The 46,238-nt window shown below is 63.2% G+C and carries 39 protein-coding genes, 1 tRNA gene and 6 pseudogenes; 17 read left to right on the top strand and 29 right to left on the bottom strand.

From position 1 onward, the window contains the following. Nucleotides 1–267 precede the first annotated feature (267 nt). On the bottom strand, nt 268–750 hold the full coding sequence (locus ABIB56_RS15900) for a hypothetical protein (protein WP_354570200.1): 483 nt from the start codon (nt 748–750) through the stop codon (nt 268–270). Between the two features lie 207 nt (nt 751–957). On the opposite strand from ABIB56_RS15900, the pseudogene ABIB56_RS15895 reads away from it, so the two are divergent. Then, a pseudogene (locus ABIB56_RS15895) lies at nt 958–1,606 on the top strand (transposase); the annotation flags it as partial. Between the two features lie 282 nt (nt 1,607–1,888). Here ABIB56_RS15895 and ABIB56_RS15890 read toward each other — a convergent pair. Further along, nucleotides 1,889–2,356 carry an Lrp/AsnC family transcriptional regulator gene (locus ABIB56_RS15890; RefSeq protein WP_354570199.1) on the bottom strand — a complete coding sequence of 156 codons (468 nt, stop codon included), beginning with the start codon at nt 2,354–2,356 and terminating at the stop codon, nt 1,889–1,891. A 95-nt stretch (nt 2,357–2,451) separates the two neighbouring features. Here ABIB56_RS15890 and ABIB56_RS15885 point away from each other — a divergent pair, with 95 nt between their 5' ends. Beyond that, nucleotides 2,452–3,090, top strand: a complete 639-nt coding sequence (locus ABIB56_RS15885; protein WP_354570198.1) for a LysE family translocator — start codon at nt 2,452–2,454, stop codon at nt 3,088–3,090. A gap of 362 nt (nt 3,091–3,452) precedes the next feature. Here the strand turns inward: ABIB56_RS15885 and ABIB56_RS15880 are convergent, their stop codons facing one another. The 3 genes from ABIB56_RS15880 to ABIB56_RS15870 form a co-directional block, all read right to left on the bottom strand. After that, complete coding sequence (locus ABIB56_RS15880) at nt 3,453–3,989, bottom strand: dihydrofolate reductase family protein (RefSeq protein ID WP_354570197.1); 537 nt, start codon at nt 3,987–3,989, stop codon at nt 3,453–3,455. Between the two features lie 265 nt (nt 3,990–4,254). Further along, a complete protein-coding gene (locus tag ABIB56_RS15875) occupies nt 4,255–6,018 on the bottom strand; it encodes an IS30 family transposase (protein ID WP_354570196.1) in 1,764 nt (587 codons plus the stop codon). 60 nt (nt 6,019–6,078) lie between these two features. Continuing rightward, a complete protein-coding gene (locus tag ABIB56_RS15870) occupies nt 6,079–7,455 on the bottom strand; it encodes an IS30 family transposase (RefSeq protein WP_354570195.1) in 1,377 nt (458 codons plus the stop codon). Nucleotides 7,456–7,519: 64 nt separating this feature from the next. Here ABIB56_RS15870 and ABIB56_RS15865 point away from each other — a divergent pair. Further along, nucleotides 7,520–7,810, top strand: a pseudogene (locus ABIB56_RS15865) (integrase core domain-containing protein); the annotation flags it as partial. Between the two features lie 593 nt (nt 7,811–8,403). Here ABIB56_RS15865 and ABIB56_RS15860 read toward each other — a convergent pair. From ABIB56_RS15860 to ABIB56_RS15845, 4 genes and pseudogenes are all read right to left on the bottom strand, one after another. Then, complete coding sequence (locus ABIB56_RS15860; RefSeq protein ID WP_354570194.1) at nt 8,404–9,261, bottom strand: alpha/beta fold hydrolase; 858 nt, start codon at nt 9,259–9,261, stop codon at nt 8,404–8,406. Beyond that, nucleotides 9,248–9,703 (bottom strand): MarR family winged helix-turn-helix transcriptional regulator, encoded by a 456-nt coding sequence (locus ABIB56_RS15855; protein WP_354570193.1) that lies wholly within the window; start codon nt 9,701–9,703, stop codon nt 9,248–9,250. Before ABIB56_RS15855 ends, ABIB56_RS15860 begins: the two co-directional genes overlap by 14 nt. 344 nt (nt 9,704–10,047) lie before the next feature. After that, nucleotides 10,048–10,497: a TetR-like C-terminal domain-containing protein gene (locus tag ABIB56_RS15850; RefSeq protein WP_354570192.1), complete on the bottom strand. Its 450-nt coding sequence runs from the start codon at nt 10,495–10,497 to the stop codon at nt 10,048–10,050. A 12-nt stretch (nt 10,498–10,509) separates the two neighbouring features. Next, nucleotides 10,510–11,639 (bottom strand): annotated as a pseudogene (locus tag ABIB56_RS15845) (IS30 family transposase). 461 nt (nt 11,640–12,100) lie between these two features. On the opposite strand from ABIB56_RS15845, the gene ABIB56_RS15840 reads away from it, so the two are divergent. Beyond that, nucleotides 12,101–12,541, top strand: a complete 441-nt coding sequence (locus ABIB56_RS15840) for a MarR family winged helix-turn-helix transcriptional regulator (protein WP_354570191.1) — start codon at nt 12,101–12,103, stop codon at nt 12,539–12,541. Between the two features lie 33 nt (nt 12,542–12,574). After that, nucleotides 12,575–13,966, top strand: coding sequence for a cryptochrome/photolyase family protein (locus ABIB56_RS15835; RefSeq protein WP_354570190.1), 1,392 nt, complete (start codon nt 12,575–12,577; stop codon nt 13,964–13,966). Here ABIB56_RS15835 and ABIB56_RS15830 read toward each other — a convergent pair. Further along, nucleotides 13,944–14,837: a carbohydrate kinase family protein gene (locus ABIB56_RS15830; RefSeq protein ID WP_354570189.1), complete on the bottom strand. Its 894-nt coding sequence runs from the start codon at nt 14,835–14,837 to the stop codon at nt 13,944–13,946. The two genes, ABIB56_RS15835 and ABIB56_RS15830, sit on opposite strands and share 23 nt — an antisense overlap. Beyond that, complete coding sequence (locus ABIB56_RS15825) at nt 14,824–15,744, bottom strand: pseudouridine-5'-phosphate glycosidase (RefSeq protein ID WP_354570188.1); 921 nt, start codon at nt 15,742–15,744, stop codon at nt 14,824–14,826. Before ABIB56_RS15825 ends, ABIB56_RS15830 begins: the two co-directional genes overlap by 14 nt. A 264-nt stretch (nt 15,745–16,008) precedes the next feature. Here ABIB56_RS15825 and ABIB56_RS15820 point away from each other — a divergent pair, with 264 nt between their 5' ends. After that, nucleotides 16,009–16,539, top strand: coding sequence for a hypothetical protein (locus ABIB56_RS15820; RefSeq protein ID WP_354570187.1), 531 nt, complete (start codon nt 16,009–16,011; stop codon nt 16,537–16,539). A 76-nt stretch (nt 16,540–16,615) separates the two neighbouring features. On the opposite strand, the gene ABIB56_RS15815 is transcribed toward ABIB56_RS15820, so the two are convergent. Beyond that, a complete protein-coding gene (locus ABIB56_RS15815) occupies nt 16,616–17,128 on the bottom strand; it encodes a MarR family winged helix-turn-helix transcriptional regulator (protein WP_354570186.1) in 513 nt (170 codons plus the stop codon). 153 nt (nt 17,129–17,281) lie between these two features. Between ABIB56_RS15815 and ABIB56_RS15810 the strand changes: the two genes are divergently transcribed. Beyond that, entirely contained in the window at nt 17,282–17,647 is a 366-nt protein-coding gene (locus tag ABIB56_RS15810) for a class I SAM-dependent methyltransferase (RefSeq protein WP_354570185.1), read from the top strand. A gap of 63 nt (nt 17,648–17,710) precedes the next feature. Beyond that, nucleotides 17,711–18,139, top strand: coding sequence for a BLUF domain-containing protein (locus tag ABIB56_RS15805; protein WP_354570184.1), 429 nt, complete (start codon nt 17,711–17,713; stop codon nt 18,137–18,139). Between the two features lie 50 nt (nt 18,140–18,189). Here ABIB56_RS15805 and ABIB56_RS15800 read toward each other — a convergent pair. The 4 genes and pseudogenes from ABIB56_RS15800 to ABIB56_RS15785 form a co-directional block, all read right to left on the bottom strand. After that, nucleotides 18,190–18,492, bottom strand: a pseudogene (locus ABIB56_RS15800) (IS3-like element ISAar46 family transposase); the annotation flags it as partial. A gap of 716 nt (nt 18,493–19,208) precedes the next feature. After that, a tRNA-Arg gene (locus tag ABIB56_RS15795) sits at nt 19,209–19,284 on the bottom strand. Nucleotides 19,285–19,330: 46 nt separating this feature from the next. Then, nucleotides 19,331–19,693, bottom strand: coding sequence for an MmcQ/YjbR family DNA-binding protein (locus ABIB56_RS15790; protein ID WP_354570183.1), 363 nt, complete (start codon nt 19,691–19,693; stop codon nt 19,331–19,333). A gap of 19 nt (nt 19,694–19,712) precedes the next feature. Continuing rightward, complete coding sequence (locus ABIB56_RS15785; RefSeq protein WP_354570182.1) at nt 19,713–19,844, bottom strand: hypothetical protein; 132 nt, start codon at nt 19,842–19,844, stop codon at nt 19,713–19,715. Between the two features lie 207 nt (nt 19,845–20,051). On the opposite strand from ABIB56_RS15785, the gene dgoD reads away from it, so the two are divergent. Both dgoD and ABIB56_RS15775 read left to right on the top strand, forming a co-directional pair. Continuing rightward, the gene (gene dgoD / locus ABIB56_RS15780) at nt 20,052–21,197 is read left to right on the top strand and encodes a galactonate dehydratase (RefSeq protein WP_354570181.1); all 1,146 of its coding nucleotides are present in this window, start codon (nt 20,052–20,054) and stop codon (nt 21,195–21,197) included. Between the two features lie 65 nt (nt 21,198–21,262). Further along, nucleotides 21,263–22,060 carry a class I SAM-dependent methyltransferase gene (locus ABIB56_RS15775; RefSeq protein ID WP_354570180.1) on the top strand — a complete coding sequence of 266 codons (798 nt, stop codon included), beginning with the start codon at nt 21,263–21,265 and terminating at the stop codon, nt 22,058–22,060. A gap of 58 nt (nt 22,061–22,118) precedes the next feature. Here the strand turns inward: ABIB56_RS15775 and ABIB56_RS15770 are convergent, their stop codons facing one another. From ABIB56_RS15770 to bla, 4 genes are all read right to left on the bottom strand, one after another. After that, nucleotides 22,119–25,034, bottom strand: a complete 2,916-nt coding sequence (locus ABIB56_RS15770; RefSeq protein ID WP_354570179.1) for a helix-turn-helix transcriptional regulator — start codon at nt 25,032–25,034, stop codon at nt 22,119–22,121. Between the two features lie 41 nt (nt 25,035–25,075). Next, a complete protein-coding gene (locus tag ABIB56_RS15765) occupies nt 25,076–25,327 on the bottom strand; it encodes a hypothetical protein (RefSeq protein ID WP_354570178.1) in 252 nt (83 codons plus the stop codon). Nucleotides 25,328–25,481: 154 nt separating this feature from the next. Further along, nucleotides 25,482–26,492: a LacI family DNA-binding transcriptional regulator gene (locus ABIB56_RS15760; RefSeq protein WP_354570177.1), complete on the bottom strand. Its 1,011-nt coding sequence runs from the start codon at nt 26,490–26,492 to the stop codon at nt 25,482–25,484. 198 nt (nt 26,493–26,690) lie between these two features. Continuing rightward, entirely contained in the window at nt 26,691–27,632 is a 942-nt protein-coding gene (bla, locus tag ABIB56_RS15755) for a class A beta-lactamase (protein WP_354570176.1), read from the bottom strand. A gap of 271 nt (nt 27,633–27,903) precedes the next feature. Here bla and ABIB56_RS15750 point away from each other — a divergent pair, with 271 nt between their 5' ends. The 3 genes from ABIB56_RS15750 to ABIB56_RS15740 all read left to right on the top strand — a co-directional run bounded on the left by ABIB56_RS15750 (nt 27,904) and on the right by ABIB56_RS15740 (nt 29,173). Then, complete coding sequence (locus ABIB56_RS15750) at nt 27,904–28,377, top strand: SRPBCC domain-containing protein (RefSeq protein WP_354570175.1); 474 nt, start codon at nt 27,904–27,906, stop codon at nt 28,375–28,377. Further along, the gene (locus ABIB56_RS15745) at nt 28,374–28,691 is read left to right on the top strand and encodes an ArsR/SmtB family transcription factor (protein ID WP_354570174.1); all 318 of its coding nucleotides are present in this window, start codon (nt 28,374–28,376) and stop codon (nt 28,689–28,691) included. Before ABIB56_RS15750 ends, ABIB56_RS15745 begins: the two co-directional genes overlap by 4 nt. A gap of 329 nt (nt 28,692–29,020) precedes the next feature. Continuing rightward, a complete protein-coding gene (locus ABIB56_RS15740) occupies nt 29,021–29,173 on the top strand; it encodes a hypothetical protein (protein WP_354570173.1) in 153 nt (50 codons plus the stop codon). A gap of 189 nt (nt 29,174–29,362) precedes the next feature. Here ABIB56_RS15740 and ABIB56_RS15735 read toward each other — a convergent pair whose 3' ends face one another. Together ABIB56_RS15735 and ABIB56_RS15730 are read right to left on the bottom strand one after the other, a co-directional pair. After that, nucleotides 29,363–29,824, bottom strand: coding sequence for a hypothetical protein (locus ABIB56_RS15735; RefSeq protein ID WP_354570172.1), 462 nt, complete (start codon nt 29,822–29,824; stop codon nt 29,363–29,365). 2 nt (nt 29,825–29,826) lie between these two features. Beyond that, nucleotides 29,827–30,402, bottom strand: a complete 576-nt coding sequence (locus ABIB56_RS15730) for a helix-turn-helix domain-containing protein (protein ID WP_354570171.1) — start codon at nt 30,400–30,402, stop codon at nt 29,827–29,829. 339 nt (nt 30,403–30,741) lie between these two features. On the opposite strand from ABIB56_RS15730, the gene ABIB56_RS15725 reads away from it, so the two are divergent. From ABIB56_RS15725 to ABIB56_RS15715, 3 genes are read left to right on the top strand one after another with little or no spacing between them, the layout of a single operon-like run. Then, complete coding sequence (locus tag ABIB56_RS15725; RefSeq protein WP_354570170.1) at nt 30,742–31,335, top strand: Chromate resistance protein ChrB; 594 nt, start codon at nt 30,742–30,744, stop codon at nt 31,333–31,335. Next, on the top strand, nt 31,332–32,057 hold the full coding sequence (locus tag ABIB56_RS15720; protein ID WP_354570169.1) for a phosphatase PAP2 family protein: 726 nt from the start codon (nt 31,332–31,334) through the stop codon (nt 32,055–32,057). The genes ABIB56_RS15725 and ABIB56_RS15720 overlap by 4 nt, the downstream gene beginning before the upstream one ends. Before the next feature lie 8 nt (nt 32,058–32,065). Next, nucleotides 32,066–32,602, top strand: coding sequence for a DUF2127 domain-containing protein (locus tag ABIB56_RS15715; RefSeq protein WP_354570168.1), 537 nt, complete (start codon nt 32,066–32,068; stop codon nt 32,600–32,602). 1,076 nt (nt 32,603–33,678) lie between these two features. Here the strand turns inward: ABIB56_RS15715 and ABIB56_RS15705 are convergent. The 7 genes and pseudogenes from ABIB56_RS15705 to ABIB56_RS15670 all read right to left on the bottom strand — a co-directional run bounded on the left by ABIB56_RS15705 (nt 33,679) and on the right by ABIB56_RS15670 (nt 44,401). Then, nucleotides 33,679–35,976, bottom strand: a pseudogene (locus ABIB56_RS15705) (glycoside hydrolase family 2 protein). Continuing rightward, a pseudogene (locus ABIB56_RS15695) lies at nt 35,973–36,925 on the bottom strand (acetylxylan esterase). The pseudogenes ABIB56_RS15705 and ABIB56_RS15695 overlap by 4 nt, the downstream one beginning before the upstream one ends. A 30-nt stretch (nt 36,926–36,955) precedes the next feature. Continuing rightward, nucleotides 36,956–39,838 carry a polysaccharide lyase 8 family protein gene (locus ABIB56_RS15690; RefSeq protein ID WP_354570165.1) on the bottom strand — a complete coding sequence of 961 codons (2,883 nt, stop codon included), beginning with the start codon at nt 39,836–39,838 and terminating at the stop codon, nt 36,956–36,958. Nucleotides 39,839–40,197: 359 nt separating this feature from the next. Further along, the gene (locus tag ABIB56_RS15685) at nt 40,198–41,010 is read right to left on the bottom strand and encodes a carbohydrate ABC transporter permease (RefSeq protein WP_354570164.1); all 813 of its coding nucleotides are present in this window, start codon (nt 41,008–41,010) and stop codon (nt 40,198–40,200) included. A gap of 49 nt (nt 41,011–41,059) precedes the next feature. Next, nucleotides 41,060–41,905, bottom strand: a complete 846-nt coding sequence (locus ABIB56_RS15680; RefSeq protein ID WP_354570163.1) for a carbohydrate ABC transporter permease — start codon at nt 41,903–41,905, stop codon at nt 41,060–41,062. A 94-nt stretch (nt 41,906–41,999) separates the two neighbouring features. After that, entirely contained in the window at nt 42,000–43,286 is a 1,287-nt protein-coding gene (locus tag ABIB56_RS15675; protein WP_354570162.1) for an ABC transporter substrate-binding protein, read from the bottom strand. A gap of 77 nt (nt 43,287–43,363) precedes the next feature. Further along, on the bottom strand, nt 43,364–44,401 hold the full coding sequence (locus ABIB56_RS15670) for a LacI family DNA-binding transcriptional regulator (protein ID WP_354570161.1): 1,038 nt from the start codon (nt 44,399–44,401) through the stop codon (nt 43,364–43,366). Between the two features lie 121 nt (nt 44,402–44,522). Here ABIB56_RS15670 and ABIB56_RS15665 point away from each other — a divergent pair, with 121 nt between their 5' ends. Beyond that, nucleotides 44,523–46,136, top strand: a complete 1,614-nt coding sequence (locus ABIB56_RS15665) for an FAD-dependent oxidoreductase (RefSeq protein ID WP_354570160.1) — start codon at nt 44,523–44,525, stop codon at nt 46,134–46,136. The last annotated feature ends 102 nt before the right edge of the window (nt 46,137–46,238 follow it).

The raw sequence follows: 46,238 nt of genomic DNA, 5'->3' as shown, positions 1-46,238 counted from the left end.
ACTCCTGGGCGATCACGAATTCTAGACAAATCCGTGTTTAACAGGGCTTGTGCCCGCCCTGCGTCAACGACTCACCATCACCTATCCGCGCAACCTCTAAGGCGGTGGGTTGTGGGGAAAAGTCGTATCCCAGCGATAAAGCTGGGAAAGCTGACGTCTTACACTTTCCACTCGAATTAGATTCGATGCGATCGGAACCAATGACATAGCGGTCGTTATCGGCCTGAGCTCGCCCGCAGTCGGCCTGACAGCATCACGCTGCCGCAGTCACAGCGTGTAGGGCGCCGGCCTATCTTCGCCTCGCCCACTAGCGGCTTCGACCGTCCACTGTCTTGGGGTCTTTGCAAGGATCCAGTGCATTACGCCGAAGAGCTCCCAGCTGGCGGAGAGGAGGCGCTCCTCGAGTTCCTCCAGCGACATCCAGGCACTCTCGATCGCAATCTCCTCGATGTCGTAGGCCTTGTCGTTGAGGAGCTGGATCGAGTCGACCGAGCTGGAGTCGAGCCGGGTGCTGCGGTATCCCATAAAGATTGAGAGAACCACGGTGAGGACACCGACCCCGCCGATGACGTCGTTGAGGAGCTTCGCGACGATCGCGACGTCTCCGACCGGACTGACGATGTCGATCTCGCCGAAGTAGACGGCGGTGGCCGAGTAGTACGCGAAGGCCCACAAGTTCGGGTGCCCGGTGTAGCTGAATTGGGCCGGGTCGATGAGGAAGACCGCCCAGTTGATGAAAGTGAACGCCACGACGACCTGGACGAAGAGGCTGACGACAACGATTGCGTTGAGGACGACGACCGACGGCCCCTTGCGGTACCGATCGATCGAGTAGGCCCAGAAGTGCAGGGCGCGTCGAGCGAGAAGGCCGTAACCGACGGTGTCGCGGAACTTCTTCGCGTCGTCGACGGTCCACTTCTTGAGGGTGAGCTGGTCGGGGTAGATCGGCACCATCCGGAGACCGCGTGGACCACGACCGAGTACACTGACGCGATCTTCGACGACACCACCCGAACCTGGATCTCGAGGGCCGAAGTCGCCGAGGTCCCCTTCACCGCGTTCACCTCCAAAGCGAAGAAGGACCACGTCCCGGGGCGCCTCGTGGTGCGGCGGATTCCGGAGCTGAACAAGAAGGACCTTGAGCACCAGACATTGTTTGACACGCACCGGTTCCACGCGTTCTTCACCACCTCGACCCTTGACACGGTGACCGCGGACCAGGTGCATCGTCGGCACGCGATCATCGAGCAAGTCAACGCCGACCTGAAGCACCCGGCTCTTGCGCACCTGCCCTCGGGGATCTTCACCGCGAACGCCGCCTGGCTCGTCCTCGCCGTCATCGCATTCAACCTCACCCGCGCAGCCGCGACCATCACCGGTGCAGCCCTCGCGAAGGCGACGACCTCGACTATCCGCCGGGAACTCATCACCATCCCGGCCCGCATCGCGTCCTCCGGACGCCGCATCCGGTTACACCTTCCCGAGGCCTGGCCTTGGGAGACCGCGGACATCGAGGCCCGCGGCTGCGCCGCGCCCACCCAGCACCGCCCACTCAAATGCAGATGAACGGCCCCTCACCCCAGAACATCGGTGGATTGAGGCTTAGGCGGCCAGGGCGAAGTCGCATGGTGTGGTCGAGCGTGCAGCTACGGCTGTCCGGTTCAGGCTGCCTGCAATTCCGATTGTGAGGTCGATCAGTGTGGGGTTCGGTGACGTTCCGATGGCGCTCGATCTCGAAGGGGTGTCGCCGTGACACGTCGGCTCGCCTGGCCGCGCTCTGCTATGTCTCGCGGCGGGACCGACGGGTCCGGCGCAGCTCCTCGCCCGTTCCCGCCGAGTCGCTCAGACCGCTTCGGACGGCGGGACGTCAACTACACGGGGCGAGAAGTCACGATAATGAGGCATCGGTGGGATACCCGCGGTCGGTGACGACGTTCTTCATGACGAGGGTCGAGGTGAGGCGCTGCACGCCAGGCAGAGTGGCCAGGACGTCGTCTTCGAGTTGCGCGTATGCGTCGAGGTCGACAGTGCGCACACGAAGCAAATAGTCAGGGTCGCCGAAGAGTCGCTGAGCTTGCAGGACGTTCGGAATGTGCGCAACCTGCTCCTCGAACCCGAGCAACGTTTCGCGATCTTCCTGTTTCATCGTGACAAATACGAGCGCTTCAAACTGCAGCCCGAGGGCGGCAGGATTCACGATAGCGCGGTAGCCGGCGATTGCGCCGGAACGCTCCAAGTCACGCACCCGGCGATGGGTCGGCGACAGGGTGAGTCCCACGCGAGACGCCAAATCGGTGAGGCTGAGGCGACCATCCGATTGCAGCTCCGCAATTATCTTCTGATCTAGACGATCCACACCAATAATCCTTTCTCGTTCTGCTGATTTTGTGGTCAAACTGGAGAGCATCTTCCAGCGATTATCCCGTAACTTACTTCGGATAGGGAGGAAATATGCCGGTGTACCTAGTTGTCGCTTTTGCGGGGGTGGCGCTCACCCTGATCGCCGTCCCGGGGCCTGACTGGGCGTTCGTTATTGCGGCCGGCGCTCGGGACCGTATGGTACTTCCCGTCGTGGCTGGCCTCATGATCGGATACACGCTGATCACCGCGACGATCGCCGTCGGAGTTGGTCCGCTCGTAGCTACCACACCTGTTGCTCTTATCGTTCTCACCCTCGGCGGGGCGGCGTACCTGATCTACCTCGGCATCGGTTTCCTTCGGCACCCCGGTGGACTTCAACGGATCAGTGAGCGCAAGCCCTCGCCGCTACCACGCAGTGGGAGAGTCATCGCGAAGGGGATCGGGGTGAGCGCACTGAATCCCAAAGGGCTGCTAATTTTCCTGGCGATTCTTCCACAGTTCACCCGGTCCGACCAGGTCTGGCCGATCACGCTTCAGCTCGCCGTCCTTGGCGCAGCATTCACTCTGATCTGTGGTCTGTTCTATCTGGCTCTCGGATATGCCGCCGATCGCGTTCTCGGGTCCCGGCCCCGCCTTGCTCAAATCATCACTCGTATCGCAGGGGTAGCCATGATTGGCGTAGGCCTCATCCTCGGGATCGAACGCGTCATCGACGCGGTCAAACACTAGCTCGGGCTCGGAAGCGAAGCGGTCAGCCCGGGCGTTCCGCTTCGGCAGCGAAGTCGACTGTTCGCCGACGAAGATCTCCTACGACGGGGTGCAGCGCGGCGATGATGCCGCGGAACTCTCGGCGGCGGCTATTGGCGGAGGAGCTCGAGGAGGCGGGGTTATTCCAGTTCGGCGATGCGCATGGTCACCCGGTGACTGAGTGCAGGGTTGCGGAGGAGGACGTTGAGGGTGAGGTTTCGGGCGAGGCGGGCTCCGGGTGCCCGGAGCATTGCCATCCGAGTCATTCGATCGGTCAGCGAACGCACTTGGCTGAGCGACGCCTAACCCGAGATGGGGCACAACGGGCCGCTATCTCGTGCGTGCTACGCGGCGACGCGGTAGCGCTCGAAGATGATGCCCGGGTCGAAGGTTCTCGTCTCGAGCAGATCCAGCGGCGCTTCGGTTGAAACTGAAGGAAAGAACGGGGTGCCACCTCCGAGCACGATCGGACAGCGGAACATTCGGACATCCTCGATCAGGCCGAGCTCGAACGCCTGGCCAGCAAGATGGGCACCGCCGATCTCGACGTTATTGTCCGTGCTCGCGAGCATGGCCCGAATCTCGTTAGCGAGTGGGGCGGTTGCCAGCCGAGCGTTTCCCTGGACGTGCACTGGTGTGTGAGTAAACACGACCTTGGGGAGGGCGGTCCAGACCTCTGCAAACTCGGTGAAAGCTGGTGTGGAACGTAGTGAGGGGTCGGTCTCCCACACCAGCATCGTCTCGTACAGCCGACGGCCGATCAGGTGACCGCCGAGCTCTCGGACCCGATCGAGGTGGAACTCGAATAGTTCGTCGCTCGGACCGGTCCAGTCGATACCACCGTTGCGGTCATTGATGAAGCCATCGGCGGAAACGCTCATCGAAAAAATCAGCATAGTTGGACCGTATCGCACCAAATCGACTCGGGGTCGGGTCGGGTCAAGAGCCAAACTCATGGACCAACGCCAGCCGAGGGACGCCCGGAAGCGGGACGATCTGCGGACACACTCAAGCCCTTATTGGTGTCGACGCGCCTACGGTCGGGCGGTCGTGCGTTTGACCCGCCCGACATTAAGCCCGATGAACGTGGGCGGTTTCTAATGGTCGACGCAACACGGTGAGTGATTGCGGGCGATAGTTGCCGTGTTAGCAGGGTATCGGATTCGGTCGGTTGGGCGTTTCTCGTTCGATTCGAAGTCGCGCGGCTGGGGTGTCGTGGTCGAGGCCTTTCCGGGGTCGACTGTTGAGTTCCTTCATGACCTGGGTGACGCGTTTGGCGCTGTGGAGGGCAAGGTTGGTGCCCTTGGGAAAGTATTGGCGGACGAGGCCGTTGAAGTTCTCGTTCGCTCCCCGCTGCCAGGGGCTGGAGCGTTCAGCGAAGAAGATCGGGACACCGGTCGCTTCGGTAAGGGCGGCATGGCTGGACATCTCGACGCCTTGGTCCCAGGTGAGAGAACGTTTCAGATGGCGTGGCAAGGTCGCGAATGCTGCCGTAACGGCGGCGTTGACACTTCCGGCGGTGTGGTCGGTCGGGAGGTTGATGATGATGCCATATTGGGTCTTCCGCTCCCGGAGGGTGACCATTGCTGACAGCGATCCGATCCCGACGATTAGATCACCTTCCCAGTTTCCTGCGATCAGCTTCGAGGACAGGTCCGGACGTCGCTGATCGATCATCGTCATATTCCGAATCTTGGATCCCTTCCCCGCCCGACTAAGCCATCTTGTCTTCCTGATTCGTCGCCCCGTCCGCAGCTTCTTCGCGAACCGTTTATGCAGTCCATGATCGTCGCGCAGAAGCAACGCGCGATAGATCGTCTCGGGACACACACGCAGCGTCAGATCGTCTGGATAGGTCTTCTTCAACCAGCCGCTGATCTCGTCCGGAGACCAACACCGGTTCAGTTTTCGTTGAACAAGTAGCCGCAGACGAGCATCACCGATAAGACGGTGAACCTTCGGACGGACCCGCTGGAGGCGAGCATCATGATTCGCCGTCCTCGGCAGATACTCACCGGATGCCCCGCGATGACGGCGTATTTCGCGGCTAATCGTCGACGGGTGGCGCCCCAACTCCTTGGCAATCGTCCGCAAAGAGCTGCCCAGACCTAGCAGGTCAGCGATCTGCAAGCGTTCCCGAAGCTGCAGATACCGCGCCACCGCCGGGCGGGCGCCTGACGGGATCGGTATTCGGAAGTTTGCCTCTTGCCTAATACGGGTGCCTGCGACTCTGGACATGCCCAGAAGCCTGCAGGCATCGACGTTGCTAACCCCTTTGCGCATCAACTCCCAGTAATCGTGTCGTCGTTCATCTCTTCGCTTCAGAGCCAGTGGTCGACCATTGCTGACGACCTGGTCGGCGAGACGGCCAGCCTCGGAGCGTGCTTGTCGTTGGGCTGCCAACTCCGCGTTCGCAGCCGACTTCACCGCGGTCAGTCGTCGCCACTCGAGGGACTCACATTGCGCCGGCGTCAACCGCAGCTGGCGAGCACAGCGGGCAGAACTCACCCCTTGTCCGCGCAACTGTGTGAACCGTTTACCAATCCACCGATAGATCGTCGATCTGCTCACTCCCGCTGCCGTTCGAGCCTCCGCAACAGAGGCGCCACGATCGAATAGTCCCCAGAACTCGGCCTCGTCCTCCACGTCGACACGGAGATGATGACGGTCGCTACTGGAGTCGACGCGTGTTTCCCAAACCTGAACCCGTGAGGACTGGAGGCCAAGATCCGACAGGACATCCTTCGCGAGTTTCCCCGAGCGCCGCTCACGCAAATAGACCTCTTCAAGAAAGCGGTACCCCACAGTCATCGAGATGCCCACCAGACGGGTCGAAGACTTGAGACTGCGACCATCCTTGACCGAAGCCAGAAACCGCACAGCCGTGGGAGAAGAGGAAGAAAGATACATCCGAGAACACCTTCGAAGAGGGTGTTGCTTCGATCAATAGACTCTCCCGGGTGGGCGGATTCAACCGGTCGTCGCAACACTGGCTTCTTGGATTGATCGTAGGTGCTCGTTGAATGCTTCCGCGGGGGTTTTCCAGCCGAGTCGTTTCCGTGGCCGGGTGTTGAGGGTGTGAGCAACGGCAGCGAGGTCGTCAGCGCTCCACCGGGAAAGGTCGGTGCCCTTGGGAAAATATTGCCTCAGCAACCCGTTCGCGTTCTCGTTGCTACCGCGCTGCCAGGGGCTGTGCGGGTCGGCGAAGTAAACCTTCAGCCCAGTAGCAACGGTGAATTTGGCATGGGCGGACATCTCCTTCCCACGGTCCCAGGTCAATGATCGTTTCAGCTCGGTAGGTAGTGCCGCCATCGCGGTGGCGAGAGCTCTGTTCATCGAGAGAGCGCCATACCCGGACAGTGCCGGCCCGTTCTTGATGATTGCCTGCTCGCGCCAGCCTTCCTCTCGGGGCAGGTGGACCAGGGTGAGGAACCCTGCTGTCCGCTCGACGACGGTGCCGATCGCGGACCGGTCGGTGCCGATGATGAGGTCCCCTTCGTGGTGGCCGGGGATGGCCCGGTCTTCGGCCTCGGCGGGCCGTTCGCTGAGGAGGGCGTCGGCGGTGACGTGGGCCCACGCGACCCTTTTGGACCGGGACCTGGGCATCCGCAGCGCACGCCCGGTCCGCAGACACAGGATCAGTTCCCGGCTCAACGCTCCCCGGCTCTGGATGAACAGGGCCTGGTAGATGGCCTCGTGGCTGATCCTCATGGTTTCATCCTCGGGGAAATCGGCTTTGATCCGGTTTGCGATCTGCTCGGGGCTCCACCCGGTGACCCAATGCCGGTCACCCCGATGCGGCTTGTTCCGCCCGGTCCACTTCCCCGTCGAGGGGCCGCGCACGACCGTCCCATCGGGACGGGTGACGGCGCCCCGGAGGCGGTCCTCGACGTATTCCCGCAGTCGATCGTTCTGAGCCAGCTTGGCGATCTTGGGGCGGCGGGCGAACAGTTCCGCTTTCCACTGCGCCACGGACGCCCGGTACTCCAGCTTCCCGCCCCGGGTCGCCGCGTTTCGCCGCAACTCCCGGGAGATCGTCGATGGGCTCCGTCCCAACGCCGACGCAATCTGACGAATCCCCTTCCCCAACGCCCTCTGGATCGCGATCTCCTCACGTTCCACCAAAGACAGGTAACGCCCCGACGGCGGGGGCCACGAATACGGCGACATACCGCCAGACTCCCGGAACCACCGCGACCCAGCGACCGGTGACACGCCGATAGCTACGCCCGCCTCAGCCGGCAGCAGGCCCGTCGCGATCACCACCCAGAACTCACGCTCCATCGCTCGGACATGCCCCGGGTGACCCGGTGACCGCATCGCCGCGCGCCCCGTCACCTCCCTCATCCACTCCGATGGTCGTCCCACAACACCCTCCCAATCTCGGGTGTTGCTTCCACCGATTGAATCCGCCGTTTACACCTCGTCCGATTTCCGCACCCTGGTGGCTAGCCTGGGGATGCGTTCATCGATGGGTCGCACGGGCGTGTGCTGGGACAACAGCATGGCCGAATCGTTCTTCTCGATGCTGAAGAACGAACTCGTCTACCGCACCGTCTACGCCACCAAGGCACAGGCACGACACGATGTCATCCACTACATCGAAGGGTTCTACAACAGCCGACGCCAGCACTCCGCACTCGGCTACCGCCGCCCCAACGAAGTCCACTACGCTTACCAACAGCCGACCACGGCAGCGTAGAAAATCAATCAAATCCGCTGTCCGAAATCTCCGCAGCAGCCCAAAGTTAGGTGTCAAACGGACAAGTTAGGTGTCTGTCCCTTGCCATTCAATCTGTCCCACCGAGAGCGCGCGGCAGAAGTCGCGGAACAGTGAGCCGTTGCGTAGTGTTCGCCTCCCCTGGATGCCGGGTCTAACGGCCGCGCCCGATCGTGCGACGCCTCGATTCTGCGCGATCGGAGAGCGAGATGGTGGTGATAGGTACAGGTGGGATTCGGGTGTTGGTGTCATCGTGCAATCCGGTGACGCTCCCTACGCTGGGGATATGAGAGCGAATGCAGGAGTCCATCTCTACCGCAAAACCATTGCTATCCGGCATCTTCGGTGGATTCCGGTTCAACATCGTTGGGTCGCCGCTCCGCGACTGATCGTTTCCGCCATGAACGTCCTCTTTGGATGTGCAAGGAGCTCGCGAGCAAACGCCAGGATTCCGCGAAGTGGACTCGGTTTGGATCACGCAGACTTTCTTCATCACGCATCGTGATCGTACGGCCGACCCGGAGACTACGAAACAGTACTCGTCTCGGTGACCCAGTCGGCGCTACACGCGCACGCTAGCTCCGCAGGAACCTGCGGACCACCTGCGCGACTTCGGCTGGGTTGCCTTGGTCGATGCCGAAATGGTCGAGACCGTCAAACACCGTGCGTTCAGAGTGAGGAAGAACTTGCCCTAGTCGTCTGATCGTCTCTTCAACCCAACTCGTGCCGGTCTTCCCGCCACTCATCAGCAGAACGGGCGCGACGATGTGATCATATGTTCGCCAATTCTCTTCCGCACGCCCGATCGCGCGATGCTCGAGCATGTTCTGAGGGAGGAGGGTGTACATCTTCTCCCTCCTTTCGGAGCTGACGAACAGAGGAATTAGCCATTTCATCAGCTGATGCGGCAAGCGACGAGCTCTATCGGGGCCGGTGCCACGAGAGAAGGCGACGAACGCGTCAAGATCTTTCCCGGCGTTAAGATGCGTCGCATAGGACGCCAGCCAGCCCATCGGTATCGAACCGTCGATCGAAACGCCGGGTTCGTACACGGCGACTTTCTCGAAGATACCGGACGCACGTGCCGATTCCAAAGCGATGAGGCCCCCGAAACTGTGCCCGACCAGCAAAGCCGCTCCTGTTTCCCTTTGAACAGCCAGGACGTCATCCCGTTCTTTGTCGAGACCGTACTCATCACCCTGGGGGTCGCTAACCCCTCGGCCCCGTCGCTCGATGATGTGCACCGTGAATTCGGCGGCAAGGCACCGGGCGAAATCAAGGTAGTCGCTCGCGGTAGAAAGCGCCCCGGGAACAACGATGACCGAACTTCCGCTGCCCAGGGACAGATAGCCGATGCGGGCTCCGTCAGCGGACGTGACGAAGTCGGAACGCGGGTTCAAGGAAGGGTCAAAAGGGGTGCTAGGAATCGACATTTCCAGTGGTTCCTTCGGTAATGGGTGGCCTGATGAGATGAAGTGAGAGAGCCGACATTGATGACGAAAACTCGCTGATATCGATCTGCGCTTGAGTGAGGTCCGAAACGAAAAGGTCCTCGAGTGCGGAATCCGCCGAGACAACAACGCTGCGCCCGGCCGGAGTCAGCGAAACAAGCCGCTTGCGACCGTGATCGGGATCGATCGCGACACTGAGCAGCCCGGATTTCGTCATCCGTTCCAGCAGCCTGCTCACCGCAGGGTCGGAATGCCTCAAGCGCTGCGCTAGCGAATGCTGGGTGATGGGCGCCGTGTCTTTGAGGACAACGAGCACCCTGAACCAGCTCACGGAAATGCCGTAGTCCCGCTTCAGAATCTCGTCTGCCTTACGGTCCATCGCCCAAACCACCTCATGAATCAACGTCGTCAAGCCTTTAGTCACCCGCTGATGTTAGCTTGTTATTATTAACTAGGCAATGTTCGGATCCCTGAACTACGACTGCCAGATTCCATTCCAAACATCGAACACCTGGATCCGACGGCCAGTGACGTCATCGCGGTGCCTGGGAGCGCGGTAATCGGGAGAGCACCATCGAGCCGGAATTCTGACAGGGAGAGCTACCCGAAGGGGAACTTCCAGCGCGGCGTCTCTGGCGCTGGTAGCTGGTTGTGTGCCGGGCGCAGAGGCATTTCGGGTGAAGCAAAAGTGCGATGCACCAGGCTGCGATTTCTAAGCATTTCGGCGCTTGCCCACTGAAATAGGAATCAGGGTGTGCCTACGTTACGTCACGGCTCGTGTTCGAGTTGCATTTGCGACCAGCTTGTTCTGAGCTGCGGAAAATAGAGAGCGAACATGCTAGTCACCAGGTGCTCAGGCCTGCTCGAGATCCCCAAACCGAGGTAACCGCCGCTGAGACACGCGACGGTGATCCCGTGGAGTGCGCTCCAAACCGCTAAAGCGACCGTGGCGCGATCCTCGTTTGGCAGAAGGTCGTCGTCGATTGCGTCGTTGACCGCAGCGATGTAAGGAACAAACGACAACTGTCCAACGTTATTCGGCAGCGCTGATAATCGTCCCCGGAACATGGTGCTGAAGAGCTCCGGGTTGCCGATTGCGAAGCGCAAGTAGCGGATGCTGAGCAACAGCAGGCGGGTGCCGGCATCTGCTGTCGCAGGAAATAGACGGGAGGCTTCGGAGGTGAGAATGAGGTAACCGCGGGCTGCGACCGCATCCAAAAGGGGGCGAATTCAGGTGGTGGGCGCAACACCGGTTTGATTTGACGGTTTCGAGAGTAGCTCGGCGAGGACCTCTGCGGGGGTTCGGTAGCCGTGGCGCTTCCGGGGCCTGGCGTTCAGTTCCGCGGCCACGTTCGCGAGGATCCCGGGCCCGTGGAAGGAGAGGTCGGTGCTCTTCGGAAAATATTGCCTCAGCAGACCATTGGTGTTCTCGTTGCTGCCCCGCTGCCAGGGCGAGTGCGGGTCGCAGAAATAGATCGGCATCCCGGTCGCCATCGTGATGTCCTGATGCTTTGCCATCTCCCGGCCCTGGTCCCACGTCACCGATCCGCGCAGCTGCTCGGGCAGGGTGTTCATCGCCTCGATCATCGCCGCCGACACGGTCGCGGCGGTGTGATCCCCGGGCAGATGCAACAGCATCAAAAACCCGCTGGTCCGCTCCACGAGGGTCCCGATCGCGGACCTCGTCGACGTCGAACCGATAATCAAATCGCCCAATGCCCGGGAACGGCGCGGTCCTCGATCTCAGCTGGCCGATCAGAGATCATCACCATGCCCGGCAACCGCCCCGCCTTGGGGCTGCCTGGCTTTTGGGTGCGGCGCCGGGCGCGTCCGGTGCGCAGGGCGGTTGCCACTTCCAGCCGCAACGAGCCGCGGCCTTGGACGTAGAGGGCCTGGTAGATGGTCTCGTGGGACACCTGCATCTCCCCATCCTCCGGATGCTCGAGCCGGAGCCGTAACGCTAACCCGTCCAACTTCCGCGCTCTCGTCCGGCGGGCTTTCGCCCAGGTTTGCTCTTGCGCCAACGAGGGCACGTACCGGTCATGAACCCGGTTCCTGGCCACCTCGCGGCTGATCGTCGACGGCGCCCGGCCGAGCACGGCAGCGATCTGCCGCACCCCGTGGCCGCGGGCGAGCTGGAAGCCGATCTCTTCCCGCTCCCGTAACGACAACGACCCAGGACGAGGGACAGCGAAATTCTGGAAAGAGGATGGCAGCACCTGCCGATCCTCGCCCAACCACCGATACGCAGTCGCCCGCGACACCCCCGCGGTCCGCGCGGCAGCCGATGTCGATAGCCCTCCGTCCAACCCCTTCCAAAACCCCAACCGAACACTCAACAGCGACCACGATCTACCCATCAACAACACCCACAGAACTCAGGACGTTGCGCTCACCACCTGAATTCGCCGGCGTAGTCATCAATAGTTTCGAGACACGTGAGAGCGGCCCACGCACGCGGGTTCTGCTACGCGCGGTGCGCGGACAAGTTACCTGTCACAACGGACACGAAAGTGTCAACGCGGACAAGTTAGGCGTCAAACGGACAAGTTGAATGTCAAAGAACAGGACAACGATCGAATGAACTTCCCAGAAAAATAACGGATTGATAACTAGCGTTCCGTTATCTTCTCGTTATATAGTTCAAGAGCAGAAGTTGTTTGCTGTGGCAGCCTCTGCGAATGTGATTGCAGGACACTCTTGGTGCAAGGGAGAGGGTCGGTTTCTAGCCTCTGAAACCGACCCTCAATCCTGTTTAACAGGTCCATTCACTGTCGATCTCCCCCGCCTCCGTATTCTTGATACGGGCGAGAGGAGAACCGTGAGCGACTCGGCAGCCGCAGTGACGGCCTGGGAGGCGCTTTTTCGAGCGCAGGTTTCGGTGATGCGCTATCTGAATGCGGATTTTCCGAGCGGCGACCTGTCGCTGAACGAGTACGACGTGATGTTCAACCTGTCTCGCCAGCCGGGCAGGAGGCTGCGCATCCGCGACCTCAACCAGCATCTGCTGCTGACCCAGCCGAGCGTCAGTCGACTCGTCGACCGCCTCACCGCGCGCGGCCTGGTTACCAAGATGGCGGATCCGGATGACGCACGCGGCATCGTCGCCGCCCTGAGCGACGAGGGCTTCGAACTGTTCCGCCAGGTGGCGCGCGGTCACATCAGGTCGATCACTGCGCGGGTCGGCAGCACTTTGACCACGGAAGAGTTGGCGACGCTCACCGAGCTCTGCGACAAACTGCGGCTCGGCGCAACCCCCTGACTCTCACGCCTACCGGCTCCTACGCTGGAGGGCATGGCTCCCCACGACGACTCCCAGGACCCAAGCATCGTCTGGCTGCGCGATGATCTACGCCTTGCCGACAATCCCGCTCTGAGCGCAGCCATCGATCGCGGCGCTCCGATCGTGATTTTTTACCTGCTCGACGAGAAGACCGAGGGCATCCGCGCGCTGGGAGGCGCGAGCCGCTGGTGGCTGCATCACAGCCTCGAAAGCCTGGCCGAATCCATCCGCACGATCGGTGGTCGACTGGTGCTGCGCCGCGGCGCCGCGGCCGAGAAACTCCCTGAGCTGGTTACAGACACCGGCGCAGGCGCGGTCTTCTGGAATCGCCGTTACGGCGGTCCCCAGCGAGACGCGGATGCCGCGCTCAAGAGCAGACTGCGCGATGCGGGCCTTACCGTCGAGAGCTTCCAGGCCAACCTCCTGCACGAGCCGTGGACGGTGACGACCGCGGAGGGCAACCCGTTTCGGGTGTTCACGCCGTTCTGGAAAGCGAGCCTCGGTTCCGGCGATCCACGGGAGCCGCTGCCGACGCCGCGATCCATCAGCGGCGTCACGGATGTCGCGAGCGACGACCTCGCCGAGTGGCAGCTGCTGCCGACGCATCCCGACTGGGCTGGCGGCATCCGCGAGGCGTGGACCCCGGGAGAACACGCAGCTCACGAACGCCTCGAACGCTTCGTCGTCGTCGGACTCGAGGACTACGACAGGGGCCGTGACGAGCCGGGCCAGGATGCCACCTCACGACTTTCCCCGCACCTGCGTTTCGGCGAGATCAGCCCGTTCCAGATCTGGCATCGCGTGCAGCGTGGGCAGTTGAGCGCGGCCGCCCGCAGGAATGCGGCCAAGTTTCTCAGCGAGGTCGGTTGGCGGGAATTCAACTGGAACATCCTGTTCCACTTTCCCGACCTGCACGAGAAGAACTTTCGCCCCGACTTCGACGCGTTCCCGTGGGACAAGCCGCACAGGGCGGAACTCGAGGCCTGGCAGCAGGGTCGCACCGGTATCCCGCTCGTGGACGCGGGCATGAGGGAACTCTGGCAGACGGGCTACATGCACAACCGGGTGCGGATGGTGGTGGCATCCTTCCTGATCAAGAACCTGCTCATCGACTGGCGCGTCGGCGAACAGTGGTTCTGGGACACCCTGGTCGACCCCGACGAAGCCAGCAACCCCGGCAACTGGCAGTGGGTCGCCGGCTCCGGCGCGGATGCGGCCCCGTACTTTCGCATCTTCAACCCGATGTTGCAGGCCGACAAATTCGATCCGCACCAGGACTACCAGCGCAGATATCTGCCGGAGCTCGGCACCGACGACTACCCTGAGCCGATCGTGGATCTCAAGCAGTCGAGAGCGGATGCCCTCACCGCCTACGAGGTCGTCAAGCGGGCCGGCCGCCGATAGTCGCCACCGCGCGGGCACCGGAGGCAACTCCGGCGCGTGCTGCTGCAACGTCATCTCTCGTGCACACCCAGTTGGCGAGAAACCCCGCGGCGAACGCATCTCCCGCCCCCGTCGGATCGACGATCTCAGCAGCGATCGACTCGATCCGAATGACCGGATGCCCGCGACGGGCGAGCACGATGCCATCGGTGTCGAGGGTCACGGCGGCGAGTCGGAAGTGCTCGAGCAGCCCCTCCGCCACGTCTTCCGGATCGTGCAGACCGGTGAGAACGCGCCCCTCCTCGAGGTTCGGGAAGACCAGGCTCGCGCCACGCACGGCCCGCAGGAACCTGTCGACACCGAAGTCGACCAGGAACCCGGCGGAACCCGGGTCGACAGACACCTGAACGCCGCGCGAGGCGGCGCGGTCGATGAGCCGGAGGATGGGTTCATCGTCGGCACGACCGAACAGGCTGTAGCCGGTGAAGTGCAGGTGCGAGGCTGCGTCGAGCAACTCGTCGCTGACGGCATCCGGGGTCATCGCCGCGTTCGCGCCGGTCGAGGTCAGCATGGTGCGTCGCTCGCCTTCCACGATGAGCACGATGGTGCCTGTCGGCAGCTCTCGATCGCCGATGAGATGGGACGCCACCCCGGCCGAGGCGAGGAGCGCGCTGTGGCGTTCGACATCCGCACTGCCCACCACGCCGACGAAGTCGACCGGCGCACCGAGCGAACCGAGCCAGGTCGCCACGTTCGCAGCTGAGCCCCCCGCGCGGTTGCGGATCGCCGAGGGCGTGTCGGTGTCAGTGCGGATCGGACCGTTCGGGATGACGACGATGTCGTCGATCACGTCGCCGAATACGACGATGCGCGGCCCGTCAGTTGTCGGCATTGAGAGCTGACCACTCGACAGCGATCTCGGCAGCCAGCCGAACGTTGTTGCGGGCGAGATCGAGGTTGACCTCGAGGCTGCGGCCGTTTGAGGCCTTCACAATGTAACCGAGCAGGAACGGCGTCACCGCCTTGCCGTGCATCCCCGCTTCGTCGGCGGCCGCGAGCGCCTCGATGAGCACCCTGTCGTGTTCGGCAGGATCCCACTGCTGGTCGAGCGGAATCGGGTTCGCCACGACGATGCCCTGTCCGTGGCCGAGTTCGTCCTGGCTGCGCATGATCGCCGCCACCTGTGCCGCTGATTCGACCGACCAGTCGATCGTGTATGCCGACTCCCGCAGCCAGAAGCTCGGGAATGTGGTGGTGCGATACCCCACGACCGGCACGCTGAGCGTCTCCAACCGTTCGAGGGTGGCTGCGATATCCAGCACCGATTTCACCCCGGCGCTCACCACGGTCACCGGGGTGAGGGCGAGCGTCGACAGGTCGGCCGACTCATCGAAGGTGGTGCTCGCCCCGCGGTGCACGCCGCCCAGACCGCCGGTCGCGAAGACTCGCACACCGGCGAGAGAGGCGAGATGTGCGGTCGCGGCGACGGTGGTGGCTCCGGATGCCCCGGCCGCCGCCAGTACCGGAAGGTCGCGCACGCTCGCCTTCGCCAGGTCTTCCTCGGCGATGCGGCGTACGCCCTCCGCGTCCAATCCGATCCTCGGGATGCCGTCGAGCACCGCGATCGTCGCAGGCGTCACGCCGACATCACGCAGGATCTGTTCGAACTCCTTCGCCGCCTCGTGGTTGCGAGGGCGCGGCAGCCCGTGCGAGATGATCGTCGATTCGAGGGCGACGACGGGACTGTGTGCGGCGAGCGCCTCGGCGACCGCATCGGAGACGATGAATGGGGTGCTCATAGGTTCATCAGCCTATCGATCGCGCTTACCACCGTCTGGATAGGCCCACTGCCAGCATTTACTCAGCTTTCCGCTGACCGCTCGGATAGTCCCCCGTCGTAGAAGGGATACACCGGCTCAGCAATTCACAGGAAAAACGTGAAACATGGCCCTCGAAAGGGTGACAGCCTCATCTTAACGAACCGATTGGCCGAGGACTTCGGATCAGTTACTGCGACCAGGAAAAGCTCCGGTCGTGAAGTGAAGTGAAGAGGAGCTCATCCCATGAACATCATCTCTAAGAAGACCGCTTTCGGTGCCGTCGGAGTCGCTGCTGCAGCGCTCATCTCGATCGGCGCTGCCGCCCCGGCCATGGCCAGCACGAACAGCTCGACCGACTCCACCATGAGCACGACCTCGACGTGGACCAACCTGGCCAACGATCTGACCAGTAACCTCGGCCTCAGCAACCTGCTGGGTGGCGACATCCTCGGAGGATCGGCTTCCACTGGCGACATCCTCGGAGGCTCCGCTTCCGCTCCTGTCGTGGTCGCACCGCAGGTCGGCGACGTTCTCAGTGGCGGAGTGGCCAACGGCAACGCTGTCGCTTCGGGCAACCAGGTAAGCGCACCCGTCACGGCTCCTGTCGCCTCGGGCAACGACGTGAGCGCTACCGCTCCCGTCGCGTCGGGTAACGACACCTCGGTCGGCAATGGCACCTCGACCAGCGTTCCGCTTGACGTCAACGGAATGGTCGACGGCATCCTGAACGGCGGCCAGACCGGAGTCAACCTCGGACGCATCCTCGGACGCTAATCCGAACCAGTACTGAGAACGGCCTCGGCGCTTCGGCGTCGGGGCCATTTTCGTGTGCTGCACGACTGGTCGGGACCTAACTGCCTTCCTGGGAAGAGGAATCAGCAGCCCCGAGCCGTCGCAGCAGGTGCACGAGCTGTGACCGCTCCTGCTTCGACAGCGACCGAAGCTCCTCCGCCTCGGCGCTGACCAGGGCGATCATCGCCGCATCGACCCTTGCGAGCCCTTCCTGCGTCAGGCAGGCGAGAGTGCTGCGTCCATCCGACGGGTTCGGCCTGCGCTCGATGAGTCCGCGCGTAGTGAGGTTCTCGAGTCGGTTCGACATCGCCCCGCTGCCGATCATGGTCGCCCGCATCAACTCGGCCGGGTTCAGTTCGTGGGGCGGATCTGCGCGACGGAGAGCCGCGAGCACATCGAACTCCCAGATGGAGAGATCGACAGAGCGGAAGGCGTCACCACGCAACCGATTCAGACGATGCGACACCCGACGTAGGCGCGACATGACGTCGAGCGGCGCGAAGTCCACATCGGGCAACCGCTGCGCCCACGCGTCGATGAGCAGGTCGACCTCGTCGTCATCGATGCTCATCGGATGCCGCTGACGAGGGATCGCGCACGCCGGGCGCTCGGTTGCTGCTGCATGGTCACCAAGCTACCCCGCGCGCACCACCGTTCATCGAGTCCCGGCGCCGATTCGGCACGGTTAGTTGCTCCAGTGCGGCACATCTCCCAGGGTTGGACCATGACCGAAACCACATCGAATGCCGCCGAGTACTGGGAGAACCGTTACCGGGAGAACGGCAAATCCTGGAGCGGCAGGGTGAACGTCGCCCTCGAACGCGAGGTGGCCGGCCTCGCACCGGGCACCGCACTCGACCTGGGGAGCGGCGAGGGCGGCGACGCTCTCTGGCTGGCGCACAACGGATGGTCACATAGCAGAACAACTTCACATGTCAGTTCGCACGGTGCAACGAATCGCTGCACGATATTTCGGGCTCAGCCAACGGCCAAGCTCCGGGCGGCCGCGCCATTGAAGGCCGATTCGCTGACAGCTGGACCCAAGGCCGCGGATATGTCGGCCACGCCGTGGCGTTCGCGGCCCCAATAGTGGGCGTAGACGGTGGTGGTGGATCGGAGGAGTGTGGCTGGAGATAGATCCTGGGGGATCCGAATGTTTTCTATTGCCTACGTCAGTGCAGCTGCCGTCGAGATGACCGACGACGATATTGCCGCGATTCTCGTCCAGGCTCGCGCGAACAACCTCCGCCACCACCTCACGGGGGCGCTCCTTTACCACCGAGGCCGATTTATCCAGATCCTCGAGGGACCGGATGAGCAGGTTCTCTCCCGGTTCGCCCTTATCTCCGCGGACCCGCGCCACCGCAGCATTTCAGTTGTCAGCGAAGAACCAATCAAGGAACGACAATTTCCGGAATGGACCATGGGGTTCCGGCCTCTGGCAGACGACGCAGTGAAAGAGCTGGCCGGGTACGACGACTTCTTCGACGACCGCACCGGTGAGGTGCGACTCAGGCACGCCAACAACGAGGCTCAGCAGTTCCTCGAGTGGCTCGGCGAATACTGGTTCGGACGCGCTTAGAACAACTCGGCGCGTCGGAATTTGTCAAGGTGGATGGGGCCAGCGTGAGTTTAGGCGGCTAGTTTCGGCTCGTCTTCTTGTGCTTCGGTGGGCTTGTTTATCCACGCTGCGTCGGGGGTGGCGAGGATCTTGGGGTCGAGGTTGGTGCTGAAGCGTTCCGGGTTCCGGGCCCGGGCTTCGGCCAGGGTCGCGGACCGCTCGGCGGCTTTGCCGGCCGCGAGGCCGTAGTGGACGTCTGCGGGCGTGTTCAGCCCGATGCCGGTGTGGCGGTGGGTGTGGTTGTAGCCCTCGACGAAGGTGTCCATGAAGCGTCTCGCGTCGCCGAGGCTATTGAAGCGTTCCGGGAACACCGGTCAGTGACGACATGATATGGCTGACAGGGCATTGCCCGACGTGGTCGGGCGACGCACGAGTCTCCCGTGCGCCTGCGGACTCCACCACCGCTGCCCTCGACGGGCAAGCACACCGGGCACTGGGTGCATGTGGTGCAACGGGCTAATCAACGCTGGCGTCCTGAGCGCAGAAATCACCTCGGTGGATCAACTGAAAAGACAGCGTTACATCGACGATGTGTCGATTGTGTCACCGAGCGTGATCACCCTCAATGCGGTTGCCGCCGCGGCCGCCGTGAACGAATGGCTCATGTCAGTCACCGGACTGATACAGGGCGGTGATCAGACCCAATGGCATCAGGCCGACGCAATGACTGGGGAGCGCCTCATCGAGCTTCCGCGACAGGACCTCGGCTGTCGCGAGTGTGGGCGACGGCGATTTGCTCGAGGCGACGCGATCGCCTTGCCCACGTTGTGAGGCGAGGCGTTCCCCGCAATTTGGTGCCGGGCACCCCCAACATTCACTTGCCCTGCCTCATGGCCCGCCCCTGTGGGCAAGATTGCGACGCTTCTCGGCGAACGCTGGCAGCCCGCCGTGCTCGATTGTGTCCGCTCACAGATAGGACTCGAGTCAGCAACTGCCCGGCACATAAAGGGCTAGGAGTAGGAGGCAGGGGTTTTTGTAGGGTTTTTCGCCAGTCAGCACGACAAATTGCCATGCTGACCAGCATTTTTATTGGTGCGCCCGGAGGGATTTGAACCCCCGGCCTATTGATCCGTAGTCAATTGCTCTATCCGCTGAGCTACGGGCGCATTCGTCGGGTAAAACCCAACCTGACGACTATACCAGCGCAACGGCTCACCGCGAATCGAGTGCCCTCAGCTGGCGCTGCAGGGCCACCTGCCGGTATGACGTGTCGATAAGTTCGGCCAGTTCGGTCCAGTCCGTCGTGGGTTGATCGACGTCGATGCCGAGCCATCCGGATGGGCCCCAGTAGGGAGGGCTGAAGAAACGCGGGTCTTCGAGGTGGGCGAGCCGTTCATCCCCCGCCGGTTTGAAAACGATCGAGTTGGGGCGGTCCATGCTCGACGACATCATCACGAAGATCTTCTTGCCGGCGCGGAAAGTCGGGCGGCCCCAGGCCACCGCCTCCAGGGCTTCGGGGAACGTCATGCAGATCGTGCGGACCCGCACGACAAGCGGATCGGCGGGATCAATCACCAGCGGATGTTCCACGGGGTCAGCCCACCCTGGAATCGTGGTTCACGTCGTCGCCATGCGCCTCGGTCATGGGAGCGTTCTCCCGCTCAGGAAGCGCGTGGGTGATCAGATTCGGTACCGTCACCCACGAATCGCCGAAGTGCTCATCCATGGGTTCCATTGTCGACGCGAGGCAGCCGACACGCTAGAACGGATGCCGGCAGAGGACCCCTGAGGGTTTGCGCCGATAGTTGTGCCAAATGAAGGAGATCTTCGCTGTTCTGGCGGTTGCCCTCCTGATATTCCGGGGGCATCGCACGGGAACTCCTTCATTTGGCACTGGATGCACACACCTAGCGCAGCCCGCCACAATAGAAGGATGAAGATCACCGCGCTCAAGACGTTCATGGTGCCGCCCCGCTGGTTGTTCCTGAAGATCGAGACCGACGAAGGGGTGGTCGGATGGGGCGAGCCGGTCGTCGAGGGACGCGCCCAGACGGTGGAGAGTGCTATCGATGAACTCTCCGACTATCTCATCGGCATGGACCCACTTCGCATCGAAGATCACTGGCAGGTGCTCAGCAAGGGTGGCTTCTACCGCGGCGGGCCGATCCTGTCCAGCGCGGTCGCGGGCATCGACCAGGCCCTCTGGGACATCGCGGGCAAGGTTCGCAACGCCCCGGTGCACGAACTTCTGGGTGGGCCGGTGCGAGACCGGATGCGCGTGTACTCCTGGATCGGCGGCGACGAGCCCTCCGACACAGCAGACGCAGCCCTCGAGCGCAAAGCGCAGGGCTTCACCGCGGTGAAGATGAATGCGACGGCTACGATGGCCCCACTCGCCACCGCATCCGACATCGACGGCGTAGTCGAGCGTGTCGCCGCCGTTCGTGACGTTCTCGGGCCGGACGGCGGCATCGCCATCGACTTCCACGGTCGGGTCTCACCGATAGTCGCCCGGCAGATCTGCTGCCAACTGGAGCCCCTCGCCCCCATGTTCGTCGAGGAACCCGTCGTTCCCGAGCTGTCTTTCGAACTGCGCCAAATCTGCGAATCCACCACGATCCCGATCGCCACCGGCGAGCGCCTGTATTCGCGCTGGGATTTCCGGGAGGTGCTGGCCTCCGGCATAGCGGTCGCGCAGCCGGACCTCTCCCATGCCGGCGGCATCTCGGAGTCGCGACGAATCGCCGCGGCGGCCGAGACCTACGGTGTCGCTGTCGCGCCGCACTGTCCGCTCGGCCCGATCGCTTTCGCAGCCTCACTGCAACTGGACTTCGCGATACCGAATGCGCTCATCCAGGAGACCTCTCTCGGCATCCACTACAACGTGGGATCCGACGTGCTCGACTACCTGGTCGACACCTCACCCTTCGAGTTCCACGACGGATACGTCGAACGACTGACTGGCGCCGGGCTGGGCATCGATATCGATGAGCGTGCCGTCGAGCGGGCTGCCGAGATCGGCCATCGCTGGCGCAACCCGGTCTGGCGCACGCCGGACGGTGCTTTCGCCGAGTGGTGAGAACCGCCGACGGCGCTCGGCGATCCTGCCGGGCGCGAGCGCTGTGAAGGCGGACAATGCTGCACATGACGACGGATACGAGTTGGGTCGGCAGCATGCCCGAGGTGTATGACCGGGCGCTTGGACCCGCGCTGTTCCGGCCGTTCGCCGTCCACCTGGCGGCGACCGCAGCCGCGCTGGCTCCGAGCCGGGTTCTCGAGCTGGCTGCGGGTTCGGGCATCGCCACGGCGGAGCTCGTCCGGGTCCTGCCGGAGGCCGCCATCACAGCTACCGACCTCAACCCGGCGATGGTGGCGTGGGCGCAGAGCCGGGTGCCGGGCGCAACATGGAAAACCGCGGACGCACAGCACCTGGATTTCGCGGAGGGCTCCTTTGACCTCGTGGTGTGCCAGTTCGGCGTCATGTTCTTCCCCGACAAGCCGGCGGCGTTTGCCGAAGCTGCAACGGTTCTAGACCCGACGGGCACGATGATCTTCGCGGTATGGGATGTGGTGAGCGCTTCACCGTTCCCGCTGGCCATGGTCGACAGTCTCGCCGCGGTCTTTCCCGACGACCCCCCGACCTTCATCGTGCGAGTGCCCCACGGCTACGCCGACACCGGGCAAATCAGGTCGGATCTCGTGGCGGGCGGTATGCAGGAGACAGGTCTAGAGCGGGTCGTCCTGTCGGGAGTTGCCGTGGATGCAAGGACTCTCACCGAGGGATTCTGCCTGGGCACGCCGTTGCGGTTCGCCCTTCAGGAGCGCGGCGACCTCGACACGCTGACCGCCCGACTCGCTGACGAGATGACATCCCGTCTCGGCGACGGCCCATTGGAGGCCGAGTCAGCCGCCTGGGTGGTGACCGCGAAGAAGACGGGGTGAGCGTCCGCATCAACCCGTGGCTCGTCCGGACCTGTCCGGAGTGCGACAATGTGCCGGATCACGCGGTGACAGCAACACCGTTCGGCTGCTGCTGGGCGAGATAGGCGGCCTCGGTTCGCGTGGCGGCGCCGAGTTTGCGCAGGATCGCCGACACATGCACGCTCGCCGTCTTCGCGCTGATGAAGAGCTGCTCCGCAATCTGTCGATTGCTGAGTCCCTCGGCGACGAGAGCGAGAACCTGCCGTTCGCGATCAGTCAGAACCGGCACGCTCCCAACAGGTGAGACCTGCGAAGCGTGAAGCCCCGCACGGCGCTCGAGGTCGTCGATGCGAACCAGGATCAGGCCTACACCGATTTCTTTAGCGGCCGATCGGGCATGCTCTGCCTCGATCAGGGCCTCGGCACGGCCACCCGCGGCCGCCAGCGACTCGGCAAGACGCGTTCGCGTCCATGGGCGAAGAAAGGCAGGAGCATTCGATGACTCGACGGCATCGACGGCGCGCCGCCACAGATCGATGTTCGTGCCGAGTCGCCCTGGACCTCCGAGTTCGGCCTCAAAAACCGCAGCGAACACCGGATGGGTCGGCCAACCCTCGTAGCGTGCGAGCAGAACCCTGAGGTCACGGTCGGCAGTGACGGCATCGAACTCCGGCCCCAGGTCGACCCCCTCCCTAAGAACGGTGGCCAGCACTCGAGCGGCGACCATCAGCAGCGGGAGATCGTAAGCCGGAATCCCGCGATGATCAGGCGCGATGAGGCCGCTCACCTCCGACCAGGCCCGCGCCACGTCGCCGTTCTCGAGTGCGATTTCACCGGCGACCCTGGCGAAGGCGAGGCGCACCTGCGCCTGCTGCTCGATGCCGAGCTGTCCGCGCCAGGGGCGCAGCATCCGCTCGGCACTCTCAGGATCGCCTCCCCAGAGAGTGGACCAGAGTTTCAGATGCTGCAACGGCGCGCTGAACCCGAGAGGCGACTCGAGCGCCAGGGCACGATTGAGCAGGTCGTCGGCGCGCGTCCACTCGCCGCGAGCAAAGAGCGGCCCGATCATGTTCGACAGCAGGATGGCGCCCTTGGTGCGTTCGACACCGCGCAGCCGCGCGCGCTCAAGCCCCTCCTCGGCGAGCGTGATCGCCTCATCGAAACGACCGAGCAGATTCATCGAATCGGACAGGTTGACCCAGTACCGCAGTCGCGCCGAGTCATCGCCGTGTCCGAGCTCGCCAGCGCGATAGAGATCGTCGAGACCGGTGGAGATCTGGCCGTTCGACAGCAGGGAGGTTCCTCGAATGTTGGCCGCCACAGACATCCGCGGAAGCGATCCGACGGCCTCCGCTTCGACGAACGCAGCATCTGCCACCTCGACTGCCTCGTCGAAGTAGGCCTGCAGCATCAGCCGTGCCGCGAGCTCGCCGAGGATAGTGGCGCGCAGCAGACTGACCGGCTGGTCGCGCAACAGCGCGAGGGCCTCCCTCAGCAGGTCGATCGATCCCGAACGGCCGATGTTGGCGAGATAGGAGGCTTTATCGCGCAACAACGCCGCGAGGCGCTCATTGTCACCTGGCGCGAGTTCCGCGATCGCCTCCTCGACCAGGGCGATGGCGCGATCGCTTTCGCCGGCGTTACGCAGGATGTAGGCGACGTCGGCGAGCAGCTCTCCGCGAGTGCAAGCAGCCAGCTCAGCGGCATCCGGAACCTGTGGCCAGAGCTCCAGGGCTCGTTCGCCCATGCGCGCGGCCGCGGTATAGGCGTAGGAACCTCGTGCGTGCCGCATCGCTTTGAGGGATGCGGTGAAGGCGGCAGGCAGATCGTGCGCGACCATCCAGTGGTAGGACATGGCGGTGGCGAAAGTGTCGTCTGTGTCACATCTTTCTTCGAGAGCACGGGCGTAGAGACTGTGGAATCGTGCCCGCTCACCCGGCAGCAGTTCTTCGTGGATCGCATCCCGCACCAGCGCATGCCGGAACTCGTACGCGCTGTCATCGATGACGATCACGCTCGCCGCCACCGCCTCACGGGCGGCCCTGTCGAGCTCTTCCGGATCGCCGTCGTAGACCGCGACGAGAAGTTCATGCTCCACGCGAGCGCCACCGGCCGCCAGAAGGCGCACCACACGCTGCGTCGGTTCCGACAGCGTCTCATAGCGTGAGAGCAGCACACCACGGAGGCTGGACGGAAAACAGTCCACGTTTTCGAAACCGTCGAATCCCACCAGTTCTTCAACGAGGAACGGCACGCCATCCGACCGGTCGTAGAGAACGCCGAGGTCATATGATTCGAGCGACGAGCCAAGGAGCACATCGGCCAGCTCACGCACCTGGGCACGAGAGAAACGCCCGAGGTCGATGCGCATCACGCGCCGGTTGCGATCGAGCTCCGGCAGCCAGGCGTGGAGAGGATGCCCGCGACGCACGTCATCGGTGCGATAGGTGAGCACGAACAGGATGTTGGCGTGCTCGAGCACGCGGATGAGGTAACGAAGGAGCCCGAGGGTCGCCTGGTCCGACCAGTGCAGGTCTTCGGCCACGAGTACCAGGGGTGCGGTGCGGGCGAGGTTCTCCAGCGCGACCGCGACGCTGTCATAAACCCATTCGACGCCGCCACGGACGTCCTGGCGCGTGCCACCGAGTTCTTCCAGCTCGGGAAGCAGCACGGAGAGTGCTTCGCGCGAGGGGCCGGCTGCCGCGATCAACTCGTCGATACCGACAGTGGAGAGAAGCGCCCGAAGGATGCCGGTGATCGGCGCGTAGGGCGGAGCATCCGGCCCGAGATCGATACATTGCCCGACCGCGACGACGGCCTGGGAGGGTAGCGATTCGACGAATTCGGCCACCAGCCGGGTTTTACCGATCCCCGCCTCACCGGCCACCACCACCGTGCGGGTGTCGCCAGGCAGGCCCGCAGCGAACGTCTCGCGCAGGGTCGCGAGTTCCGACTCCCTGCCGATCAGAAACGTGCTGCCGAACGCGGATTGCATGCCGCCATTGTGCCACCGCCAGGTGACATCGTCGGCGATTGCTACGCGCACCGGTGCGCGCTGATGGCCACAGTCCTCATGTTGGACTCTGCGGCACCCTTTGCCTGTCGGGCCGCCCGGCGTGAGCGGATCCATCCGCCGATCGCTTGTCGCGTGCTCCCAGGAGCAGGCCCAGTGTTCGCGCGCTCCTCCTCGATCCGCTCGATCAGCACCCTGCGGTGCTCGAGCTCTCGCGCGAGGGCCTCCTCTCGCGCCCGGCTGAGGTGGCTGAATGCATATTCGTTGATGCTCATGGTCTGGTCTCCGTTGCCTTCGTCGTAACTAAGACATTCCTCGCTAAGGAGGCGATGGGGCATCGGACGGATGCCCTATATCCCGGGGACTCCGATCAGTTCGTCTAAGACGATCAGTATGACGGGCGTCCGGATCGCTCGCCTCGAGCCTCGGTCAGCGCGGCCCGGTGCTCTCGCGCACGATGAGCTCCGGCGTGAAGAGATGGCGCGCGTGAACGTGGCCTGATGCTGGATCCGCTTCCTCCTCGAGCAGACGCAACGCTTCGCGAGCGATGAGTTCCCTCGGTTGGCGGATGGTCGAGAGCGGCACCATCGTGGATGCGGCGAAGTCGATGTCGTCGTAGCCGATCAGTGCGATGTCGTCGGGCACCTTCAGGTCCTCGGCGAGGATCAACGACTGCAGGATGCCGACAGCAAGCAGGTCGTTCGCGGCGAAGATGGCATCCGGCCTCTCCTCCGGTCGCTGCTGCAGTATCTGGTCGCCGACGATGCGGCCCTCCGCCACGGTGAGGTCGCCGGTCTCGATAAGGGAGAGCGTGACTCCGGCGCTCTCGCGGGCCGCGCGGCTGGCGCCAGCCAAACGCTCGGAGACCTGCGGGAGTGGTCCGCCGGCGAAGACGATGCGGCGACGACCTGTATCGATGAGATGCCTGGTAGCCATGTATCCGCCTGCGGTGCCGTCGAGCGTCACCGAGCAGAACTGCTCAGGATCGGCGGTGCTGTCGAAAAGCACCACCGGAGCTCCGCGCGAACGCAGCCGCGACAGCCGTGGCGTGACCCCGTCCAGCGGGGCGATCAGCATGCCACGCACCCGCTGTTCCTCGAACAGGTCGATGTAGCGATTCTCGCGGTCGGCATCCTGGTCGCTCGATCCCAGGATGATGGTGTGACCGTTCGCCTCGGCTTCTGCCTCGAGTGCGTGGGCGAGATCCGCGAAGAAGGGGTTGGCCACGTTGAGTACGACCAGTCCGATCGTATTTCCGCCGCCCATCCGCAGCTGCCTGGCCAGGTCGTTGCGCACAAAACCGAGCTCGAGCATCGACGCCTGCACCTTTTCGAGGTTGGCGGAGGTGACGGTCTTCACGTGATTGAGAACATTCGACACCGTGCCGATGGAAACCCCGGCGTGCTCTGCCACTTCGCGGATGCCTACGGGTTTGTTCATCGAGAATCGACTCCAGGGTAGTGGTTGATGCGAGTCTACGATGAACGGTGTTCATCATTGGCGTATCGGATGTTCAACTCATCTTCCGCCTGCCTGTGCGGCTAGCGCGCTACGGGTTGTGAAAGCTTTCATAGATTGCCTCCAGATAGAGCAAACCCCGGGGAACGATCGTGTCGGACACGGTGTTGCGCCGCCAGGTCAGGCGAGCGCCTTGATCACGGCATCCGCGGCCCTCGCGATGAGGTCGTCATCGTACGGGTCGGCAGCGCCAGGACGCGAAGTCATGATCGCAAGCACGAGCGGTTTCTCTTTCGGAGGCCACAGAACGGCGATATCGTTGCGTGCGCCGTAGTGCCCGCTGCCCGTCTTGTCGCCGACATTCCACCCCTCAGGCACCGTGGCCCTGATCAGTCCAGCCCCTGTCGTGTTGCGCACCATCCAGTCGGTCAGGATCGCGTGTTTCTCGGGCGGCAGAACGTCGCCGAGGATGATCTTCTGCAAGTCGGCACCCCACGCCCGCGGAGTGCTGGTGTCCCGAATGTCGCCGGGGATCGCGGAACTGAGTGCGGCCTCGATGCGGGACATGTCGCTCACCTGGTCCCCCATGTTTCGCATAAACGTCTCGAGGGCATCCGGGCCGCCGAGATCGCGGAACAGCAGATTGGCGGCCGTGTTGTCGCTGTACCTCACGGCGGCGTCGCACAGGGCACGCAGCGTCATCCCCGTCGCCACATTCGGCTCCGAGATGGGAGAGTTCGCGATCAGATCGGAATGCGTGTACTGCACGACCGTCTCCAGCTCGTCGATCGTGTATTTGTCGAGCACGGCGCCGGCGGAGAAGATCTTGTGGGTGGAACAGAAGGCGAATCGTTCGTCGGACCGGTATTCCGTCGACAGCAGGGAGCCGGTGTTGAGCGCCCACACCCCCAGCCGAGCGTCGAACTCTTTTTCCAGAGCGCCGAATGGGGCGGCCAGCGAGATCGCCGACGGCGTCGGCGTCGGTTTCGGTGTCGGTGTCGGTGTCGACGATCTGGTCGGCGATGGTGTCGCAACCGGGGTGCATCCCGCCAATGAGGCAGCGACGGCCACACCCAGGAGCGCACGCCGTGACATCTTTCCCGACCGGTTCGACTCGACCATGTTTCCCTTTGATACCAGATCTGTGAATGTTTGCTAGAGCATCCCCGCCGTACGGAACAGCCCGGCCATCCAGAAATCCTGTCATGACCGGACGGCGCCGAGCCAATCGAGGGTGCGGCGGCGATGAACCGACCACAGGTACACGTGGGATTGCGACAGTTCGGATGCCTGATCACTTCTCGGCAAACCTGCAACTCTGAGATTGCAGTTATTCTTTCTTTGTGCAACTATTGAGTTGCACAAACTGACGAAAGGAACGATCATTGTGAGCATGACAATCAACCAGCCGTCTGTCGTCGACGAGGGCGAGTTCACCGTTCGGCGCACGATCCGAATCAACGCTCCCATCGAGAAGGTATGGTCGGCGGTCACCGAGCCAACCCATATCTCTCAGTGGTTCGGCCAGGCCGCGTTCGATGGGTCTGGTGTCGGGACGCGGGGCACCCTCACCTGGGAGGGGCGCGATCCGGTACCGCTGCGCATCGAGCAGATGGATGCTCCCCGGCTGATCTCCTACCGCTGGGGCAACAACGAGGCCCTGGCGCGGTTGCCAGAGGAAGTCGACGAGCAGAACTCGACGGTATTCACCTTTACTCTCGAGACCATCGCCGATGGAACCCAGCTGACGGTGATCGAGACCGGGTTCGAGAACACCTCCGACCCGGTCGCGAACCTGGAGAGCCACCGCGACGGCTGGAACGCCGAGCTCGACAAGCTGGTCGCCATGCTCGAAAGCGGCTCGTGACCACAGCGACGCTGATTCCGATGTTTGCCGCGCTCGGAGACGAGACCCGGTGGAGCATTCTGGCAACACTCGGTGAGGGCGATGCTTCGGCGTCCGCCCTCGCCGGGCGTCTCCCGGTCAGCCGCCAGGCGATCGCAAAACACCTCGTCGTGCTGCGGGAGGTGGGTCTCGTCGAGCCAGTGCGGGTTGGACGCGAGGTGCAGTTCCGGGTCATCGGCTCGCAGCTGAGCGACACCGCACGGCGACTCGACGCCATCGGTGCTGAGTGGGACCGCCGCCTCTCTGCGATCAAGAAGATCGCGGAAGGGTTCTAGAGCGCCCCCTATGCTCGGTTGACCGACGACGACCTCACGAAGAAGCTGAACAATGACCCCGCCGATGCACTGAGGGTGTTGTTCACGTACGAGTACGGCGACTCCTGGACCGACGGATCACGCTGGGAGGACGCACTCGAGCAAGTGACACGATTCGTCGCGGCATCGCCCGCTCGCGGCCTAACAATCGGGGACACCGTCCAAACACTCCCCTCCGACCCTCGACTCCGAGAATTCAGTAACGCCATCGTTCGCGGCTGGTCAGGTGAAGCGCTACTGGGCGACCTGTGGAGCGCCTTCTCGGCGGCGTGTCCAACCAGGAACACGAAATGCCCGACAAGGCGCTCGCCATTGCGGTCGAACTCGCGGATCGACTTTGGTCAGCCGCCGCGGAAAATTCTCTCCAGACGTCCGAGGATTGGATGTCCGCAGGCCTCAACAGCTCGGCGGGAAAGCTCACGCAGTTCTTCATTCGGTCGTAAGTCGCGCGCGATCTAGTGCTGGAGAGGAGTGGACTGGATTCGACGATCACATGGCCGCCCGCTTCTCCCGCGTCCTCGACGACGACCGAGACTCCCTGGGCGGCCCAAGAGCCGTGCTCGGTTCGGAACTCCGGTTCCTTTTCCCTGCCGATGAGGAGTTCTGCGTGACCAAGCTGCTTCCCGTCATGTCTAGTGCGCGGGGAACGAAACCGGCACTACAAGTCTGGTCCGGCTACCTGTACTCGGCTCGCATCGACTTGAGGATACTCGAACGTGGGTTCGCCGACGTCGTTCTGAGCTTCCGATCACACCTACCTGGATAACGATGCCGTCCTGGTCGTAGATCGACTCCCATGCGACTACGCGCCCGAGCGTCGGGAGGGCGTCGGCTTTGGTGACTTCGAAGTTCAGCCAAGTCTGGTCCCAGTCGTGACGTCGAGCGACTCTCGAGGCGGCGGCCGCGACTACCTCATCGCTTCCCGGGCGGACATGAAGTGAGTCGAGATCTTGCGTTGTTCCACGGTCGAAGTAGCGCAGAGCCAGAGCAGATCCGCCGACGAGTCGGATGCCCGCCACCTGATCGGCCGCGCGAAGCTCGGCGATGAACTCGCGCAGGCCGGTGATGATGTCGTCGCGATCCAGCGCGGTCACGGTCAGACGCTCGCGAAGGTGTCTCGCCAGGCGAGAACACCCCGCTTGGCGAAGTCGGGGGGTACCTCGGAAGGCGGCGGTACCGGGTCGGCGGGATCCACTTCGAGCGTCCGTGGCTCGGCGAGAAAGCGCTCCCGTTCGTCGACCCAGGTCGGCAACGGGATCCCCTCTTCACCGAGGCGCCACGCCACAAACGCTGCGATCGCAGCGTCCCATGCCTGGTCTTTAGTCGACTCCGGCTCGGCGAGCCCCAAGATTCCGCGAACAAGACCGTGCTCGGCGACGAGGTTGTCATTGAGCTGCAGCAGAGCACGCAAGGCGCGATCCTTATCACTCCCCCGAAGCCGCTCACGGATCTCCGCGACCGCCGTGGCGGCATCATCCCGCCGGGTGGGGGCCGAGTAGAGCCGGTGGCCCGCGCCGGCCAGCAACCGGTCGATCGTGCTGAAGTCGGCGTCGCGCCCTCGTTCGGAGCGGGACACGCTGCCCTGGTCAATGTTTGAGAGCTCTGCGAGTTGCTCCTGGGTGAGCCTGCGACTTTTGCGTGCCGCACGCACGAGGGTTGAAGCCTCCGTCATGCCAACCACCCCACGTCAACTTTTCCCCGGTCAGAAGGGGGATCGCCCGGGCGAGCTTGCCGAGTACACCACCCAGCTGCGCACCGAGAAGGTGGAGCACTTGGGTACACCCGGGGACACACGGACGACGATGGTGCCGCCGGCTACTCATCCGCCGAAGAATTCGTCGCTCAGAAAATAGGGGCTTTGACCCGCAATTTTAGAGCGGCGTCCGTGACGCAAGGTTGGACTGGGGAAGCCTCGGCACACATTGCGCTGCTCGTGGCAAAAGACAGTTGGAGTTTCTTCGATGCAGAGATGTAACGGCTGTTACATATTCGTCATGTTACAATAAGGAATATGGATATTTCGTTCAATTGGGTACTCATTCTCATTCAGCTTGACGCCGAACCCTCACGACATCGAGTAGCTGTTTGGCGCGAGCTTCGCAAACTAGGCGCTGTACCTATTTCTGCGGGAGTGTGGGCCGCCCCAAACCTTGAGTGGTTCATGAATGGTCTAGAAAGAGCGACCGAGCTGTGCCGTCGTGGCGGTGGATCACTCTTTATGATCGATGCCGCCCCGCGAGGTGAGCAGGCAGAAGCCCTTATCTACGACGCATTTGCGGCTGCTCGCCGCGATGAGTGGGCGGAGTTCATTGCGGACTGCGGCAAGTTCGAAGAAGAGATCGCACGCGAAATCGCTAAAGAGAAGTTCACGTTCGGTGAGCTAGAAGAAGAGGAACAGAGCCTTGATCGCCTCAACCGATGGTGGGGCGATCTGGCGCGACGCGACGTTCTATCGCTGCCGGAAGGCGTGGCGGCGGCTGGGCATCTGGAAGAGTGCCGCAAGGTCCTTAGTGACTACGCCGAACTTGTATATCAGCGAGTTGAAATTAGTACGCCCGCCACGGACATCACGAATGCTGGCTTCCCGGAAGGACGCCAGTCATGAAGAGTCAACCTAAGATTCTCACCTCAACGACTCCGATCTCCCGACTCCTGATCGTTGCTCTCATAACAGTCGCGATCGTCGTCGCGGCGGGCTTCGCGTTTCGAGCGCTGGGCAACTTCGAAATGCCGCTCTCGCATGCGTTGAACGCACTGCATCATGGAGCGCTCGGGACGCTCGGCAATGTGCTCTATCACGATGTGGGTCCGGTGCCAGCTGTTCTGGCAACCATCGTCCTCACTGGAATCATTTTGCTTGTCAACCGTGATCTACGGGTGGCCTCTACCTTTGCTGTAACGATCGCAGCAACCTGGCTTTCCGTCGTAGCTGTCAAAGTGATCGTCGACCGCCCACGGCCCGACGCGGCACTGCTGCCGTTTCCGTTTCATCCGATACAGGTCGATGCGTCCTACCCGAGCGGACACGCCACCTTTATCACAGCACTCGTTGTGGTATTGGTCGCGATGATCGCCTCAGGGCGTGTTCGCACTATCGCCATCGCAATTGGTGCCCTCATCGTCGCCTCCGCTGGGTTTCTGCTCGCGGTTGACGGCGTCCACTACACCACTGATGTGCTCGCATCGATCGTTTGGGTTCTTGGTGTCGCCCCCCTCGTCCGCGGCCTATGGGTTCGTGTCGCCTTACCGCGTTTACCATTCCTAACACCAAGGGGATCTCGCACCTCAAGCATCGTGAACCAGGTCACACCCCCCGCGGGGAGATAGTTGACGTGATGATCTTGAGCCGCCGCGACCACATTTTGGACGTCGTCTTTCTCGTCGGGGTTTTCTTCAAAGGCCTTGACGGACTCGTTGAACTCATCGGCGGCGTGCTTCTTCTATTCCTGTCACCAAGCGGGCTTACATCGGTTGCTCACAGCCTGACAGGTGGCGAGCTCCTTGAAGACCCCCATGACATCATTGCAAATCTCCTCATCAAAGGAGCACATCAGTTGGGGGGACAAGGGGCATTTTTTATTTCACTATTTTTACTGATCCACGGCGTCGTAAAGCTCGCAATTGTCATTTCCCTCATCGTTGGCGCTACGAAAATCTATCCATGGGCAATCGGAGCGCTTGGCATCTTGGCCATCGTTCAGAGCGTCGGCTTCGTGGTGAAGCCTTCCATCGGCGTAGCGCTCTTAACAATCTTGGACTTTGTCGTCATCGCTCTCACTTGGCGTGAGTGGCGTCAACATCGGGGCCTCAAGGAAACACTTTGTGAAACCATTGCTTGGATCCGATCCGCGAAAGCGTCGCGCCAGAGCTGACCACTCCGAAAGCTCAGATATGCAGTCCAAAGCCATCCAGAGCCGGACTCATCTGAGCCTTGCGGTGAGGTGTGGGCCCGGGGCCTCTGTCCCGAACCCATGCAGCTACTTTGAAAGGTGTTCCGATCGCTATTCCCGTCGCCCTCATGACCTTCCCCTTTAACAGGATCGCGATCGACCTCGGAGGCGACGATGGTCAGCATCCCACTCAAGAGACTATGAACATCGAGATGGGCGGAGAACTGGCCGACCGTGGCCGCCGTGACCGGACTGGCGCAGCTGGGCACGGACCGGCGCAAAGCCCGCGACACGGCGTGACAGGGGCGGAAATAAAGACCACGGCGCATGCTCAAGAGGGACAAAACAAACCCCCGGGCAGCTTTCGCTTGCCGGGGGTTTCAACGTGACTAACATGGCGGAGACGGAGGGATTTGAACCCTCGGAACCCTTACGGGTTCTGCACCTTAGCAGGGTCACTGATTCCTCATCGGGGCCGACGTTTCGCGCCCCGAGGCACCGGGAAACACGTCTCACACGGCATCATCCCGTTTTTGGGTACACACGGGAGACAGATGGTGCAAGACCTTCTTCAGGATGCGCCACACGCTCGACGAGCTGATGGTGATGTCGTGGTACCGCTTTCAATACATCGCGATCTTCTGCGGCCCGAAGGGGTACCGCTAACGCAACCACAGGATCTTCTCCACGACCTTCACCTGCGTTGCTCTCGGCGAGTAGTGCGGGGCGCTGGAACGGCCCCGAAGCCCTTCAACGCTTTCGGCCTCGACGCCTCTCGACCACCCGTACTACGCCTGCCTACTGATGCCGTAATACCAGCAGGTGGCCGAGACGCTGCCCATGACTTCCTCGACGTGTCGAAGGACGGTGAGCTTGTGTTTCGCGCGACGCGCGAGCTCCCGCTCGGCCGACGCAGAGAGTGTTGGCCCTGAGCTGCCTCTCGCCACCTGTAGAGCCCTGCAGCTGAGGCACTGTCCTCAACGCCAACGCCTACCCGGCCGCGCCACTGCCCCGGGGGCGGATCGGATCCGGCGAAGGCCGCCGCCGGGTGAGCCGTCTCAGCGGAATAGATCGTTGGCGCTCCGCAGTATGGGAATCCCTATCAGCGCCTCCAGGTCCAGTGCTGCCTCAGTCGTGACGGCAAATGTGATCGACTCTCCCGGCGTGAGTGAGACCATCCCCCGATCCACCTGGGCAGCCTCGTCCAGGCGGTCGGCGAGGAGGCACAGGTCGATGGTCAGAGCGAATGCGGTTACCGTTACCGCGTATCCGGACGGCGTCGCCGCGGCCATGGCTTGGTATGCCGGCCAGTTCAGTCCGACCTCCGCGGGTTCGCCCGCGAGACGAATGTCGCCCTCGACGCCCGTACCCCGAACAACCAGGGCGCCCGCCGGCGCGGGCAGCCGCACGGCCGACCGCGCAGGCACGCGCACGCGCACGCTCTCATCGCCGATCTGCATCTGAGTGTCGAGCAGCTCGGGGGCATCGTTGATGACGACCACCTCGTCTCCCACGATGATCGCGATGCGATCGGCGTAGGCCGCACGCATCGCATACCACAGCGGCTTTCGGATGCCGTCGCCATCCACCGCCGACCACGACACCACGGGCCAGCAATCGTTCAGCTGCCACATGATGGTTCCTTGGTTGAACGGGGCAAGCGAGCGGAAATGATGGATTCCGAATCGCATTGCTCGAGCCTGGTTCAACTGTGTGGCCCAGTGCCAGTCCACGAAGTCACGGGGCTGGGGCAGGTGCGGCGCGAGGCCGCGAAGGAGCTTGGCCTGCCCATCTTTTGCCTTCTGGTGCACCATGAGTTCCGGCCCATCCGGGGCAAGCGGCTCGTCTCGCACTGCGCGGGTAAGGGTCGACCACGCAGGCGGCCCCTGAAACCCGAACTCGGAGACGAATCGCGGCGAGTAGGCCGCATAGGCCGTGTAGTCGACCTCGTTCCAGACGTCCCAGATGTGCACGAGCGCGTCGCTCGGATCGTTGGGATCGTGGGACGCATCCCATGAGAATGGACTGTTCGGCACGTACGGTCGATCGGGATCGAGCCGGGCGACGAGCCCCGGGAGCAGCGACAGGTAGTACCCCTCGCCCCACGTCAGGTCTCCCAGTTCCTCGGCCCACCCGAAGTCGACGTACTCCCAGAAGTTCTCGTTCGCACCATTCCAGACGACGAGCGACGGATGCGACGCCAGGCGGTCGATGGCATCCTCGACTTCCGCGGTCACTTCGCCCCACAAGGGCTGTTCTTCGGGATACGCCGCGCAGGCGAACAGGAAGTCCTGCCACACAAGTACGCCTCGCTCGTCGCACTCGGCGTAGAAATCGTCGGACTCGTAGATGCCGCCGCCCCATACCCGCAGCAGGTTGATGTTGGCCTCTGTAGCATCCGTGATCCGCGTGGCGTACCTCCCCCGATTCATGTTGCTCGGGAAGGGGTCGTCGGGAATCCAGTTCGCGCCTCGAATGTAGACCGGCTCGCCGTTGACCCGCACGCCGAACGCACCGTCGGTGCTGTCAATCGTGACGGAACGGAACCCGACCCGCTGGGTCAGGCTGTCCCCGTCCGTCTCCACCACGACTTCGAAGAGGGGTTGGGCGCCGTGGGATCGGGGCCACCACAGCTCAGCTTCGGGCACCGCGATCTCGACGGACCCCCTCCCGGAGACGATCCTGCCCGCGAGGCTGACCGTGAACTCCCCGTCTCCTTCGAGGTCGACCGACACCGTTGCGGTACGGTCGGCGCGTGCCGAGACGCGCACCGCGTCGATTCGGGTGCCCGACCAGCTTTCGAGAGCGATGGGGCGCCAGATCCCCGCGGTCACGATGTCTGGCCCCCAGTCCCAACCGAAGTTGCAGGCCGACTTGCGGATCATCGCGAACGGGTGTGGGTACACCTCCGGGCGTCGGCCGAGACGGTCGCGCTCGGCCTCAGCAACCTCGAGCGCCGAGTCGAACTCCACCTCCAGGAGGTTGACTCCCGACCGGATGCTGCCGCGCACGTCGAAGCGGAATCGGCGATGCTAATTCGCGACAACGCCCAGCACAACACCGTTGAGGCGGACCGTCGCGCTCGTGTCCAGACCGTCGCAGGCGAGATCAACGCGCTCGAACCCTTCCGGACTCCAGTCGAACTGCATCCGGTAGTGCCAACGACTGCGTCCGATCCAGGTCAGCCGGTACTCGTTGTCTCCGACGAACGGGTCGGGGATCAGTCCGGCCCCGATTAGGTCAGTGTGGATCACCCCCGGCACGGTAGCCGGAATGTCGAGGGTAGCGATGTCTTCGGGGACGGGACCACCTGCGGCGCGAACCGACCAGCCCTCATGGAGTTCACGGCGAATCATCCCAGCACCTCTCTCATCGCGCGTATCGCGCGTTCGTCATCGTCGGGACCGCCGCCCTCGTGGCCGCTGTACTCCCACAGGGCAATATCCTTCGGTCCGACAAGCTCATGGAACGCGCCGAACACCGTCGACGGCGGGCACGTAGCATCCATGAGCCCGGCCGAGAGGAAGGCCGGCACCGTCACCCGCCGCGCGAAGGAGACGCCATCGAAGTAGGCGAGCGTGGCGAAGGCCTGCTCGATCTCGTCGCGGTGCGATGCGAGGTAGCGCCCGAGCTCCTTGAAGGGCATGGCGTCGGTGATCCGTGACGCCCGCCGGATATCGCAGAGAAAGGGAACGTGGGCGACCACCGCCCGCACATCGTCACGCAAGGCCGCCACGGCCAGCGCGGTGGCACCGACCTGGCTGCCGCCGACCACAGCGACCCGTTCAGGGTCGACCTCCGGCAAAGCCCTCATGACATCCACTGCCCTGACGGCGTCCGTGAACAGCCTCCGGAGTAGTAATCGTGCGGATCTCCGATACCGTTGGTCAGCACACCAGGGAGCGTGGGACCAGACGGACCGGTGGGGTCGCCGGTGGCACCCCGGCTGTACCCAGCTCCCTGCCCCCGCGAATCCATCACCAGATGCGCGAACCCTGCGGCGGACCACAGCAGCGATCTGTACGGATGCCCGCGCCCCTCGCCGTAGCCCTGGTACTGCACCACGGCAGGCAGGGGCCCGGTCACCCACTTGGGGAGGTAGAGCCATCCACGGATGCGGTGCCCTCCGAACCCGGAGAAGGTCACGTCAAATACGTCGACCGTCGAGAGCCCGACCTGTGCCCGTTCCAGGACTACGTGAAGGTCGTGCTCCTCGGCTTCCTTGATGGTGGTGTTCCAGAACTCGTCAAAGTCGACGGGATCAACAACGGTGGAGCGACCTGTTTCATCGAGGTCGGTGAGCATACGGAACTTTTTCTGCGGGGATTCGGATGGTCACTCGGGCACGCCCGTCGCCGCGCGCACGCTGTCGACATCGAACGTTCCCGTCGGGGTCGCGTCAGTTCCCAGCACCAGGTCGCCCGTGCCGGAGCCCTGCGACGGAGCGTTGGCCCAGGTGAGCACACCGTCGACATAGAGGTCGTAGGTGTGGTCGGCCTTGATGACCAGCCGGTAGGTGTGGGCAATGGTGGTGTTCAAGGTCGTCGTGCGGGTCGGCGATGTCTGGGCGTTCTGCACCGTGCCACTCGTCCCGTACACCAGGATGATCCGAGCCAGGTAGTTGGGCCCTCGAGCGATCAGACTGGCCGATCCCTGCACCATGCGGAGACGGGCTTCGACGGTGAAGGCACCGGTCGGGGCGACCCATCCGATCTTCTTGATGGACCTGCTGCTCGTGGTTGGGTCGGCCACCGTGACGTATCCGGCGGACTGCGTCACGGTCGAGGAATCCCCGAATCGCGTCCAGCCCTGGGTCCAGTCGCCCATCTCGTCGCTCAGGAGATCCCACGTGGGCTTCGTGAGCTGGAAGCTCGAGAGCAGGTTGGCGCCTTTCGCCCCGTTCACGTTGATCGTGAGCTTGATGGTCGGGCTGAGTTGGGTCACGGTGATCCGGGGATCGGCGGTGAGGGTGCCCGTCGCAGACTTCGCAAGCTCGACCTGGATGGTGCCGGTGTTTGTCTGGGTCGGGTCTGCGACGGCTACGGAGAGCATGCCGTTCTTCTCCTCCACCACGACGGCCGCGCGGGTGTTGCTCGTGATGATCCCGGCCTGCTGGGAAGTCGCGGCCCAGAAGTTCGCTGCGACGACGCCGCGCGACACGTCGCGCACCGCCTGCAGGTCTCTCGTGTTGGCGATGACCTGCATCGACGGGAACGCGGTGTACCCGGCAAGCTGCGCAGCACTCAGCCCGGGAAGCATGACGTAGGCGTAGCTCGCGTTCGTCGGCGCCGTCCCGTGCGTGATCGACGCCGTCGCATAGGGACGGGTAATCGTCGCGGTTGGTGTGTTGGTGCGCGAGTCGATCTGACTCCACGCGCCCGACCGGGTCTCCTGCTTGAGCTGCATAGATGTCGGATTCGGGAAGTAGTAGCCCACGTTCGTCGACTGCTGGGCTCCGGCGATCATGAGGCTACGCACGCCGGTCACGGGCTGCGACCAAGTCCCCGACGAGCCGACCGGTGAACCGTTCGCGAAGACGGCGTTCGCGCTGCCGCTCAGCAGCTTCCTGTTGTCGACAGTAGTGTGCACCTCAGTGGCCGTCGTAGCGGTGATTGCTGCTCCGAGCGCGATCACCTGGCCGCCGACTGTGAACCAGGACTTCTTCGCGGCGAGGTCGCTCGCTCTGGCGTTATCCTCGAGGGACTGCCCGATCGCGCTGTACTGACCAGCGACCGTTGCACCCCCGACCCAGGCTCGGGTGTTGAGGTAGGCCGATCCGCTCCCGAGGGAACGGGCAACCGACGCCACCGTGGTTCCGGGCAGGTAGTACGGGTCGACCGTCGGCCAGTAGGCGTCCCCGTAGTAGTTGAGGTCATCGTTATAGAGATAGGTCTGCCCGTAGCTCGTGAACCATCCTTTGAGGTTCTCGCCGTTGCCGCTCTCATATGCACCCTGACGCGCTGAGAACATGCTGAATCCCACCGACCAGTCCTGCGTGCGATACGCGGCTCGATCCATGCCCGGGAACACGAACGAACCCGTGAGCGGGGGGCGGGTAGGCACCGATGGCGCGGCCTGAATGGCGAGCATCCGTACGATGGACTGGATGCTCGCGAACTCGAGGAAGTTGCGTGACGTGTCATCCGCCACCCATCCCTTGACGATCGTCTTAAGCTGGGCCGAGGTGGGCGAAGGCGCAGACTGGGAGAGACGTAGTACCGCGCTGATGATCTCCTGGCCGGAGACGTGATCCTGCGAGTAATAGCGGGAGAGCTCGCGGCCGCGCACCATGTCCATCACAGCGCCGTTGACCATCAGGGGGTCGAACCCTCGGAACACCCAGTCGTACACGTACTGCTGGTCAGTATCGACGATCTGCCAGGGCGACCCGTTCAGTACCACCATGACGTCCGCGACGGTCTTGAGGAGGGCGGCGCCGTAGCTGCCCGTGTAGGCGAGCACTGCGTGCTGGATAAAGGACCCGTCGCGGTAGAACCCGTCGCCCGATGTCACGTAGTCGAACACGGGGCTCATGCCGTCACGCGCGTTCACGAGTTTCGGATCCGACTTCTGCAGCACTCCCGCACCCATCACCACCTGCGACGTCCAAGCGCGATTGGCACCCGTCATAGATACCGACGGCGTGAAGCGATTCACTGCTCCCTGGTACAGCGTGATCTTGGTCTCGGTGAGGTCGGGGTACATGAGGACCATCGTGTCGTTGAGGGCGAGCGGTGCGCCGATCTCCCAATCCCACCAGTTGTCGTACTTCGTGTTGGTCAGGTTGAAGCGATTCACCTGCATCCAGTCGAGCGCTCCGAGGATGTCGGTACGCAGTGCGGTATTGCCTTCGAGCGTGGAGCCGTGAGTCGCGTACGCCAGCGCCATGGTCCGGATGCGCACATAAGAGCTCGTGACGTGGGAAGAGATCGTCGAGCTGGCGAGATCGGACCACAGGCTGGTCCGTGATGGCGATATGTCGAGAGTGTCCCACCGCGCCTGCGCGTCGGAGTCGATGCCGCCCAGTCGTGCCGCGATGGCGGGAGTGGTGGGGTCGTAGGCCGTGCCCCCGGTGAGCATCTGGCTCCAGGTATCACGCACGGCGTCGAATGAGTCCGCGGCGGCTGCCTTGTCTGCGGGGGCCGCCGACAGCAGCACCGCGACGAGAGCTGCGATCACGGCCAGCGTCATGCCCTTGGTACGAGTGGCTATATTCATGGGTCTCCCTCTTCATTGAGTTGGCGACGGCCGTGGCGACCTCGAGGCGACGCGGCGTTGCAGAGAACGATATCGTATTAGCGAGAAATAATGCACTAGTTCTCGATAATTAACGACAGCTATCTAATGGGGTCCAGATCAGGTCCGGTTCGGCTGCTCTTCCACTGCAGGTGGATGAACCCGGCGCTGGCGCCCGGCACGGGGCCAACCGGCACGGGGCCAACCGGCCTCAAGGTGAATCGGGGCCGACCCGCGCGCTCGGGATTATCCCGCTCGCCTGGAAGCTGCGGATCCGCCGACCCGCGAAGCTTGCCAGCCCGAGAATCGGGGGCCGGCCTGTCGCTTCTTTTCACGGCTAGTTACCCCTTCAACCCCACTTGCGCCATGCCCTGGACGAACTGCCGCTGGGCAAAGAGGAACACCACGAGGATCGGAACCACGGTGAGCGATGCGGCCCCTAGCTGGGTGGCCCACATGGGCTCGCCGTAGATGTCCTGATAACGGGTAATCGCCAATCCCAACGTGAACTTCTCTGGCGTGTGCAGGAAAATGAGCGCCTCGAAGTACATGTTGAACGATCTCAAGAACGCCATGATCCCGACGGCGGCGATGGCGGGCTTCGCGAGGGGCATCGCGACGCGCAGGAAGATACCAACCCGGCCCAGCCCGTCTAGCCGCGCCGCCTCCTCGTATTCCTTGGGGAACGAGAGGAAGTGCTGCCTGAAGATGAACACCGAGACGACCGACGTCGGCCCAAGGGTGGGAAGGATGATCAGCGGCCAGTGCGTATCGTTTAGACCAAGGGCGCTCACGGCAGTGAAGATCGGGATAATCGTCACTTCGGTGGGCACCATAAGGGCCGCGAGCATTAGCACAAAGAGGGCGTTCCTGCCCGGAAACTCGATCCTCGCGAATGCGTATCCCGCCATGGCCGACAACAGGATCGAAGCGCTCGTTACGACCACCGCGATGTAGATCGAGTTGCCGTACTGCTGCACAAAAGGTTGCGCGGTGAAGATCTGGGCGAACCCGTCGATCGTCCAGTTCTGCGGGAGCAGCGTGGGGGGCTGGATGAAGATCTCGTTCGCCGGCTTGAACGACGAGAAGAACATCCACAGGGTCGGGTAGAGGAAGGGCACCGAGGAGGCGGCAAGGATGATGTAGAGCGCCACTTTCGAGGCGGTCGAATGCCGGTTCGGCTCGGCGACCGAGATTTCGCGTTTAGACCTCATCGTGCACCCACCGTCGACGAGAGAACCACTGAAGCAGCGTGAGCCCAAGGATGATCGCGAAGAGCACAACTCCAATTGCGCTCGCGTATCCGAATTGCTGGCTGACGAAGGCCGTTCGGAATAGGAAGTACGGCAGGACGTTTGTCGCGTTGCCCGGGCCACCGCCGGTGAGCAGCTGCACAGGCGCGAAAACCTCCAGCGATCCGATCGTGGTGAGGATGCACGTCAGCAGGATTGTCGGCGCGATCATCGGCACCGTGATCGACCAGAACGATCGCCACGGATTTGCCCCATCGAGTTGGGCAGCCTCCTTCATCTCTGCGGGAACCCCTTGGAGGGCGGCAAGGAACAGCACCATGTTCATACCCACGCCCTTGAAAACCTGGACGGCAACGACGGAGATCAGCGCCGTTCCCGGTTCTCCCAGCCAGTTCGGTCCATCGATTCCGATCATGGCGAGGAACCCGTTGATACCGCCGTTGGGTGCGAGGAGGAAGCTCCATACGATCGACCAGGCGACGACCGACACGACGACCGGCGAGAAGATGATCGTACGAAAAGCCGATGTTCCTCTCAGTCGCTGGTTGAGAAGAACGGCGAGCACCATTGCGATCGAGAGATTGAAGACCAGCAGGGCCGCACCGAATAGCAGGCTCGCAGACAGCGAGGCATAGAACGTCGGGTCGCTGAAGAGCTGGGTGTAATTGTCGAGCCCGATGAAGTTGAAGGCGCCGGTCAGGGGCCGCCATTCGTTGAGGCTGTACCAGATCACGAAGGCGAAGGGGACGAGCCCGAGCGCGACGACTCCGAGTACTTGCGGTGCAACGAAGGCCATGCCGACCCAACGGTCCCCCCGGTAGAGGGACCGTCGGGCTGGCGCTGGGCTGACTCCGTCGCGTGGGGCCTTGAGATCAGCTGATGACAACTATTTAGCCTTCGATGATCGGCGAGATCGACTCGCAGGTTGCGGTCACGGCCTCCGTGACGTCGCCCCCGGTCCAGATCGGATCAAGGCCAGCTCGGACCTTGTCAGTGAACTGCGACAGGACCGGGTTGGCGGCCTTGACCGTTGCATCCGGAACGACGTCGATGATCACGGACTGGATCTCCTCGGCAGAGAGCTTCGGCGCCGCCTTCTGAAGCGTCTCGACATTCAGGAGCGACTCACGGGGCGGCGGGAAGAACTGCGCGAGCAACGCAGCGTTCTCGGGGTTGGTGAGGTAGGCCAGGAAATCGGACGCCTGCTGGGGGTTCGCGCTGCGCTCGAGCACGCTCACCCCTGCCTGGCCGATGATCGGTGCGTAGCCTGCCGGTCCGGCCGGGAGGGGCAGGAACGTCCAGTCCAACGAGTCGTCGAGCGCACCGGAGGTGCTGAGTTGCGCAACCGCGAACGTCACGTTGCCACCGGCGAACGCGGGGCTGGCGATACTGCCGGTAACCTCAGGCATGGCTCCACGCGCGACCTGATCCTGGTACCACTTGAGGTACTCGACCATCTCGGGCGAGTTGAGCTCGCAGGTCTTGCCGTCGGCCGACCAGGGCTCAGCACCCCAACTGGTACCGAGCATGGTGAGGGCACTCCAGTTCGTGGGGGTGAACTGGGGAACCGTCAGGCCCTCGGCACCAACCGCGGTGTGCACGGCAGCGCCCAGGTCGGCAACTGTCTGCCACGTGTAGGCGTCGGTTCCGACGATGGAGGCAATGTCGCTCTGACCCGCCTTTGCGAGAAGGTCGTTGTTTACGTAGAGCCCGAATGGGGAGTTCGAGAACGGATACGCGTAGATCGCACCGTCATCGCCCTCCCAGCCGCCGATGGCAGCGGGGAGGATGTCATTCAGGTCGTAGCCGCTCGTAGACTCGAGAGTCGACTTCACGTCGTGAAGGATGCCCTCGTTGACGAACTCGAGCGCACTCGACTCCGGGATCCAGGCGAGGTCCGGTACGTTACCGCCGGCGACCTGGGTGGTCAAGCCGGCGATGTAGTCGGGGTTGGTGACGGGCTCGAACGAGATGGACGACACCTCGTCGGGGTGCTCGGCCACGAAGGCGTCACCGATCTGCTGGAGAAGGGCAAGGTGACCCTCGTTGGATGACCACAGCGCCATCGTTAGCTCGACTGGTCCCGACGGCGCGGTACCGCCAGCGCAGGCGGTGAGCGACGCTGCAATGAGACCAGTAAGCGTGAGGGCGGCGACCTTGGTGCGGGAAGCGCGCAATTAAGTACTCCTTTGGACTTAGAAACCACGCGCTGGGCAGCGCGCCTAGCTGAAGGTAGCGAAGGCTGTCGGGAATATCAACTATTTTTATCGGGATTATTAGCGGGACCCGTCGAATCACGCTCAATGAGGGTCGTCGCCAGGTCGGTGTGGACTACTACAGGCGGATTTCCCAGAAGGAGCTGCTGAGCGATGGTGACCGCGTATACCCCCATCTCCTCCGAAGGTTGGCGCACTGTGGTCAGTCGCGGTGCGGTCATCCGTGAGACCAGCTGGTCATCGAAGCCGATGACGCTCAGGTTGGCGGGCACCGCGAGGCCGAGGAGACGAGCCGCCTCGAGAACCCCGGCTGCCTGCGCATCACTAGCCGCGAAAAGCGCAGTGGGCCGGGCGCTGCGGCGAAGTATCTCCAGCGCCGCCGCGAGCCCCGACTCGTAGGTGAAGTCGCCCTGCTCAACGACATCATCGCCCGCCACGATCCCCGCTCCAGACAGCGCGGCCAAGTACCCGTGCTTGCGCGCCAGAGAGGCCTGGGTGTCGGCGACTCCTCCAAGGAATCCGATCCGGGTGTGGCCCAAATCCAACAGGTATTGAGTAGCGGCCAGCCCGCCGGCGAAGTTCGTTGCGCCAACGCTGTAGGTCTGGCGGTCTGACACATGGTAAGGATCGACCTCTACGAGCGGGATGCCCTGCTGGCGCAGACGCTCCCGATCCTCCGCCCCGAGACGCGACTTCATGGCGACCACGGCAGTCGGGCCGTTGCGGCGGATGCGCTCGAACCACTTGGCGTCCGGGTTCTCCTCCGGCTGGTTGAGGAGAACGAGCTCGAGATTGTTCGATTCAGCCGCTCGCATCACCCCCCGCAGGATCTCGACCGCGTGAGGCGACGTCATCGTGGAGTTCGTGATCAGGAGAACTATTGTCGCAATGTCGTTGCGGGCTCGCTGCTTTGGCGAGAGGTAGCGCTTCTTGCGAAGCACGTTCTCTACCCGGATGCGCGTGTCCGGGGCTACATCCGCTGCGCCGTTGACCACCTTCGACACCGTGGAGATGGACACCCCCGCCTCGCCCGCTATCTCGGCGAGCGAGGGCCGCCGGTCGGCATCTGTTGGCATCCTGGCCCCATTCCGTAGGTCTCGCACCAGCTTAGGGGCCTTACACATATCGAGAAAGACTTGACGTTATTCGAAAAAAAACAATACGATTACCGAGATTTTACGAAAACAAGGCAGGTAGATGTTGACCACTGAATGCGCGGATATTCTGATCATTGGCGGGGGCGTAGGTGGATTTTCCGCTGCTCTCGCGGCATTGCGTCGCGGACGGACGGTGATTCTGGTCGAGCCCACACCGTGGCTTGGGGGGCAGCTCACCTCACAGCTCGTGCCCAGCGATGAACATCGGCGAATCGAGCACACCGGCCGAAACGAAAGCTATGCCACGTTCCGGCAACGACTTCGCGAGCACTATCGCAGCTACTTCCCCTTGGTACCGAGGGCTCATGCCGACCCGTTCCTGAACCCCGGGGCGGGGTGGGTGAGCCCCGTCAGCATGGAGCCCAAGGTGATCGTGTCCGTCATGCACGACATGCTTCGCCCCTTCGAGGCTTCCGGTCGCCTACGGGTGATGTTGGAGGCAATTCCACTGAGCGCCACCACGGAGGGGGACATCGTCACCTCGGTCGAAGTTCGCGATCGGGATGGAGCGGTGCTGAATCTCACGGCCCCTTACATCCTGGATGCGACGGAGCTCGGAGACCTGCTCTCCCTCGCCGATGTGGAGTTCGTGAGCGGCAGGGAGAGCCAGAGTCAGACCGGCGAGCCGGGAGCGGCCAGTACCTCCGACCCCCTCGACATGCAGAGTGCAACCTGGTGTTTCGCGCTGGAGCACAGGGCGGGCGAGGATCACACCATCGACCGCCCCGCCAACTACGGCTTCTTCCGCGAATGGAGGCCGCCGCAACTGCTGGGCGAACGGATGCTCGGCTTCCGTCGCGCGGCGCACCACAACTCGGAGAGCCGGGTCTACCAGCTGAACGTCAATCCCGACGACGATCCTTTCGAGATCGATGTCGACCATCGGCGTATGGGTGCAACTCCGGAGCTGTGGAACTACCGGCGCATCTCCGCGCGACGACAATTCACGCGCGGTGCATACGCGAGCGACATCACCATCGTGAACTGGCCGATGAACGACTACGTCGGCGGGCCGCTGTTTGGCTCGGTCGATGCACCCATCCACTGGGCTGCAGCCAAGGATCTCAGCGTCTCCCTGCTCTACTGGCTGCAAACCGAAGCCCCGCGGCCCGACGGAGGCACCGGCTGGCCGGGGCTGCGCACGACACCCCAGATCACCGGCACCGCCGACGGCTTCGCGATGGTGCCGTACTTCCGGGAGTCCCGACGAATCGTGGCCGAACGCACGATCGTGCAACAGGATTTCGACCGGGACCATCGGAACGGACAGGGCGCCGAATCCTATGAGGACTCGGTCGGGGTCGGTCACTACTACTGGATCGACCGACACGCGACAACGGGCGGAAACCCCGGCGGGGGCGGACTGCCCGAGCCGTTCGAGATTCCGCTGGGCGCCCTGATCCCACAGCGCGTGCAGAACCTCCTCCCCGCAGCGAAAAACATCGGCACGACTCACATCTCGAACGGCAGCTACCGGCTGCAGCCTGTCGAATGGTCTATCGGCGAGGCTGCCGGCGCCCTCGCAGCGTTCTGCATCGACCGCAGGGTATCCCCGTCGACCGTGCGGTCAGACCCGACCCTTCTCGAGGACTTCCAGAGCGATTTGGTGAGGGGTGGCGCTCAGCTTCGGTGGGATCCAGCGGTGCGCTGGTAGTTCCTGGGCACGTGAACAAACGGTTGGTGGCGACGGTCATTCTGATGGTCGCTCTCGTTATGGATCTGATGGATTCGACTATCACTAACGTGGCCCTGCCCG

The organism is Glaciihabitans sp. UYNi722 (assembly GCF_040549465.1).
Classification (GTDB): domain Bacteria; phylum Actinomycetota; class Actinomycetes; order Actinomycetales; family Microbacteriaceae; genus Lacisediminihabitans.
The sequence above is the reverse complement of the archived record's forward strand: the minus strand, read 5'-3'. Positions and strand labels throughout refer to the sequence as shown.

Coding starts and splice junctions, on each gene's coding strand:
- ABIB56_RS15885 (WP_354570198.1), top strand. CDS start 2,452: ATGCCGGTGTACCTAGTTGTCGCTTTTGCGGGGGTGGCGCTCACCCTG.
- ABIB56_RS15880 (WP_354570197.1), bottom strand. CDS start 3,989: ATGAGCGTTTCCGCCGATGGCTTCATCAATGACCGCAACGGTGGTATC.
- ABIB56_RS15875 (WP_354570196.1), bottom strand. CDS start 6,018: ATGTATCTTTCTTCCTCTTCTCCCACGGCTGTGCGGTTTCTGGCTTCG.
- ABIB56_RS15870 (WP_354570195.1), bottom strand. CDS start 7,455: ATGAGGGAGGTGACGGGGCGCGCGGCGATGCGGTCACCGGGTCACCCG.
- ABIB56_RS15860 (WP_354570194.1), bottom strand. CDS start 9,261: ATGTCGATTCCTAGCACCCCTTTTGACCCTTCCTTGAACCCGCGTTCC.
- ABIB56_RS15835 (WP_354570190.1), top strand. CDS start 12,575: ATGGCTCCCCACGACGACTCCCAGGACCCAAGCATCGTCTGGCTGCGC.
- ABIB56_RS15830 (WP_354570189.1), bottom strand. CDS start 14,837: ATGCCGACAACTGACGGGCCGCGCATCGTCGTATTCGGCGACGTGATC.
- ABIB56_RS15825 (WP_354570188.1), bottom strand. CDS start 15,744: ATGAGCACCCCATTCATCGTCTCCGATGCGGTCGCCGAGGCGCTCGCC.
- ABIB56_RS15820 (WP_354570187.1), top strand. CDS start 16,009: ATGAACATCATCTCTAAGAAGACCGCTTTCGGTGCCGTCGGAGTCGCT.
- ABIB56_RS15815 (WP_354570186.1), bottom strand. CDS start 17,128: ATGAGCATCGATGACGACGAGGTCGACCTGCTCATCGACGCGTGGGCG.
- ABIB56_RS15810 (WP_354570185.1), top strand. CDS start 17,282: ATGACCGAAACCACATCGAATGCCGCCGAGTACTGGGAGAACCGTTAC.
- ABIB56_RS15805 (WP_354570184.1), top strand. CDS start 17,711: ATGTTTTCTATTGCCTACGTCAGTGCAGCTGCCGTCGAGATGACCGAC.
- ABIB56_RS15785 (WP_354570182.1), bottom strand. CDS start 19,844: ATGGATGAGCACTTCGGCGATTCGTGGGTGACGGTACCGAATCTGATC.
- dgoD (WP_354570181.1), top strand. CDS start 20,052: ATGAAGATCACCGCGCTCAAGACGTTCATGGTGCCGCCCCGCTGGTTG.
- ABIB56_RS15775 (WP_354570180.1), top strand. CDS start 21,263: ATGACGACGGATACGAGTTGGGTCGGCAGCATGCCCGAGGTGTATGAC.
- ABIB56_RS15770 (WP_354570179.1), bottom strand. CDS start 25,034: ATGCAATCCGCGTTCGGCAGCACGTTTCTGATCGGCAGGGAGTCGGAA.
- ABIB56_RS15765 (WP_354570178.1), bottom strand. CDS start 25,327: ATGAGCATCAACGAATATGCATTCAGCCACCTCAGCCGGGCGCGAGAG.
- ABIB56_RS15760 (WP_354570177.1), bottom strand. CDS start 26,492: ATGAACAAACCCGTAGGCATCCGCGAAGTGGCAGAGCACGCCGGGGTT.
- bla (WP_354570176.1), bottom strand. CDS start 27,632: ATGGTCGAGTCGAACCGGTCGGGAAAGATGTCACGGCGTGCGCTCCTG.
- ABIB56_RS15750 (WP_354570175.1), top strand. CDS start 27,904: ATGACAATCAACCAGCCGTCTGTCGTCGACGAGGGCGAGTTCACCGTT.
- ABIB56_RS15740 (WP_354570173.1), top strand. CDS start 29,021: ATGCCCGACAAGGCGCTCGCCATTGCGGTCGAACTCGCGGATCGACTT.
- ABIB56_RS15730 (WP_354570171.1), bottom strand. CDS start 30,402: ATGACGGAGGCTTCAACCCTCGTGCGTGCGGCACGCAAAAGTCGCAGG.
- ABIB56_RS15725 (WP_354570170.1), top strand. CDS start 30,742: ATGGATATTTCGTTCAATTGGGTACTCATTCTCATTCAGCTTGACGCC.
- ABIB56_RS15720 (WP_354570169.1), top strand. CDS start 31,332: ATGAAGAGTCAACCTAAGATTCTCACCTCAACGACTCCGATCTCCCGA.
- ABIB56_RS15715 (WP_354570168.1), top strand. CDS start 32,066: ATGATCTTGAGCCGCCGCGACCACATTTTGGACGTCGTCTTTCTCGTC.
- ABIB56_RS15690 (WP_354570165.1), bottom strand. CDS start 39,838: ATGAATATAGCCACTCGTACCAAGGGCATGACGCTGGCCGTGATCGCA.
- ABIB56_RS15680 (WP_354570163.1), bottom strand. CDS start 41,905: ATGGCCTTCGTTGCACCGCAAGTACTCGGAGTCGTCGCGCTCGGGCTC.
- ABIB56_RS15670 (WP_354570161.1), bottom strand. CDS start 44,401: ATGCCAACAGATGCCGACCGGCGGCCCTCGCTCGCCGAGATAGCGGGC.
- ABIB56_RS15665 (WP_354570160.1), top strand. CDS start 44,523: ATGTTGACCACTGAATGCGCGGATATTCTGATCATTGGCGGGGGCGTA.